A 57,671-nucleotide genomic window follows, 5' to 3' on the forward strand; every position below is an offset into this window, starting at 1 on the left:
TGATGGAATCAATCGTATCAGCGGTAAAGGTATCAGGAACCTCGATATGAACCGAAGCCATTACCCTGTCAGGGCCATAATCACTAAATATCAGGTCATAAGCACCCTGAACTCCCTCGACAGATTTAATGGTCTTTTTAACTGCCTTAGAAACTGCTGGATCCATGCGCTGTCCAAGGATCTGACTAATGGTATCGCGAAGCATTTCAAGACCTGCCTTTATAAGAACCACTGAAATAATAGCAGCCAGATAAGCTTCCAGTGAAAGCCCTGTAAAGATAAATATCAGAGCTGCCACAACGGTTCCCGCAGAGATGATGGCGTCGAACTTGGCATCAGTTCCGGAAGCCACCAAGGACTCTGATCCCACCTTCTTACCTGTATTTATAAAGAACTGTCCAAGAATGATCTTGGTAAAGATGGCCACCACCAGGATTATAAGCGCCACTGTAGAATACTCCGCAGGCTCGTGAGCAAAAATCGACTTAATGGACTCCACAAAGGAAGTAATACCTGCATAAAGCACAATGATTGAGATCACCATGGCGCTCAGATACTCAATTCTTCCATAGCCCATTGGATGCTTCTTATCAGGCGCCTTTCCAGCAAGCATGGTTCCGAGAATCGTTATCACTGATGAAAGGGCATCACTTAAATTGTTGACTGCATCAAGAACAATGGCAATGGAACCTGACAATATACCCACAAACAGCTTAAATGCTGTCAAAAGCACATTAGTCACAATACCAATTATGCTGGTCCTAATTATCACTTTGCCTCTGTCTTCTATTCTAGTCTTATCTGCCATATTATTCTCCTCAAAGCTATAATAATATAAGTGTAAAGAACTATTCTCTCCTCCGCAAGATAAAATAAGAACAAAGAGTCGCATCCTTAGCGGAGCGCTTTTTATTCAATAGGAAATCCAAAGGAATTTCCTATTGAATAAAAAAGACGCCTACATTTCTGTAAGCGCCTTTGCTTATTACTTAACTACGATGTTAACGATTCTACCTGGTACGTAGATCTCTTTAACAATGGTCTTGCCATCAAGCTTGTCAGCGATAAGCTCTTTACCCTTGGCAATTACTTCGTCCTTAGGATCTTCCTTACCAATGTTGAGAGTTGCCTTAACCTTACCGTTGATCTGAACTGCGATCTCAACTGTGTCCTCTACGCACTTAGCCTCGTCATAGGTTGGCCATGGCTCGAAAGCGATTGTGTTGTCGTGACCAAGGATCTGCCAGATCTCCTCACCAACGTGTGGGCAGATACATGAAAGCATCTTGATAAAGCCTTCTGCATACTCTCTTGGGCATGTGCCTTCCTTGTAAACAGCATTTACAAAGATCATCATCTGAGCAATAGCTGTGTTAAAGCCAAGGGCCTCGAAGTCGCCTGTAACCTTCTTAACTGTCTGGTGGTAAACCTTCTCAAGGTTGCCGTTGTTGTCCTCTGTGATGTTAGCTGACTCTGTGAAGAAAGTATATACACGGTTGATGAACTTTCTTGCACCTGTAACAGCTGCGCCGTTCCATGGCTTAGATACCTCAAGAGGTCCCATGAACATCTCATAGAGACGAAGTGTATCTGCACCGTAATCACGAACGATATCACTTGGGTTAACAACAAACTCAGGGAATCTCTTACCCATCTTGATTCCGTTCTCGCCAAGGATCATACCCTGGTGAACCAGCTTCTTGAATGGCTCCTTAACTGGAGAAAGTCCATTGTTGTAAAGGAAGCGGTTCCAAATTCTTGAATAAAGAAGGTGTCCAACTGCGTGCTCAGGACCACCAACATAAAGGTCAACTGGCATCCAGTGCTTTAAAAGCTCCTGATTAGCAAACTCGTTGTCGTTATCAGGATCGATATATCTAAGATAGTACCATGAAGATCCGGCTGAACCAGGCATTGTAGAGGTTTCTCTAGTGCCCTTAAGGCCGTTCTTATCATACTGCTTCCACTCTGTTGCGTTCTCAAGTGGAGCCTTTCCGCCGTGTCCCTTGTAATCCTCAAGCTCAGGAAGTACTACTGGAAGCTCTGAATCATCAAGGAATACGATGCTGCCATCTTCCTTGTATACGCAAGGAACTGGCTCACCCCAATAACGCTGTCTTGCAAAGATCCACTCACGGAAGTGGTAATTAACCTTTTCTCTTGCAACGCCCATATCTACAAGCTTCTTGGTAATAGCCTTCTTAGCATCCTCAACTGTCATGCCGTTGAACTCCTCAGAGTTCTCAAGGATGCAGCCCTTACCAAGGTAGTCCTGCTTCTCAAATGCGTGCTCAGAAACATCAACTGTTCCCTCAGTGTTATTGATAACCTGAATAAGTGGAAGGTTATGAACCTGTGCATACTCAAAGTCTCTCTGATCGTGAGTAGGTACAGCCATAACAGCACCTGAGCCGTAGCTTGCAAGTACGAAGTCACCGATAAATACAGGCACTTCCTTACCATTTACAGGGTTGATAGCATAGATTCCCTTAAGTGGGCATCCTGACTTAGTCTTGTTAAGATCTGTTCTGTCAAGGTCGTTCTTCTTAAGTGTCTCATCGATGTAAGCCTGAACCTCTTCTTTGTTCTCAACGCGGTCCATAAGGCCCTTAACAACCTCTCCGTCTGGAGCAAGTACCATGAATGTGATACCGTAAATTGTCTCGATACATGTTGTGAAGATCTGGAATTCACCGCCACCAACGATCTTGAAATCAACCTCTACACCAGTTGACTTACCGATCCAGTTACGCTGAATCTCCTTAGTTGACTCTGGCCAGTCTACCTCATTAAGACCATCAAGAAGCTCCTCAGCAAAAGCCTGCTGATCGATAACCCACTGCTTCATCATCTTCTTAACAACAGGATATCCGCCACGCTCTGACTTACCATCAATAACCTCATCGTTAGAAAGAACTGTTCCCAGCTCCTCGCACCAGTTAACAGGCATGTCGATGTGCTTAGCATAGCCAGCCTCATATAACTTCTTAAAGATCCACTGTGTCCACTTATAGAACTTAGGATCACTTGTAGCAATCATCTTAGACCAGTCGTAGTCAAATCCAAGTTCTCGTAGCTGCCCCGAGAAAGTCTCTATATTCTTCTCTGTAAAGCCAGCTGGGTGGTTACCTGTTGTAACCGCATACTGCTCTGCAGGAAGTCCAAAAGAATCATATCCCATAGGATGCAGAACGTTATAACCCTGCATACGCTTCATACGAGACATAATGTCTGTAGCAGTATATCCCTCTGGATGACCAGCATGTAGGCCTACTCCTGATGGGTATGGGAACATATCTAGAGCATAATACTTGGGCTTGCTAAAATCCCAAACGTCTGTCTTAAATGTCTCATGCTCTGCCCAGTACTCCTGCCACTTTTTCTCAATCGCGTGATGGTTATAAACTTCTGACATAAACCTAATCCTTCTTTCTTTAGCATATATACTACAAAATTTTACCACATCGCTAGTTGTTGTCAATGTGGCAATGGGCTTGAAAATGTAGCGAAATGATCCCATCTGACCCTGGAAATCAATTCCCCAGTGAAATTTTCATAAAATCGTTCATTTTTTATCATATATTGTATATAATAGATTTGGGAATAGGTGCAGACCACTAAATCTAGTTATCGTAGATTAAGTAAGGAGAAAAGAACTATGTATATAGCAATGCAGTGCGCAGACAGTAATGGAACACTGAACACAGAGATATGTACATTCTATGGCATCAGATATGATTCCAGATACAGAGCTGCCTATCTTTCAACTGAACACCTTAATCATGATTACGTAATCCCTATGCTGCCTCAGGACTATGAAGATGCTGTTAAGCAGATCCGCGCAGCCATGACAAGTCATGCAACAATGATAGACCTTGGCGAAAGCATCATTAGCAGAGGAAGAAAGGGAGAAGCAAGACAGGTGCAACCACAAAAGCTTGTGATCACACCTATCGGATAATACTTTGCTATTTAATTCTCTGTAGCGATTAAAGGGGCGATTTTGCCCTATTTTATAACGGTCCAGGCTGATTTATCCAGCATATGGTCCAAAATAGATGTTTGTAATTCGTCTTCAAATGCCTCCTTATCAATGTCCTCTTGGTCGATCTGATAATCGGGGCATTTTGCATCTCCTGAAGAAGATTCCTCTTCTCTTATAAACAGGTCCTCAATGTACTCCTGCTCCCCATCTGAATTAAATCGGAAGATACCATAGGAAACAGATCCATCATAATCGTACTCATTTACCATAAGTCCATTATCTAAAGGATAGGAATAGCTGATCTGCTCCACGTTATCCATAAACCAGCAGACAACCTTTCCATCTTCAATATGAAATATGGAAACGTAAGCCCCAGGCTCATCCTCCATCTGAACTATCATTTCAACTTCTCCGTCCTGGTCCAGATCAGAAAATGTGTATTCATAGGTATCATCAGAATTCTTAAAGTCAGGAATAAACCACTCTTCTTCCTGACCATCCTTTAAAAGAGATCTATCCCCATTAAGAAACTTTGTAAAGATGGCTTCATTTCCCTCTGCCTCCTTAGCACTGGCAGTATTATTATATGTGCTGATATAAACTGCAAACTCAATTTCATGTAGCGCGTCATAAAATATTTCATCCGTAAGGCCAGCGCTTGCAACAGCCTCTCCTTCAGAATTGTATACTGTATAGGTGTAATAATCGTTGGAATCTACGCAGCGACTTTCATCCTTTGCGTTCTCAACCAAAAACTGAAGCCGCTTAAATTCCTCTTCCTCAAAGGTCTTTTCTCTGGTAACTGTAACTCCATTACGAACATCGTCACAGGTAACCTTTCCATTATAGTAAACAATGTAATCCTCATGGATCTTATCGCTATAAACAATTGAAAACTCCAGATACACCTTGTCACAGGCATTAGCAAAACCTGGCATATCCTCCACAGTAGTAGTAATCGGCCAACTGATATCACTATGTTTATAAAGGATAGGGATGATGGTCTTTTCCATCTTGTCATTTCCATATACATAGCCAGTTGGAACAGTCACCAAATTCTTGCCTTCTTCATCAAATACACTGATGCCCCAACAATCTCCATCACAGGCGTCATTGTTGGTGGTGTCTTCTTTGAGAGATTTAACTGTTTTCTTAAATGTATTTAGTTCCTCAGTAGAAAGAACTTCCTCACTTTTCGAAACATAATCTATACCCATATAGCAATAATGACCTGTTGTCTCAATTGTTCCATCGTAGTAAACGTAGTAGTTAGTGTGAGACCAGTATCCTTCGTAGTCGCTGACAAGTCCCCAGTTGCCATTGTACAGACTAGCCAATAGCTGCTTATCAGGATTAGCATCCTCTGGATACTTCGCTGGAGCCACTTCCACTTTTCCATTGCCACTTCCGCTTCTGTTTCCGTTTTCCTGGCTTCTTAATGCCATGAACAGGCCTCCTACGCCGCCTACAAGTGCAATGACTATAAACAGGATCACAAAATGCTTTAACCTAAACTTTTTCATACTTTTCTCCCAATAAAAACAGATTAAGTCTTCGCCACCTACTATTAATACAGGCGGCAAAAAGAAATTGTTGCATAATACTTTTTTTATAAAAATGTTATTTGACGATTTTGTATATACATGACTAAAATGATACAAGATAAGCGATTTACTATTTCGTTATAATCTTTTTGTTATTTTATGCCGATAAACCAAGTAGAGGAAGATTTAAGAAAGGGTAAACCACATGGATTCAAATGGACTTAGCGCTGAACAGCAGGCTTTGCTTGCGAGCATAATGGGTAAGTCATCACAGGCTGGTGGTGGCGGTGGTTTCTCCCCGGCAAGTGTTCCTGCAGCCGGCGGGGTTCCTGCAGCTGCGCCTTCTGGTGGCGATTCCGGTAAGATGTTATCCCAGGCAGAAATTGATGCACTCATAGCATCCATGGCCAAATAATAATCAAAAATTTAAGGCGCGTGCTTTAGGCACGTGCCTTTTTATTATACTTGTAATACTTACAGATATCATTAAGACAACAGATCTCGCACTTGGGGCTTCTGGCTACGCACACTGCCCTTCCATGGTCCACAAATCTGTGACAAAGATCATTCCCATCATCTGGTGGAACTATCTTCCATAGCTCTTTTTCCACCTTGGCAGGATCCTTGATATCATCCACAAGACCGATCAGGTTAGACAATCTGATGCAGTGGGTATCCGTAACAATGGCAGGCTTCCCATACACATCACCAAGCACCAGGTTAGCACTCTTCCTTCCAACACCGGGAAGGGTTAAAAGAGCTTCCATGGTATCCGGAACGCAGTCGTTATACTGCTCATGAATTGCCTTCATGCAGGCAGATATGTCACGGGCCTTGGATTTACCCAGGCCACAGGGTCTTACAATTTTCTCAATTTCCTCCACAGGAGCCTCTGCAAGAGCCTTAACTGTTGGGAACTTCTCATACAAAAGAGGCGTTATCATATCCACCCTTTTATCTGTGCACTGGGCCGCAAGACGGACACTTACAAGAAGCTGCCAGGCCTTGTCATAAGCCAGCGTACAGTGGGACGTGGGATATTCTTTTTTAAGTCTTTCAATTACTTCCAGAGCAAGCTTTTTCTTGGTCATGTGATGCAATCCCCATTATCTTATCCACAGCTATTATTTCTTATCAAACTGATTCTGATTGTTTCCATCAAACTGATTATTTCCACCAAACTGATTGTTTCCAGGATACTGGTTATTTACACCAAATTGGGTGGTTCCAGCTTCTCTCTCAACTACAAATCCGCCAATTACACTGGTCTCTGTGCCGTTACCGTTACTATACTGTGGAAGGTTCCAGTTAATTACAGGAATAGGGTTATTCTGAACCGGCGCCTGCTGATTCTGATTATTACCAAGAATAGTGGTTCCATTGGCTGTCTGGGCCTGTTCCATATTGCTGATGGTAGAAAGAACTGTTGTTGCATATGGATCTGCTGCCCCAACATTGTTACCATTGTAGCCAGCATTATTGTTATTGAAACCGGCATTGTTACCAGCTCCCAGAAGCGTTGTCTGATCGCCAGCTGGAGCTCCTGCCCCTAAAAGGGTAGTCTGGTCTCCCATGGCAGCACCGCCACCAATAAGGGTTGTCTGGTCTCCCGTAGGAACTGCATTGTTCATTGGCATGTTCATGGCATTCATAGGGGCTCCATTTCCATAGGTTCTTCCTGTGTTTCCATAAGTTCTGCCAGTATTTCCAAAGGTTCTGCCGGTGTTTCTAGAAAGAACTCTTCCACTGTTCTTTCCGCCGCTTCGCACATTGCTTCTGCCATCAAGGTTACCAGAGGTGTTCCAGGCAATAACCGCTCCGTTATTCTTACTACGAAGGGCACCCTGAATATTACCTCTTGCAGCATCGCTTCTGATCCTTTCGATCTGCTTCTTGGCATCCTGACCGGTAAGAACAGCAAAATAATGCTTAACATCCAGTTTAAACCACAAAAGTATCGCAATCAGTAAAAGAACGATACCTACAATTCCCGTTATTAAAGCAAGCTGGTTGTAATAACCAATGTATGAATTAGACATAATTACTCCTTGCAAAATTCATATAACGAATCATCTGATTCAAAAATCCAATTACTTTCCGTAAGCCACATCCAGGGCTTCTTTAGCCTTAACAAAGAGGTCTTTTTCCTCACTGACCTTGTTCTTAATATCATCAGTAAGGTCATCCCTTGTCATGATATCTGTATCCATGTGGGTAAGGGCAAGATTAAGAACCTCATTGATGTCATCATATTCAAGGTTCTCATTCCTAAGTCCGTTTGAACTATTATAAACAAGTGTTGCTATCTCTTTGTAAACCAAAAGAGCTGTGGTAGGATTATCTGACTCTGAGATATTATCCTGAGCCATTTCTGCCAGAAGGTCCCAATACTCCTTAAAAGAGATCTCTACATCGCCGTCAGGACCAGCCTTACCGATAGAAGCATAGTGAGATGCAATCCTGTAAAGCCTCTGGGCTCTGTTCATCTTCTTGTCATCAAGCTTTCCACAATCAATGGCTTTTTTAAACCATCCAGCAGCCATCTTCTTGTTGCCGGTTTCTGCATAACAATAGAAGTAGGCAACTCCAAGCTTATAGCAAACCTGGGAATACAGATCCTTGTTGGCACTTAATCTCTTTTCCACAGTGTCCTTATTATCCACAGGCAGGATAAAGATCTGTCTTATATAGTCACTTTCCTCAGGAGTCAGAACATCGTCCTGAAGCACAAGACTGTCGATCATGGTGTAGTAAGCACTCTCATTATCAGGCTGGGTCTGAATGGCCTCTGCAATAAGCTCAAAGGAAGTCTTCTCATCAGTAGCAATGATGGAATCCGAGATACAGGTCTCAACATGCTCCTTGGTCTTGATACCACCCTGGATCTTGAAGAAGGCACTCATACTGCAGAAGGCAATGGCTGCCACCAAAATACAGGTAAAGGTTGCAACTCCGACTCTGGCGCCTCTTTTAAAGCCTCTGTCCAGCTCTTTATAATTCTGAAGATCGTACATAACCTCAGCGCAGGAATTGTATCTGTCATCTGGATTATTCTGAACACACTTCTCAATAATGTACTCAAGTCCTGCAGACAGCTGAGGATTCCAGTATCTGATAGGATAGAACTCGTATGGAGGCTCACTTGGATTCTTACCTGTAACCAGGTGATAAAGTGTGGCTCCAAGGGTATAGATATCCGTTCTTGCATCAGTCTGACCCATTCCGCCAAACTGCTCAGGAGCCGCATAGCCTCTGGTTCCAAGATATGTTGTATCCCCTGAATTGTTCTGCTTATACTCACGGGCTGTACCAAAGTCAATAAGGGTAATGGTACCATCTGGTCTAAGCATGATGTTGCCCGGCTTTAAGTCTCTATAAATGATGGGCGGTCTTCTGGTGTGCAGATACTCAAGTACGTCACAAAGCTGGATTCCCCACTCAATAACATATTCCTGAGGCTGAGGTCCCATGTAATCCAGGGCCTTCTGCAGCGTATTACCCTCGATATAGTCCATAACAATAAGGAATCGTCCATCCTCATCAATAACGTCAACGATACTTGGAAGATATGGGTGAGACAATTGTTTTAAAAGATCTGTCTCTGTAATAAGACTCTGACGCACCATCTGGAAATTGGTTACAGAGTCCTTTCTGACCTCTTTGATGGCCCACTGCTTGTTGGCACGCTCATTCATGGCAAGGTACACAGTACTCATACCACCCTGACCAACAACGTTAAGGACCTTATATTTTCCGCCTACTATACTTCCTATTTCTAGCATGATTTTATCCTGTTATCTTTTCTTTTTCTTTTGCGAATTTGCTCTTGGTGTCTTTTTATTGTTTTTCTTAGCCTTATTTGTTGCAGCATTACTTGTGCTGCGATTTGCTGAACTGTTGCTGCCCTGATTCTTAAGCTTCCTGGTGCTTCCATCCGCAGTTGCAGAAGGACTCTTAAGGTACGCCGGCAGGCTCTTAATGTAGATCACAAGCTCTTTTGCCGTATCACTAAGATTAAGGCCCGGCACTCTGCCCCTTATTGAGAGCTTGGACTTAATATTGCAGACCGTATCATTTGTGGCAATGGTAAGAAACGGCGTATACCAGCTTCTCTTTCCACCTGGGTTATTACTAAGGTAACTTCCCTTCTCATCTGCTCCATGAGAAATGATCTTGATATCCTCGACCTTCATGACGTCAAGGCTCCTGCCATAATGAAGGATCACATTGTCAAAAACGTAGGTATTATAATCGCTTGCAAAATACACAGTTGGAAGATGAATGCTCTTTTCAATCTCCTCAAGGGCTTCCTCATCTATCATCTCTGCCTTTTTGCGAATCTTCCTGATCCTGAGAAACTCTACAATCACCATAATCACCATGATGAACATGGCAATCACCAGGAGCTGTCTTGGCAAACTATTCTCCCCTGTGAAGAATGGCACCTTAGTCAGTAATACCCATGATGCCACCACTCCTACAGCACTTGTTAAAAGAACTATGAGTTTGCGGCCAAACCAGTCTGAAATATTGGCGCAGTTGATCCTCTTAAGAGCCACAGGTTCAAAAGGATAAGTTCTTGTCTTGAACATATCTCGTGGATTGCCCTTAAGAACTGGATCCTCGTAGTCAACACTTGGGGTAAGAATCTTGGACTGCATAAATTTATATGCGTCTGAGCACTCAGCATCGCTCATAAATTTAAACAGATGAAAGTCCGAATTTGTTGCATAAATCCACAAATCCTTGCCAATAGCACCGTAGGAAGCAACTTCGTTATAGTTAATAACATCAAGCTCTCTCTGAGTTCCTACAATCCACTCTCTAAGGAAGAAAAGACCTGCATTCTTGTAGCAAAAAGAACCATAGCCTTCAGCTATATTCTCATTAATGAGGTCTCTTATCTGTTCTGAAACCGGCACTGAGTTCCTGTGATACTTAATAAATCCCATCACATAGACTACAAAAAGCCACAAACAAACAAGACCTGCCATATCAATCAGAAAAGCCAGAAATGAATAAAAATCTCCCAGCTCCAGCCCATCTAAAATCTCACCACACACAAACAAAATTGGAGTCATAACCAGATAAAGGATTATATCCCTGATGATCAATCTATACTGTCTTGTAATATCTTTATTTTTAATTCCCTTAACAGATATAAAGCCATCTTCACCGCTTATCTGCTGAGCAAAGCGACCAAGTATATCTTCACTATTAAATTCAAGTTCTTGTTCCATTTCTTCTGATTCCTAACAAATAACAATATATACGAATACATACAATTATATCCGAAATCTCAGTTTTTCAAAATAGAAAAAAGGAAGGTTCTGAAACCTTCCTTTTCATCGTGGCTGTACCTGTAGAAATATTGAATTACTTCTCCTCTTTCTCTTCCTTAACTGTCTCTGGGAAGATGATTTTATTTACGAAGAAGAATACTACCATGGAAACTCCGCCGTTAAGTACTGTTGTGCCGATGTTGTAGATGAATGGTGCTACGAACTTGCCGGCAACAGCAACCCAGATGCAGTTGATGGAGTTAACGATGCAGGTGATAAGGATGAATGCTGCAACGTACCATGCGATCTGCTTGCCTGGCTTGTCGTGGTTACGGAATACAAAGATCTTCTGAATTGGGAAGTTGATGCACTCACCAATTACCATTGCGATCATGTACGCTGTAAAGTAAGCAAGGCCGCCATGTGCCTGGTCATATCCAAGAATATTCCACTGGAATGTCTCTCCGAAAAGTGTAAGTGGAATTCCTGGCCATCCAAAGGATCTGTCTCCCATAAATGCAAAAGCAGCTGGTAAGAAGGTAAGAAGCAGATACTTAAATACTGTGATCAAATTACTTACGATCACGAACAGTCCGCCCTCTCTAACCCACTTTGCAATCTTTGGGTGCTTTTCTGCGAAATCATTCCAAAACTTCATGTTACTTATTCCTCCATTTATACAACAACTATATCTTTTATCTGATCCGAATACTGCGAATCACTATCTTACTCTGCTATATTCTTAAGCTTCGCTTCATACTTCTTGTTAAGCTTGCCATTTCTAAAGTATCCGCTGATAACCTTGCCAAGACCTCTAAAGAAGTGGCCATTAACTATCTCAACAATTCCATATACCATATCCATGCTTACAGCACCGCCTGTCATCTTGGCCATAGCCCTGAATGGCATGTTGTAGATAAAGAGAATGTTAAGATCAGGCTTACCCTTTGCATCAGCCTTCTTTTTCATGGCTGTAAGTCTGTTGTAAGCAAATCTTGCAAGGCCGCTCTTAGCGTAGTACATCTGGCAGATGGCGTCATTTACAGAGAGCTGTCCGCTCCACTTTCCATCTGGAATAGTACGTCCAAGAAGAATCTCATACTCTTTATTATCCACGGTCTGAACCTTGCCACTGTAGTAGCTTGGAATCTGGTGTGGTACATAAGGAAGCTCCTTAGTAGTCTCAGCCTTGGAAACATTACCTGTAAGTCTGATATCTGCTGAGCTTGCACCTACCATGATAAGGTAAGATCCTTCCTCAACTTCCCATTTATTAGTCTTAACATTAAAGTATCTGAAGGTCTTATCATCAAATGGAATCTCAACCTTCTTGCTCTCACCAGCCTTTAAGAACACCTTCTTAAAGCCCTTAAGCTCTTTCTTAGGTCTAAATACCTGAGCTCCTGGAAGTCCAACATAAAGCTGTGCAATCTCTGCGCCGTCCACCTTACCTGTGTTGGTAATTGTAAAGGAAGCGCCCTCTGCGTTTACAAAGAGATCACTGTACTCAAAGGTTGTATAGGACAGACCAAATCCAAATGGATAAAGAACTGGAACCTCTGCTGTATCGTAATATCTATAACCTACATAAATACCTTCTCTGTATTCTGTAGTTCTTTCACTACTTGGATAGTAGCGATAGCATGAGGTATCTTCAAGTCTTCTTGCCATGGTCTCAGAAAGCTTACCACTTGGGTTAACTGCACCTGTCAGAATGTCCATAACAGCTCCTGCTCCAGCCTGACCGTTAAGGTAGCAGTGAAGCATTGCCTTAAGATAGTGATGCCAAGGCATCTCGATGGCAGAACCAGCACTTATAACGCCCACGAGATTGCTGTTGACCTGACCAAGCTCTTTTAACAGATCGATCTGATTCTGAGGGATTCTCATATGATTACGGTCCATACCCTCAGACTCGCTGTCCTCATTAAGGCCAAAGAAATAAAGAACTATATCAGCCTTTTCAGCCATGGCGATGGCCTCTTTTCTGGTGGCTGCATCCTCCTGGCCATCTCGTGAATAGCCTCTGGACTTACCCAGTACCTGAACGTCATATTCAGAAATGATATCCACAATAGACTCAACCTTGGTTGGATTAACAAGGCTACTACCAGCGCCCTGATATCTAGGATCAAAAGCAAAGTCTCCGATGATGGCAACCTTAGCGCCAGGCTTAAGAGGAAGGATATTGTCCTCGTTTTTCAAAAGAACTGCACTCTCTCTTGCAGCCTTTCTGGCAACATCATGGTGAGCCTTTTCATCAAATTTATCACTCTTATTCTGAGCATTAACATAAAGAGTCATAACTGCGTCAAGGAGCTCATCAACTCTCTTGTCCACATCCTCAATACTGATCTTGCCACTTTCTACTGCAGCAATAAGTTCTCTTGCAGAGTCAAGGCCAGGATTAGGCATCTCAAGGTTAGAGCCTGCTGCCACTCCTAGAGCATGATCATTGGAAGCACCCCAGTCAGTAATAACAATTCCGTCAAAGCCCCATTCATCTCTCAAAATATCAGTCAAAAGATGCTTATTTTCATTGGCATAGACACCATTAACCTCGTTGTAGGCTGACATGATGGTCTTAGCCTTACCTTCTTTTACAGCAATCTCAAAGCCTGTGAGATAGATCTCTCTAAGAGTTCTCTCATCAATTACAGAATTCATTGCCATTCTGCGAAGTTCCTGAGAATTAACTGCAAAATGCTTAGGACATGCATAAACGCCCTTTGACTGAATTCCTCTAACATAAGAAGCTGCCATTTTACCTGCAAGATATGGATCCTCTGAGAAGTACTCAAAGTTACGTCCGCAAAGAGGGCTTCTTTTTATATTAAGTCCTGGTCCAAGAAGTACGTTAACACCCTCAGCCATTGCCTCTTCTCCAAGAGTCTGTCCAAGAGTCTCTCCCAGCTCCTCATCCCAGCTGTTAGCTATTGTTGCTGCTGTAGGAAAGCATGTGGCAGGAAGTGATGCATTAAGTCCCAAATGATCTCCTGCTCCAGCCTGCTTTCTAACCCCGTGAGGTCCATCAGAGCAAAAGATAGATGGTATTCCAAGTCTCTCGAAATCCCTTGTTTGCCATTCACCCTTTCCACTAAGAAAAGCAGCCTTCTCTTCAATTGTCATCTTCTCAATGATATCTTGATATTTCACACTTATCCCCTTTATACAGGCTTTGGTGCCTGCCCTATAATAGAGCAGGCACTGCCTGATTGATTTATTTAATGATTATTCTTCAGTTACAACCTTTGCCTGTTCTTTGTTATTCTTGAACTTCTTGATGAAGAGGCACATAAGACCTACCATAAGAATTCCAAAGATAACATCAAGAACGATCATGAGCTTCTTCCAGGAAGCCATACCCATTGAAAGGTTCTCTGGTGCATAAGCACGGCTGTTTACTACTGTGTAGAGGATGTTCTTAGCTGCATCTCTCATAGCCTGCTGAGCGCCGTTTGTATCTCTGAACTGTACGTTGTTTGTAGCTGTTGGGTAGTTAACAAGCATACAGTCTGTACCGTTACGGATAGCCTGGTCAGATGACATGTATCCGTAAACTCCGAAGTAGTCAGTAAGAACGAAGCCTTCAAAGCCCCACTCATCTCTAAGAACTGTCTTAAGAAGTGATGAAGAGCCGCCTGCCCAACGGTTACCAATGTAGTTGAATGAAGACATTACTGCTGTGTGCTCAACATTCTTTACGCACATCTCGAAAGGCTTAAGGTAGATCTCACGGATAGCCTGCTCATTAGACCATGTGCAGAGCATGTCACATCTGTTACCTTCCTGATCGTTCATAGCGAAGTGCTTGATGTAAGCATAAACACCGTTCTCCCATGAACCCTGTGCTGCGTTAAGAGCGATGTATCCTGAAAGGACACTATCCTCTGAATAGTACTCGAAGTTACGTCCAGCAAATGCTGTTCTGTGAATGTTCATAGCTGGTGCGTACCAACCAGATACATCCATCTCATTAGCCATCTTACCGATGTAATCACCAAATGAGTGAGCAAGATCCTTATTGAATGTTGCTGCGATTGTTACACCTACAGGGAATCCAAGAGATCCTACACCTGTAAAGTTGTTGTTGATTGAAGCAGGTCCATCACAGTCGTTAGTACGAACCTTGCCGATTGACTCAACTGAGTTAGTCTGGTATCCACCAAGTGAAATAAGAGCGTTCATATCATCAAGTGACATGCTGTCAAGGAGCTCATCCCACTTAGGATCGTCCTTTGAAAGACCTCTAAGGTCTGCAAGCTGAAGGCTTGTTGAAGCACCTGTTGTTACAGCCTCTGCGTTTGGATCCTCATCAGCTGCTGTTGCTTCTTCTGTTAAGTAGTTACTGATGTTGTAGAAAGATGACTTAGCTTCAGCTGACATCTCATAATTTGATGGAGCCTTTGTAGCTGCATTGTAGTTAGCAAAGCCATCTGCTCTTGAAAGGTACTCGATATCACCCTCTGCATAATCAAATGTGTTAGTAGCTGTGATCTTATCAGATGTTCTTGCGTTAGAACCTGTGTAAGCCACTGTGCTAGCTACTGAATATGTCTTTGTATCGATTGCTGTGTGAGAATCCTTGTTGATAGAGATCTCATAGTCACCAGCCTCAAGAACATATCCCTTAGCGTTCTGATAATCATATGAAGCCATATCTTCTACTGCAAAAGAGATTGTGATTGTCTCTGATGCGCCTGGCTCAAGGAGAGATGTCTTTTCGAACTGAATGAGGTTAGCTGATGCCTTCTCAATTCCGCCGTTCTCATAAGGAGGATTGTAGTAAACCTCTACTACGTCCTTACCTGCTACTGAACCAGTATTTGTTACTGTTACATCAAATGTGATATTGCCATCTGCCTCAGTAATATCACCCATTGTCTGCTCAAATGTTGTATAAGAAAGACCATATCCAAATGGATACTGAACTACGTCGTCGTAGTTGATAAGTCCCTCTAAAGCTGCTGTCTCATAGAACTTGTATCCAACATAGATACCTTCTACATAGTTAACGAATGAAACGTTAGCTGTTGACTCTATTCCTGTGAAGCCTGTGGATGTGTATGCGAACTCATCCATGTTAGTGTAGTTAAAGTCACCAAAGTTGTTCCACCATGGTGTAGCCTGAAGATCATATACATAAGTATCAATTGTCTTACCAGATGGGTTAACCTCACCTGTAACGATCTCACCAAGAGCCTCCATACCAACATGGCCCATGCCTGCTGCCCAGAGAACACTCTTGATCTGTGGATGATCCTTAACAAAACCAAGCTCGAAAGCGTTAGCGCCGTTGTAAACAAGGATTACGTTATCGAAGTTAGCGCAGACAAGGTCGATCATCTCTTCCTCTCTGTTTGTAAGCTGAAGATAGTGATCACCAGCATCCCAGTCGTTACCCTCGTTAAGAGAATCATCATAAGTTCCTGCTGTATAAGTTGTTCCATCCTGGAAAGAACCATCTACAACTGAAGGCATATCTGTTGGAAGGTCAGCACCTTCTCCGCCTGAACGGCTGATAACGATCATTGCTGTATCAGAGAAGCTCTTTGCACCTGAAATGAGCTCATCTGTATAAAGAGATACGTTAGGTTCAGGAAGTGTCCAGTCCTGATTCCACATTCCTACTGTAGGTCTGTCTGCCTTGTAGTCTGTGTAGAACTTAGTAAGATCTGCATTTGTCTCAATTCCTGCGTCTGCAAGGGACTGAAGAAGATCGATGGTGTCGTAAGCATCGTTAAGAGCTCCAGATCCAGCACCACCAAGAATAGGGTTTGTTGATGCCCAACCAAATACATTAAGTTTAGAGCCAGATGCAATTGGAAGTGTATTTGCATCGTTCTCCAAAAGAACAATACCTTCTCTTGCAATATCCTGTGCAAGAACAGTTGTGGCATCAGAAGTTTCCTTAGAAATTGTTCCGCTTCCACTTACAAGATCAAGCATTGTGCTCATAGGACCTGTACAGATCATATTCACACAAATAACAATACCTGTGAGCATAGCAACAAGTGCTGTGCCTCTGATAAGCTTCTTAAGTGGCTTGTTGACCTTAAGCACTGCGATCATAAGAACAATTGCAACTGCAACGATCACGCCAATAGCTATCAGATAAGACTTAATCGAATTAATGACGTTAGCAACGTCATCCAGATTGATAGATAACATATGGTAACCTCCCTTTGAAATATGCTGTGCCTGCCATTACCATTTGACAGGCGATTACATGTACACCATAGCACCAACAAAAAAAACGTGCCGTTTTTGTCACAAACGGTACGTTTTTTGTCATGAACTGATTTTTATTTTACTTTTTTGCATTTTAAAGCTCTTCATGGCTCTTTTTCTTGGCCACATACATGTTGTCATCCATCTTCTTAAAGAAGCTGTCCAGGTCATCTTTATCGTAGTCGTAAAGGCTATAGCCAAGGGAAAGAGAAATCTTATACTGCTTATTTTCGGCTTCATTAAAGATCCTTACTTCCTCTCTGATACCCTCTGCAATCTGTTCCAGCAGTATTTCTGATGTTCCCTTAACAAGAAGGATGAACTCATCTCCTGCAAATCTTATGGCAATGGCATTTTCAGGCTTAGCCATAAGGATAATTCTGGATACATCAGTAAGGGCCTCATCTCCAACGGAATGTCCATATGTATCATTGATCTTTTTAAAATGATCCACATCGATCATAATGCCGCCCAGCTTAGTGGACGGATTTTTGGAGGAAACCTCCATTTGATAGTCCAGATAAGCTCTGTTATAAAGCCCCGTAAGGGTATCAATATAGGAAAACTCATTCTGAATGGACATATAAACAGCTGTAAGTCCCACAGCCAGTGACACCCATATAAGAGAGACACCGTAGAAGGCAATCTGTAAAAGGCATCCCAAAGCAATAGGTCCAAGCATCAGATATAACGGGAAGAAACGGACTTTTCCATACTTTTTCTGATAATCTTTTAATAGGATGACACTATATATCAGATATACGGTCTCAACAATGTAAAAGACATAGCCAAAAGGCAGCCTATGATAAGTATTATGTTCATCAATAAGAAAAACAAAGGGGACAAAAATGTTGACCAATGCTGCCAGCACAAGTAAGACTGCCGGAATCGCAGCATATTTGTAGACTCTTAGTATTCTATTCTCATTGTGGTAAAGCTTAAGATCCTCATAAAGGAGCCAAGAGAATACGAAGATAGGATTGGCAATAAAGCAGTAAGTATTTCCAAGGGTATTAAAGACCTTGAAAAATGGACCTCCCCATCCATCAAAATAAAAGGCGAAGAAATCTATTACACAGGAGGTAGCAGATAAAAAAGCTATGACACTAAAGATCTTAAGCTCCAATCCGCCATCTTTTCTTCTTATTCTACTGCTGATCATCATAGCCAGAATCAGTATAAAACCGACATAATCGGCTACTGCTACGGCAACAATATTCATGCATTGCCTCCCTGGGGAATAAGAACCTTAAGTTCAAACCAGTTATCATTGAGGTCAAAGGTAAGACTTCCATGATATTTTTCGGCTGTATAACGAATAGACTTAATTCCAAAGCCATGGTTTCCTTTATCGGCTTTGGTAGTAACAGGGTATCCATTTTTAATTATAATATTATTTTCACAATAATTGTTGATTTGTATTAAAACAAAATTTTTTTTCTGCGAAATCGTTAAGTGAATTAATCTCTTTTCCGGATCCGGAATCATGGAAACGCTCTCTATTGCGTTATCTAAAGCGTTACCAAATATGGTACAGATATCTGCAACATGCATAAAATCAAGCACATCTCCATCTGCCACACAGGTAATCTTGATATTGTTAGCTCTGCAGCCTATCATCTTACCTGCAATAAGGGTATCCAGGACACTATTGCCGGTCTCAAGCTCAGGACTGTAGGATTCAAGCTCCTGTTCCAGGGAATCAATCCATTCCTTACGCTCCTCATCACTCATCTCAGCACGAAGACCTGCAATCTGATGCTTAAGATCATGGTATTTCATGTTGATAAGCTCAAAAGTACTCTGATAGTTGCGGTACTTTTCGTACTGGGCCTTAAGCATCGAGTGGATATTTCTTAGCTCTTTTTCCGCAAGGAGTTCACAAATTCTGCTCTGGTACACATACAGGATCATGATTCCAGCCAGGTCTACCAGGGTCCTTATATAGAACACATCTGCAGTAACCTCTGTAGAAAATGGCGTATTCTGGAATATAAATGAAAGGTTACTAAATGCAAAAACCGCTGCTGCGATCAGTACGGCTGCCAGAAGCTCTCTAGCGTTGATCTCCAGCTGGAAAACGCCTCTGGTAATGCTGACTTCCATGTAATGGGCCCAGATAAATACAATGGCATAGATCACGACCAAAAGAATCAGCTGAAGCACAAGGGATCTGTTCTTACTGTATAGATAACAGGCCAGCTGCCACTCTAATGAGGCTGCCAACTCCGCCAAAAGAAAGGCTCTTGCGCAGTAATAACCTATGACATTCCTGGAATCATCGCAGGTAAAGTACATAAAAAGAAACATGAATCCCACTGCTATAAGCATGCAAGGGACCCACAGGTAAACAGTAAGGCTCTTAGTCAGCACCAGAAACATGCTCTGAATTACAAGCGCCAAAATAGAAGCCAGAATAAAATCCTCTGACTTTAGTTTTCTTTTCATAACCCCGCAGTAGACCATACAAGCCAGCCACTCTGCCAGGGCCGTATATATTCTTGGTATATCCTGATAAAAAGATGTTTCCATTATTAGATCACTTCCGCCATGTAGTTGGTAAGAGCCGCCATGAAGTCATTCTTCCTGGCCCTACTGATAAGAAGGCTCTCGCCGTTTATGATACAGCATCCGTTTTCCACGCCGTCCACATGTCTTAGATTCACAAGATATCCCTTGTTGCTTCTAAAGAAGTGGTAGCCAAGAAGCTGCTGCTCATAGTCCATGAGCTTTGCTCTGATGCTGAAGGTCTCGTTAAAGGTGTGAAAGATAATGTTATGACCTGAGCTCTCAATATACAAAAGGTTATCTATGTAGATCTTTTTAACCCCGGAGGGCATCTCGATTGTCATAACATTGGTGCTACGCTTATTGATCTTGGAAATGGCTCTTCCAAGCTTTTGAGAAAAGGCAAAGTAGCTGACGGGCTTAAGCACGTAGTCAAGGGCATCCACCTGATATCCCCTGATTGCATAGTTGGTCATGTTGGTAATAAACATAATGATCACGTCCTGATCCAGCTTCCTGATCTCTTCAGCGGCGGTCATTCCATCCATGAGTTTCATTTCGATATCCATAAGGATAATGTCGAACTGTCCCTTGTAGCCGTTGGTGATCTCGTCGCCGTCCTTGAATCTGGTGATCTTAAATTTATTGCCACTTTCCGACTGGTATTTATTTATGTATTCTGTCAGCTGAGAAGCGTAGGAATCCTCGTCCTCAACTATGGCAAGCTCTATCATCTCTTTACTCCCGGGTATAGTAATTATCTGTTAAAAGAACTAACCTCTTCTGCGGTCAATTCCTGATTCCTTGTAATATCTTTGTTTATCCTCGTACATGTGATCATCTGCTATCTTATATAATTCATCAAAGGTGGAAATGTCAGGATGATCTCCCACCTGGGCAACCCCTAGAGCAACACTAAGATTGGATACTTTCCTGCCTTTGTATTCTGACAAAAGCTTTCTTAGCTCTTTTACCTTGGATTCCACCGTTTCCCTATCCTCAGTGATTAGTATTGCAAATTCATCGCCGCCCATTCGGCAGATAGTAGCCTCATTGCAGGAACCAAATGCCTTCTGGATGCATCTTGCTGCTCCAACAAGCAGCTCATCGCCAGCGTCGTGGCCGTATGTATCATTGTAATATTTGAGTCTGTTGGCGTCTATATTAATCAGTGTAAGATTTGGAGATCTTTTTTCTTTATCATTGTAGTATTCAACCTTGGTGTAGAAATATCTGCGATTGTTAAGGCCTGTCAGCTCATCCTGGTAGGCATATTCTGTTACGGTGGCAAATTCTTCCTCTTCCTCAATTGAGATGCCTATCTGCTGGAATATAATGAATACCTGAACAAGAGCATAGCTCATAAAGCCCGCAATAACGAAAGCCAGATAATTCTGACTTATACCCAACATATAGCCTAAAAGACCTATAGCAGAGAAAACCACAAAGATGGTATTACCAATAGCAACTGCACTCTTTACCGTCCTGTCCACATCAGATCGCATAGTAATAATTACAATACAGATAACATGGATAAATACGGTAAATACCATGAAATGTCCCACATATTCTGTAAGATTCCAGTCAAATACTCCCAGCATGCACAAAATGATCGATATAACAGCAACCACTCCCATAATAAATACAAGGGCATCTTCTCTTTTATCATGTCTGTTGGTAAGAGAACGCAGAAGCTCCAAAAAGGTCAGGGGCATGAACATAAAGAGCACGTCATTGATGATGGCAAAGGCTGTAGGATGTCCATAAAGAGCCTGCATAACCATAGTTTCACAGACGATCCACATAGATGCCACCGTAGAAAATACACCTGTATAAAGCAGGGTAAAGAATGAATACCTTGCTCTGACTCTTTTTCCCTGGGTAATATAGTAGATTGCAGCTCCCACCTCCGCAATACCAGAAATAAAGAATGTGGTAACCAGAGTAAGTGAAAAGAGATTTTTAAGAATAATATGAGTAATATAACCAGAGGATGAAAAAACAAAGGCATCGGAAATTCTTCTGGTGTACACTGAATCCTGTACATCGATCACAAGCTTTACCGTTTTACCTGAATATATCTTTTTAAGAGGAATATAAAGCTCATTGTGGCCCACATTGGTCTCTCTGCCCAAAAAGTAATTGGGATTTGATGAGTAAACCAGCTGGTTACCAATATAAACATCAGCAGTCTTGTAGAAGCACTGTACTACAAGGACCTGATCCCTGTAAAGGTAAGGAAGGGTCCTTTCCATGACTACATATCCACGGGCTGCGCAGGGGAGATCTTCCTTGACCCCATTAATATCCCAACCCTTATCTATGTTAATATACTGCTCATTATAGGCTGAGGAAATATCAGCGCTGCCCAAAAAGGCCGTAAGGATTACGGCCAACAGTGTTGTTATAATTATGATAAGAAAGCCAATTCGATACTTATACTGCTCCATAGTATCTCCTTATATTACCACTTTATTGTATCATAATTGGCTATATTGCGTTGATAAAATATGATAAACTAGTTTATAGACTTTTAATAAATTGATTGGAGAAATGATATGGCTAAGATTGTTAATCCAGAGAAATACAGTGCTTCTGAGGAAGCAAAGGGAAATGTAGCATATTCAGAGAGATCAAGACTTCTTTTATTTGGTCTTCCTTGGACTTTTACCAAGTATGAGATCAGGGACAATGTGCTTACTATCATCAAGGGTCTTTTCACAATCCGCGAAAATGACTGCTATATGTACAAGATCAGTGATGTGGAAATAACAAGAACTCTGTTTCAGAGGATGTTTGGACTTTCTACAATTATCTGCTATACATCAGATGTAACTGACCGCACTATCATTATGAAGAATATCAAGCATGGCCGTGAGGTTAAGGATTTCCTTCTTCAGGCATCAGAGAGTGCACGTCTTCGTCGCCGCACTGTCAGCATGCAGAACATCGGCTTCGGAGCTGGCGACATCCACGACGTAGACGACGTCGACGACATCTCCGGACATATTGATAATTAAGTTGTTGGCTATCCGGAAGGGACACTGGGGGCTTAGCTTTGCAGATGCTCACGTTTCCTCGTTGTTAGCTATCACAATTCAAAAGAAGGACAAGCCTCATTTCGACGTTGCTCATAGCAATCGGCTTGTCCTTCTTTTTTCATTGGATATCTAATCAACTCGTGCAAATGCTCGCATCTGCAAAGCTAAGCCCCCAGTGTCTATTCTGGATAGAAGTAATTAATAGATCAATATTCCGGAAAATCATAGTCCTATTTTGGGGTTCTTTTTACAATTCGTAGTGATCTGCGTTAATGTACTTTACGTCGCGTTCTCTGGTTTCTGCTCCGTTCTGGGCGTTGTTTGGAGGGGTGACACCGAAGAAGTTATTGAAGAACTCAGCAAAGGAGTTGGTTCCTATAAAGGCTACGTCGGTGCTGACTGCGGTTACTGCTGAGCGCTGCTCCTGGGTGCAGTTAACTTTGGCACAGTCGCGGATAGTGAAGCGCTCAAGGATCATTTCTGGTGGAATGTTCTTGTCGATATTAACAAGGGCGCAGTCTTCAATAATAACTCCTTCATCGTTATTTGCTACAAGGTCATAGTCCACGTTCATGATGGCACAATCGCGAAGGACTAATCCTTTTTTTACATCAAGTTGTTCACATGTGGCTCCAATTCGGTTGAAGTTATCCACAAGTTTATGGTCGATAATCACCTTTCCATCTACATGGAGCTTAGTAATTCTACTAAGGGCGCTCTCGCTTGACTTATCAATTCTGATATCTCCGATAACATAGAGCTTATCGCCATAAGTATTGATCATCTGCTCATCAAGAACTGATCCGTCTGCTTCAACAATCTTGTGATCATCTGGAATCTCTTTTATCTGAGCTTCTACATTGAAGAGCTGAAGAGCCTTTTCCAAATGCCCCTTTCTGATATAGACCTTTTCTGTGAAGAATTTATTTCTTTTCTCTATGAGCTTGTCATAGTCGGTTTCATTATCCATGTCGCAGATATAGGTAGCTGCGTAATATCCTTTTCCCTCCTCGGTTCTAAGTGGGAAGTATTTATCCAGCTTGTACTTGTTGCTAAGAAGCACATAGTCATCAGGATATACTTTGGTCATACCATTAAGGGAAAGGCCCTTAAGTGGAAGGATTGCAGAGATGCTTCTTGGGCAAAGGATGATTCCATTAACAGTGATGTTCTTATACTTTTTGAGGATTTCTTCTGTGCCTGGATGGATTCTGAGCATTCCGTTAACACTAAGAGTAGCGCCTTCTTCCACAATCTTATTCTTATCAATTTCGATGATTCCGTTGATGCTCTGAGTGTTGGTCTTAGAGTTCTCTCCGTTTTCATCCTCGCTAATAAATTCATCTGCCTGAATATTAAAAGGAAGTCTGTTGAGGATTTCCTTACTTCTGTCATCAACCAGCATCTCGTCTGTGTTTATGGTTATCTCTTCATACATTGTGTAGTTGTTTTCGTTGATTTTCCTTGCATCGCATACATCGCAGTTGATCTTAAGTCTCATAGTGTCATCCTCTCTTTTATGTGTTTTCTGGCATCGCTTAGTTTACTTCTTACTGTTCCCGGCGGCAGATCAAGGATCTTGCCAATCTGTCCAGAGGTCATTCCGCCCAGGTATTTCATAGTAAAGATCTTACCCTCATCTCCCGGAAGGGAATTGATAAGCTGGATCATTTCAAACTCAGAATACTTATCTGGCTGGATCATTAACTGGGTCTGTCCTTCGGTAAATGAATCTGTCAGGGTCTCCCTCTTACACTTGCGGTAATCATCTATAAAGAGATTCTTAATAGTACGGTAGAGCCAGGCTCTTCTTTGGTTAGGCTCAAGCTCTTTTATCTCATCATAGTGATCTATGGCTTTCACAAAGCCTTCCTGTACCAGCTCCTGTGCCTTGTAGGGATCCAGTGTCATGTTCTGACACCATCTGACCAGCTCGTTATATAATTGTTCGTATAGCTCTGTGATTTCCTGATACATAGTTTTTTGGTCTCTGTTGTCTTAATATAAGCTCTTGTTCTTTTGCAAAAGAGCTATATACATCTGTCTTCTGGTACGCTTGTCACAATCACAATTATACACGCTTTCGAGCCTGTACCACTCACCAATTTGGGCATTTCCACAGCTTTCGTTATGATTCCATGGCGCCCCATAAACTAAATCCATCACGTTTCCCATATGTAACCTCCAACTGTTACTACTGATTATCAGTTCATTTCGGCGCCTTCATATGTATAACGGATGAGAAAGGGAAAGTGTTGGACAATTTCAAAATTTTTTTCAAAAAAATAAAGGCTAGTGTGATTTCTCACACTAGCCTTTTATAATCTTAACTTAGTCTCGCTAAGCGATTACTTCTTATGCGTTAACGATCTTGCCGAAGTCTGGCTTAAGTGAAGCACCGCCGATGAGACCACCGTCGATGTTTGGCTTTGAAAGAAGCTCAGCAGCGTTGCCAGCGTTCATAGATCCGCCGTACTGGATGCGAACTTCATCAGCTGTAGCCTTATCATAAAGCTTAGCGATAAGCTCACGGATGAATGCGCAAACTTCCTCAGCCTGATCAGCTGTAGCTGTCTCGCCTGTTCCGATAGCCCAGATAGGCTCGTAAGCGATAACAAGCTTCTTAACCTGGTCAGCTGTTACACCGCTAAGATCCCATGTGATCTGTCTCTCGATCCACTCTTTGTAAGTACCAGCCTTACGAAGTGCAAGTGACTCACCACAGCAAAGGATTGGTGTAAGACCAGCAGCGAATGCCTTCTTAACCTTTGCATTGATAAGGATATCATTCTCGCCGAAGATGTCTCTTCTCTCAGAATGTCCCATGATTACATACTTAACGCCTGCATCAACAAGCATAGGTGCAGAGATTTCTCCTGTGAATGCACCCTTGTCCTCGATGTAGAAGTTCTCAGCACCAACGTTAACGTTTGTACCCTTTACAGCCTCTACTACAGGAACGATGTCGATAGCTGGTACGCAGTAAACTACGTCTACAGCATCATTGTTAACTAAATCCTTAAGCTCAGCAACAAGCTTAACAGCCTCAGAAGGTGTCATGTTCATCTTCCAGTTGCCGGCAATAATACGTCTTCTTGCCATTTGTTGGCCTCCTTATAATACGTTCCAGTCTTGATGTGCCTTTTTCGCTTACGTTTGCACTGCGTAAAAAACGTAGGAGTACATAAGTCTGTAAAGGACACAGACTAAGTACTCACGTTTTTTAAGCTAGCTCAAAAGTCACATCATTCCTGTCACTCATTTATTAAGTATTTCTAACTCATCTCACCAATCACTATTGGCAGGACTCTTTCCTTCCTAATGCTTACTTATTATCTGCTGCGTAAACGCCTGGAAGCTTCTTGCCTTCAAGGAACTCAAGAGATGCTCCACCACCTGTTGAGATGTGGCTCATCTTGTCAGCATAGCCAAGCTGGTTAACAGCTGCAGCACTATCACCACCACCGATGATTGTTGTAGCAGATGTCTCTGAAAGTGCCTTAGCAACTTCCTTTGTACCTGTTGCAAGAACTGGGTTCTCGAATACGCCCATAGGTCCGTTCCAAACTACAGTCTTAGCAGACTTAACTGCCTCTGAGTAAAGAGCGATTGTCTTAGGTCCGATATCAGCACCCTCTTTGTCAGCAGGGATCTTATCAGCATCAACGATTGTTGTTGTGATTGAAGGATTGTCGATAGGATCTGGGAAGCTGTCGATGCAAACTGTATCAACAGGAAGAAGAAGCTTCTTACCAGACTTCTCAGCCTTCTCCATCATTTCCTTACAGTAATCAATCTTAGTCTCATCAAGGAGTGACTTACCAATCTCATATCCCTTAGCCTTAAGGAATGTGTAAGCCATACCACCACCGATGATAAGAGTATCGCACTTCTCAAGAAGAGTGTTGATAACGTTGAGCTTATCAGCAACCTTAGCACCACCAAGGATAGCTACGAAAGGTCTTACTGGGTTCTCAACAGCGTTTCCAAGGAAGTCGATTTCCTTCTGCATAAGGTAACCAACTACATTGCTTCCACCCTTTTCTGTGATGTACTTAGTAACAACTGCAACAGAAGCGTGTGCTCTGTGAGCTGAACCGAAAGCGTCACATACATAATCATCTGCAAGATCAGCAAGTTCCTTAGCGAAAGCCTCACCAGCCTCTTCAGGCTTAGTCTCTTCCTTGCCTCTGAATCTTGTGTTCTGGAGAAGGATTACATCACCTTCATTCATAGCTTCAACAGCTGCTGTAGCGTCAGCACCTGTTACGTTGTAATCAGCAATAAACTTAACTTCCTTGCCAAGCTTCTCTGAAAGTCTCTTAGCAACTGGAGCAAGTGACTCACCCTCGTTAGGGCCATTCTTAACCTTTCCAAGGTGTGAGCAAAGGATAACCTTACCGCCATCCTTTACAAGCTTGTTGATTGTAGGAAGAGCTGCTACGATTCTTGTTTCATCTGTAATCTCACCGTTCTTAAGAGGTACGTTGAAATCGCAACGAACAAGTACGCGTCTGCCCTTAACGTTGATGTCGTCAACTGACTTTTTGTTTAATGACATAATTTTGTCTCCTTTTCTTTGGATAATAAAAGAGGATCCAGGTCCTAACGGACCGGACCCTCTTAAAACAGTCTTGGTTTTCTTGTTTTCACAAGGAAGTTCGACTCTCGCTGCGCTCGATCGAACTAAGTAGTACACCAAGCTCGAAAAGACCTCGCTAGGTGATTACTTAACGAACTTCTCGAAGTACTTGATTGTTCTAACCATCTGTGATGTGTATGAGTTCTCGTTGTCATACCATGAAACAACCTGAACTTCGTAAAGGTCATCACCGATCTTTGTAACCATTGTCTGTGTAGCATCGAAGAGTGAACCATATGTCATTCCAACGATATCTGAAGATACGATCTCATCCTCGTTGTAACCGAATGTCTCAGGATCTGAAGCCTTCTTCATAGCTGCGTTGATAGAATCCTTTGTTACCTCTGTAGCTGACTTAACAACTGCGAAAAGAAGAGTTGTTGAACCTGTTGGAACAGGTACTCTCTGAGCAGCTCCGATGAGCTTGCCGTTAAGCTCTGGGATAACAAGGCCGATAGCCTTTGCAGCACCAGTTGAGTTAGGAACGATGTTAACAGCGCCTGCGCGTGCTCTTCTAAGGTCGCCCTTTCTCTGTGGTCCGTCAAGGATCATCTGGTCACCTGTGTAAGCATGGATTGTTGCCATGATACCAGACTGGATTGGAGCGTAATCGTTAAGTGCCTTAGCCATAGGTGCAAGACAGTTTGTTGTGCAAGATGCAGCTGAAATGATGTTGTCATCTGCTGTAAGTGTCTCGTGGTTAACGTTATATACGATTGTAGGAAGATCATTTCCTGCAGGAGCAGAAATAACAACCTTCTTAGCACCAGCGTTGATGTGTGCCTGAGCCTTATCCTTTGATGTGTAGAAACCTGTACACTCGAGAACTACGTCTACACCAATCTTGCCCCAAGGAAGATTGTTAGCGTCAGCTTCCTTATAGATCTCAATCTCCTTACCATTTACTGTGATTGAGTGATCGCTGAAAGATACCTTGTCAGCGTACTTGTACTTGCCCTGTGATGAATCATACTTGAGAAGGTGTGCAAGCATCTTAGGATCTGTAAGATCGTTGATTGCTACGATCTCTGTTCCCTCATGCTCAAACATCTGTCTGAATGCAAGACGACCGATACGGCCAAAACCATTGATTGCTACTTTAACTGCCATTTTAAGTTCCTCCTAAAATGAATTTTATATTGAGTTGCTGTTACATATCAGAATTGATAATTTTTTATCAGCAACTCTAATTCTAATAGACTTTCTGCTATAAATCAAGTCACAATATTAAAAAAGTGGTATGATTCTATTAGCCATTGACATAAACTTTTGGAGGTAAACATGATAAAAGCAGACTACCATTTACATAGTCACAATTCAGGTGACAGCAAAGCCCCCATGGAAGACATGATCACAAGCGCAATAGATAATGGCCTTGAATATATGTGCTTTACAGAGCACATGGACCTGGATTTCCCTATATCTGAGCAGGATCCAGCCGGCACCTTTGAAGTAGATCTAAACTCTTATCACAAAGAGCTACTTTATCATAAGGAAAAATACGCAGATAAAATTACTATAAACTACGGTATTGAACTTGGTCTCCAGCCCCAGGTGGCAAAGGGAAACCAGGACCTTGTAAATTCCAATGATTTCGATTTCGTAATAGGTTCCCAACACGTAATAGACAGACTTGACCCCTACCACAGCACCTACTGGGAGGGCAGGGATGAAAAAGCCAGCATCCGTAAATACTTTGAGGAGACCTTCGAGAATCTTAAGCTCTTTTCCGACATCGATGTTCTTGGTCACCTCGACTATGCCGTAAGATACGCTCCCCACAAGGAAGACAATTATGATCCAAGGGACTATCAGGACATTCTTGATGAGATTCTTACTTATATTATTAAGAAGGACATCGGTCTTGACTTTAATACTGCTGCCCTTTCAAAGGGCCTTAATAATCCCAATCCACATCCATTTATTCTAAAAAGATACAAAGAGCTTGGGGGATCAATAATAACCTTTGGCTCCGATGCCCATGTTCCTGAAAACGTTGCAGGATACTTTGCCAAAGCCAGAGATATAGCCATATCCTGTGGATTTACAGAGTACTACACCTTCAGTAACAGGCAAAAGACATCCCACAGACTTTAACCTTAATAGCTTTATAGAATTACCTAAATATAGTAAAATATTCTTATATTAATTCATTTATGGAGGACGAGGATGTCACAGGATAATAATAAGAAGAGCAGAAGACAAAACATTTATGGTTCTATTTTCACTCTTAAGGTAAGCCAGCTTTGTATTGCTTTGGGCCTTACTATTTTGCTCTTTTTGCTTGATGTCATAGAAGCCATAAAGCATGGATCTCTTGACAACATCAATCCCTCACGTCCCTCTTCCTATGTGATCATTATCATCATAGTCTTTTTTGTTATATCCATTTTTCTGGATCTTTATATCTTAAAAAGAACTATGGCAATCGGAAACAGACTTAATGAGCTTGCTTACATCGACAAGCTTACAGGTCTTCCAAACAGGTACAGCTGTGATCTTCTTTTTGAGAGCTTCAACTCTGATAACAAGCTTCAGAACGCAGGCATTATTGTAATGAAGATAAACAACCTTGGAAAGGTTAATTCCAGCAGTGGACATCAGGGCGGCAACTGGCTCATCTCAGAGTTCTGCACCATACTTGAAGAGGTTGGAGAAAACTATGGCTATGTCGGCCGAAATGGCGGAAACGAATTCATCACTCTTCTTGAAGACTGTGACAGCACTAAAGCTGATATGTTCCTATTGGATCTCACCAAAAGGATCCAGGGTTACAATGAATTAAATGTAGGAGCACCAATAGAGGTGGCTTATTCAAGAGTTCTTAATTCAGATGCAAATGTGGATATAGTATCAAAACTTGTATCTCTTGGTTACAGAAAGCTTCTTGAATCCCCTCAGATCCTATCCTGATAATATATGAAATCTGACGTGAATTCTTTCTATCACAAACTGCATAAATTGACAGCTCTTTTAACAGTAGGTTTTGTTACCGTTTCTATGTGTGGCTGCGGTGAAGAGAAGACCTTCCAGAGTAATGCTCCCTCCTCTACCATAACGCCAGCAGTAAAAGGAAGTCGTGACAATACCCCTGTTTGTCTTGTGCCAACTGCTCCGGGAGAGGTGGTATACAGTAACAACTACGCACAGGTTGATGCCTCCAACTCCAGTGAGGGCTACGTGGTGGTTAAATATCTTGGAGAATCCCCTAAGGTCAAGCTTCAGATCGTGGGCCCCGACCAAGTAACCTACACCTACGACCTGTCCTCAATTCCTACGGACGAAGTCTTTCCGCTTCAATCAGGCAATGGCGAATATCTCGTAAACGTATATGAGAATATAGAAGGAACCCAGTATTCAATGGCTTTTTCAACGGTGGTAGACGTTAATCTGTCCGATGAATTCCTGCCTTTCCTGTATCCAAATCAGTATGTAACCTTTAGCAGCTCCTCTCTGGCAATTGCCAAGGGCGAAGAACTGGCCTACAGCTGTAACAGCGATCTGGACGTGGTTTCTGCAGTGTATAACTTCATGATCCAGAATGTAACCTATGACTACGATGAGGCAGAAACTGTTCAAAGTGGCTACCTTCCTGATGTGGACGAGGTCCTTACCACCGGAAAGGGCATCTGCTTTGACTACGCAGCGCTTATGACTGCCATGCTAAGAAGCCAGCAGATTCCAACCAGAATGGAAATTGGCTACGCAGGAACTGCCTATCACGCCTGGCTTAGTACCTACATTGAGGACGTGGGCTGGGTAAACGGCATGATCGAATTTGACGGAACCAAGTGGTCCCTTATGGATCCAACCTTTGCTTCCAATATGAAAAAGAAATCCGAACTCAAATCCTTCATTGGAGACGGTTCAAACTATTCAGTTAAGTACATTTATTAAATTCGGAGGTCTCATGAAATCTGGTCTTAGAATCAAAAAATTAAGCAGCTATGAAATCTCTAATTTCTGCCGCCAGATGGCTCTACTTATCAAGGCAGGAATTTCACCGGCTGAGGGAATCGACATCCTTATTGATGACACCAAGGATTCATCCTCCCAGAAGGTCCTTAATAAGATTGCTCAGGTTCTTCACAGCGGCGAGAAGTTCCATGTAGCTCTTTCTATGAGCGACGTATTCCCTGAGTACGTTGTTCACATGGTTACCATCGGTGAAGAGTCTGGAACATTGGACACCGTAATGGATTCCCTGGCGGACTACTACGACCGTGAAGAGAATATCCAGTCCAATATAAGAAGTGCCATCAGCTACCCTCTCATCATGGTATTCATGATGCTGATCGTGGTGCTGGTTCTTATCATCAAGGTACTTCCTATATTCCAGCAGGTATTTGCGCAACTGGGCACCAACATGAGTGGTTTCTCCCAGTCACTGCTTAACATGGGTAACCTCCTTAATAAGTATTCCTTCGTAATGATCGCAGTACTTATTGTAATTGCCTTTTTGTTCTTCTATTTTTCCAACACAGAGCCTGGTAAAAAGAACTTTAAAAAGCTGCTAAATAAATTCAGGCCAACACATAAGCTGATGCAGGAGCTTGAATGTGAGCGTTTTGCCAGCGGTATGGTTCTCACTCTTTCGAGCGGAATGGACACCTACGAGGGTCTTTCCCTGGTACACAAGCTGGTGGAGAGTAAAGAAATGAAAGACAAAGTATCCAAGTGTCGTGAGCTTTTAATGGACGGGGAATCCTTCCCGGACGCCCTTTCCAAGGCCAACATCTTCACCTCCTTCTATTCACAGATGATCTCCGTTGGCTTTAAATCCGGTTCCATGGACACAGCAATGAAGCAGATTTCCGAGCGATACGAACATGAGACAGAGAGAAAGATCTTTTCCCTTATCTCAGTTCTTGAGCCTACATTGGTAATTATTCTATCCCTTGTTGTTGGTATGATTCTGTTGTCCGTTATTCTTCCTCTTATGGGAATAATGTCAACTATAGGTTAAAGAGGTTTTATGGCACCTAGATTTTCAAGATCAGGAGACAACCTGATCAGAATTACAGACAACTTCTATAGAGTATTCTCAATATTTATCTTCGTGGGGATACTTGTGCTCTTTTTCACGGGCATAAGTCTTGCGGGCAAGAACTCCATTGAAAAGCAGCAGGAGTCCTTAGAAAGCGCCATAGCCAGAGATATCGTCCAGTGCTACAGCATTGAGGGACGCTATCCTCCAAGCCTTGAATACCTTCAGGAGCACTACGGACTTACCTACGATGATGAGACATTCTTTGTGGATTACAGGCCTATTGGCTCCAATCTCTATCCCGATGTGACAGTTATCAAGATAAGAAAGGGCGAAAATGGATCATAAAAAGCAAAAAAGGCATATGATAGACGGCTTTTTTGTTATAAGCCTGATGCTGGTATTCGTTTTATCAGCCCTGTCTGTCATAGCCATAGGAGCAAGTATATATAAAAGAAACGTCTCGGACATGGCCTCCAACTACTCCCACAGAATAGGCAGCGCCTACATCACGGAGAAGATCAGGCAAAACGATGTCTACGGCGCAGTTCAGGTAAAGCACGTTTTTGAAGAGAACGTCCTTGTCATGACCCAGGACATCAATGGAACCCTGTACGACACCTACATCTACGAGTACGATGGTTATCTTATGGAGCTTATGGCCAGAAACGACATCAGCGATTTTTATCCCCAGTCTGGTCAGAAGATCCTTAAGATCAGTAATCTGGAAATTGAAGACGCCTCCACTTCCCTGATAAAGGTAATCATTTCCTTAGAAAACGGCGTGGATGAATCACTCTACATTGCCAAAAGGAGTATTCCAAACAAGTAATGAATCAGCAGACCACATCTAAGACAAGTCTGTTCCTGATGGAACTCATCATAGCGATCACCTTCTTTGCCATATCCAGCGCAGTCTGTGTAAGGCTTTTTGTGTCGGCCCACCTGCTTTCGCAAAAGAACTATGACCTTACCAACGCAGTTATGTGGACCCAGAACCTGGCAGAGGTTTTCTACGGCACCAAGGGAGATCTACATGAGATGTCAGCTCTTTATTCTCAGGGAGTGTTATCTCTTAATGACGATGAAGAAACGGGAAGCCTTGTACTATTCTTTGATGAGAACTGGGACTTCTCTGACGCTTCCCTGGTGAATTCTTCCTACGAAGCCATAATTCAAGTAACCAAGGAAAATGCCAGCGATGTATATAAAGATGTGACGGAATATCAAATATCTTATAAAGGTAAGGCCTATGTTGGCCAGATCGCCATTATCGATCTTAAGAATCAGAGCGATGTCTTTTCATCAATTCCGGATAATGAAGACATCATTATTAATCAATTAACCGTAGATCAGTATATAGGAAAGGAGGAATAAGTATGAGAAAAAGATCTAGCCCGGCCCACGTTGGAAGCGCATCAATACTGCTTATCTTTACTGTACTTAGCGTTATCTCCTTTGCGGTACTTACAATGGTCAATTCAAAAGCAGACTACAATCTGACCGCAAATCTGGCAGCAAGACAACAGGTTTATTACTCTGCCTGTCATGAGGGAAATGCCTTTGTAGCTGCAGTAAATTCAGGCTATGATAATGGAACGGATAATGGTATAATAAAGAAAAGTATACCAATTACCGATAAGCAATCACTCGATATTGCGTTAATGTCAAATAGCATAAACAAATCAACCAATTCTGAAAACGGCTATCGCATAATCCAGTGGCAGATAGTAAATCAGCAGGATACCAGCTACGATTACACACTACCAGTCCTTAAATAACGTCGAAACTTTAAAACAATTTTCCTAAGACTTTATCAAATTTTAATTTTTATCATTACGATTTAACGCTCATAATATAAATTACGTGGTACAATAGATTATGTACTGAACAACTAAAATAGATAACAAAGAAATTGATTCAATTTTCTTAGCAACTAAAAATTTTCATTGGAGGTTCAATATGGGAAAAAGAATACTCATTACTGATGACGCCGCTTTCATGCGCATGATGCTTAAAGATATCCTCTCCAAGAATGGATATGAGATTGCCGGCGAAGCAGAGAACGGAAAAGTCGCAATCGAAAAGTATAATGAGTTAAAGCCCGACCTTGTAACTCTTGATATCACAATGCCTGAGCTTGATGGTATCGGAGCTTTGAAGGGAATCAAGGCTGCAGATCCTAATGCAGTTTGCATTATGTGCTCTGCTATGGGTCAGCAGGCAATGGTAATTGAATCTATTCAGGCTGGCGCTAAGGACTTCATTGTTAAGCCATTCCAGGCTGACCGTGTTCTTGAAGCGGTTAAGAAGGCTATCGGATAACCCTGTTTTTAAAGGGCTTTGGAAGCGCGCCTATAAATTAAAATAATAAACGAACTTGGCACTTTTCTTTGAATGCGCCAAGTTCGTTTTTTGTTGCTTTGGGCCACCCCATCAGGCTCTGTTTTGTGGTGTAAGAGCGAGCCTCTATTTAAGAGCTTTCCAAAAGTGTTTCAAAAATCCTGTCCGCGAATTAACTGTCTGAGGTCAGGCTCTTAGATTTTTACGGCAGGTGATTTTGATCTGGCTCGTTACAAAAAAGATGCACATTTTCTCAGATGCTCCCGCAGGCTTTCTTTCAATGCGCATGCTGCACGATAATTACTTGCAGGGCGGATTATATTGCATGGCAATTGGAGCTTTGCTCCATAGGCAAAATAAAAAACGAGAATTTCCAAACTCCATGAGCTTGGAAATCTCGTTTCTTTTTTGCCGTAACGAGCGCTTTGCGCTCTTGCCATGCAATATAATCTTTTCGTCCTGCTTCAGACAATCGTTCGCATGCGCGTAAAAGCCTGCCATGGGAGCATTAGAAAATGGCACTTTTGTTGCCTATACTCGCCAGTATCAAAACACTCTGCATTAAAAATCTTAGAGCCTGGCCGAGTTTTAATTCGCAGGATTTAGAAACACTTTTGGAAAGCCTTAAATTGCGGCGAGCGAACCAACACAAAACAGAGCCTGATGGGGTGGCCCATAACCATTCCACAAAACCATGGCTGATAAAAGTTAGATCAAAGCTCACTCGTTTACGTAGAAATCTATTGTGACTCCGCCTTCGGCTCCTGTCACTGTTCCGGCTATATCAGCCCTCTCCATCCACTTAAGAGCTTCAGAATCTGTGTAGATCAAAGGCTTAGTGTGTATCACTCCGCCGTTGCTGACAGGCTGAACTTCTCCATTATTCTCGATAAAGATGTGACAGTCTTTTCCATCGCAGTCTTTACCTTCAAGAATATATCTTGCAGAAAGAACTCTTGGCTCTCCCGCTGGCTCCTTCTGAGTATCAACTCCGCCAGGAAGGATAACACCCTTAAAGTTGTCACAGTCGCAGTCTCCGTGGAATAAGATCATGGTGGCTTTTCCGCTACTTCCCTCCACATTAAAGATCTGGTCAAGTTTTACATTGATAGTTAATATCTTTTCTCCCATTATGCTCCCCCATCACAGCTTCTCAAGAACATATTCAACGCCCTTGCCAATATATGCGTTCCAGAAATTCCAGTCGTGAATGCCAGGGCCTTCTTCGTACTTAAAGTCAGCGCCGTTATCCTCAAGGAATTTCCTCATGATCTGGTTCTCTTTATAGAGGAAGTCCTCTGTTCCAATAGCCATGTAAATTGCAGGCTTAGGAAGATTATTCTCAAGTATTCTCTTATAGAGAACCTCAGGATTATTATCTGATTCTACTACCTTGGTAAGGTCCCCAAATACCTCGCTGTAGTACTCATAATTAGCAATTCCGTCATCGAAGTCTTCGCTCATATTGGCAACATTATAGATAATAAGAGCTGAAGAAAGAGCTACCACTCCTCCGAAGGTCTCTGGGTAAGCAAAGGCTGTATGGAGTGCTCCAAAGCCGCCCATAGAAAGGCCTCCGATAAGGGTGTCCTCTCTTTTATCTGATAATCCAAACATCTTTCTGGTAAAGTCCACAACCTCTTTTCCCGCAAAGGTGCAATACTGGTTGCCTGTAGCCTTCCTATCCAGATAGAAATTATTGCCTGTAGTTATCATGATAACTGCCAGATTGTACTTATAAGCCACATCCTCTGCAACTCCGTTGTACATCCAGTCGCTTTCATTTCCAGAAAAGCCATGAAGAAGGTAAAGTGTCTTCATAGGTCTTTCATAATACTTGTTGCCAGCAGTAAACATTGGGTCAATATCTCTTGGAATCGCAAACTCGATGTTGACCTGTCCATGCTGCGCCTTTGAGTTAAAACGTAGTTTTCCTGATGCCATTTCCTTTTCCCCCGATTTATGTATAGTCTTATGCTGTCTCTGCCTTCTTACCTGTGTAGAGCTGGTAGTAGCGCTGCTTCTTGGCGATGAGTTCATCGTGAGTTCCCTGCTCAACGATGCGGCCCTGCTCAAGAACTACGATGCAGTCACTGTTCTTAACTGTTGAAAGTCTGTGGGCGATTACGAAGGTTGTTCTGCCCTTCATAAGCTTGTCCATACCGTCCTGAACGATCTTCTCAGTTCTGGTATCGATTGAGGATGTAGCCTCGTCGAGGATAAGAACTGGTGGATCCGCGATGGCTGCTCTTGCAATGGCAAGGAGCTGACGCTGACCCTGAGAAAGATTAGCTCCGTCTCCTGTAAGCATTGTGTCATAGCCCTCTGGAAGACGCTTAATGAAGCTGTGGGCATTAGCAAGCTTAGCTGCTGCGATTACCTCTTCATCTGTAGCTCCCAGCTTACCATAGCGGATATTCTCCTTAACTGTTCCGGTAAAGAGATGTGTATCCTGAAGAACAATACCAAGAGAGCGGCGAAGGTCTGCCTTCTTGATCTTGTTGATATTGATATTGTCGTATCTGATCTTACCATCCTGAATATCATAGAATCTGTTGATCAGGTTGGTAATAGTAGTCTTACCTGCACCTGTTGAACCAACAAAGGCAATCTTCTGACCTGGAAGAGCATGAAGAACGATGTTGTGAAGAACCATCTTCTCATCTGTGTATCCAAAGTCAACATCGTTAAAGGTAACATCACCTTCCATTGGCTGGTAGGTTGTGGTGTTGTCTGCCTTGTGGTAATGCTTCCAAGCCCAGTGCCCTGTGTGGTGATCAGCCTCAACAACCTGACCATCCTTCTCCTCTGCATCCACAAGCATTACATATCCATCATCTGTCTCTGGCTGCTCATCAAGGAGCTTAAAGATACGCTCTGCACCAGCAAGAGCCATGATGATTGAGTTAAACTGCATACTTACCTGGTTAATAGGCATGCTGAAGTTCTGATTAAGTGTTAAGAATGTAGCCAAAGCTCCAACAGTAATTCCAAGGAATGTATTGTTAGAAAGAGCTATGACACCACCAATCATGGCACAGATAACGTAACTGGTATTACCAAGCTGTGCATTGATAGGTCCCAGGGCGCCTGAATAAGCGTTAGCCTTGAAGGCACTCTTATAAAGATCCTCATTAAGCTGGTCAAACTTCTCAATACTGTCTTTTTCATGGTTGAAGACCTTAACAACCTTCTGACCTGTCATCATCTCTTCGATGTATCCGTTAAGAGCACCGATGTTCTTCTGCTGAGCCACGAAGTTCTTACCTGAAGACTTGGTAGCCATTGCTGAACAAAACAGCATTACACCAACCATAAGCAGTGTGATCAGTGTAAGAAGTGGGCTAAGAACGATCATAGACACCAGTACACTGACAATGGTGATGGCTGAGTTAAGCATCTGAGGAATACTCTGGCTGATCATCTGTCTGAGAGTATCAATATCGTTGGTGTACACTGACATGATGTCGCCGTGGGCGTGTGTATCAAAGTACTTGATTGGAAGGCTCTCCATATGTACAAAGAGCTCCTCACGAAGTCTTTTAAGTGTTCCCTGGTTAATGAAGATCATGGTCTTTGCCTGGATAAATGCAGCAAGAACGCCGATTCCGTAAAAGATCGCAACCCTGATCATAGCCATCAGAAGTGGATGGAAATCTGTACTTCCGCTATCAACCATAGGCTGAATATATGTGTTAATAAGTGATTTTGTAAAAAGAGTTCCCTGCAAACTTGCGAATACTGTCACAAAGATACAGATCACTACAGTTATCATATGAACAGGATAGAATTTAAAAACATATCCCATTATTCTACTAAAAAGCTTGCCAGGGTTCTCAACCTTTGGTCTAGGCATTCCGCGTCTTCCACCCCTTGGCCCAGCATTTACTTTCTGTTCTGCCATTGTTCTACTCTCCTTTTATTTACAATGAAGTTCTGCTCTCGAACCTTATGCAAGCTGATCGAAATCAGCGTCTCCGCTTACTCCAGTCTGAGATTCATAAACCTCGCGATAGATCTCGTTAGAAGCAAGAAGCTCGTCGTGGGTTCCAAATCCGTTAACCTTACCATCATCCATAACAATGATTCGGTCACATCCCTGAACGGAACTGATACGCTGTGCAATGATGAGCTTGGTGGTTCCTGGAATCTCCTCTGCAAATGCCTTTCTGATCTTAGCATCTGTGGCTGTATCTACAGCACTGGTGGAGTCGTCCAGAATAAGGATCTTAGGCTTCTTAAGAAGAGCTCTGGCAATACAAAGTCTCTGTCTCTGACCACCTGATACATTGGATCCGCCCTGCTCGATAACTGTGTTGTAGCCATCTGGCATCTTCTCGATGAACTCAGAAGCACAGGCCATGTCACAAGCTCTTTTACACTCCTCATCTGTGGCGTTCTTGTCACCCCAGCGAAGGTTTTCATAGATTGATCCTGAGAAAAGGACATTCTTCTGAAGTACTACTGATACCTGATCTCTAAGGGTCTCCATATCGTAATCCCTTACGTCGATACCGCCCACCTTAACGGCTCCATCTGTAACATCGTAAAGACGGCTGATAAGGTTAACCAGTGAAGACTTGGCAGATCCGGTACCACCGATGATTCCTATGGTCTCACCGGACTTGATCTCAAGATTTATTTCTTTTAACACAGGCTCCTCTGAGTCAGCTGTATATGCAAATGAAACATTCTCAAAAGAAATGCTTCCGTCTGGAACTGTAGTAATAGCATCAGGCTTATTAGTGATTGAAGCCTTCTCCTCAATAACCTCTGAGATACGCTCGCCGCTGGCCTGAGCCATTGTAAGCATTACGAATACCATTCCCAGCATCATGAGGTTCATGAGGATCTTCATGCAATATGCTAAAAGAGCTAAGAGATCACCAGTAGAGAGCTCGCCGCCCACGATCATATGTGCACCAACCCAGCTGATAAGAAGTACGCAGGCATTAACTGTAACTGTCATTACAGGGCTCATGTAAACCAGGTTCATCTCTGCCTTAACGAACATGTTGTAGATGTTAAGGGCTGCCTTTTTGAACTTATCATTCTCGTAGTCTTCTCGAACGTAAGCCTTAACCACACGGATGGCAGATACGTTCTCCTGAACGCTCTCGTTGAGTTCATCGTACTTCTCAAATACCTGCTTGAAGTACTTGGTAGCTCTGTTCATGATGAACATAAGGAATCCGCCAAGGAAAACAACTGCTGCCACATAGATAAGGGCGATCTTGGCATTGATAGAAAATGCAGCGATCAGTGCGATAATAAGTGACGCAGGGGCTCTCATGGCCATTCTAAGTGTCATCATGTATGCGTTCTGAATGTTAGTAACATCAGTTGTAAGTCTTGTTACAAGACCTGATGTTGAGAACTTGTCGATGTTGGCAAAAGAAAATGTCTGAATGTTGTCATACATTTTCTTACGAAGATTCTTGGCAAGTCCTGTGGATGCCTTGGCACCAAAATATGCTCCGCCAAGACCTGCTATCAGGCCAAGGATAGCAATGATTATCATCCTGATACCAATCTGATAGATGATGCCCAGATTGTTACCATAAACACCGTCATCCACGATCCTACCCATCAACTTGGGAATTACAATTTCGCAGATAACTTCTCCGATCATACAAATAGGGGTTATTATAGATGCCCATTTGTACTCTTTCACTTCCTTTAGTAGTGTCTTAACCATAATTACTCCTCTTGAACATTTATATTATGTAGCATTTGTTCCGTTAATTATTGGGACTGATTAGCCTTTGGACCTATCGGTCTTATCTGACTTCTAAGTAAGCTCCTCCAGATTGTCGTTAACCTTATCAAGAAGGCGCCTTAACTCTTTTATCTCATCCTCTGTCATGCCTTTGGTCAGCTTGGAATCGGTGAACTTACGTCTCTTATGATTCTGATCAATAAACTGTTCGCCCTTCTCAGTAATAGTAATGTTCCTGTACTTACGATTGTCAGGATCTACCACCACCTTAACCATTTCCTTCTCTTCAAGTCTCTTAAGTAGTCCTATTGTGGTAGGATGCTTGATATGCATAGCCTCAGAGATATCCTTCTGAGTAATCTTCTTATCCCTGTTCTCCCACAAATATGCTACTACAATGAACTGTGAAAATGTAAGGTCAACTTCTCTAAGCTCTCTGTTAAGCATAGCAGCAAAGGATTCATGAATAAGCCTGAATTTGAAGCTTATAGGCTCGTGCTCTTTATCTCTAAAGAACTCTCTATCGCCTTTGTCATCGCAAATCATATACACCTCGCTTTACTAAATGTCATATGTAGCTAGATACATATAACATAATAAGTAGCACGCTACATATTGTCAAGAAACATATTTATGATTTTATTTTCTTTTTATGATTGAAAAAAAATAGGAGGCCAAAGCCTCCTATCTTCGTATTTTTCTTAATATTCCTGTTCTTCTTCAGCAACAGTATCTACATAACTAATGTATTTAGGACTTGGTCCATACTGATTGCATCCTGCTTCTGAATCACTACAGTAGAACACCAATCTGATTATGCGTCCAAATGGTATAAGCGCGATCAGTATCCAGGCTCCTGATCTGCCTGTATCATGAAGTCTCCTTACAGCAACTGACAGGCTTGGAATAAACAGAGCCAAAGTGCTAATCAGTAAAAGAACTGCAAATACATTTGACATCAATGCTAAAATATAGAGCACACCCTCAATTATTGATGTAAAAAGATAAAAGAACCAGAACTCGCTTCTACGAGCTCTTCCACTAAAGTCAGCGTAATGTGAAAACACTGAACTAATTGCCTCTCCAAATGACATTTCTAACTCCTCCGATCAAATTTCAAAATTACGGCAGAAAATATACTATCATATAGAAACCGAAATGTCATCACTAGTTTTTCCACATCTCAATCATGCTTTATTTCAAGCATATCCAGTAACTTTATAAATGTATCCTGTCCGTCAAGGCAGGTATCGTTCAGCCAACCTTTCTCATTCCTCCATTCTTTGAGTCCTCTGTAGTAGTAGCTCTTTTTGGAATCTTCAATGATGAATGGAATTATGTTGTGTCTAAGGCACTCTTTTAAAGCCACTAGTCTGCCTACTCTTCCGTTTCCATCCTGGAAAGGATGAATATACTCAAACTCGGCATGGAGCGCAATTATATCTTCCACTTCTACATTTTCTTTTGCATTATATTCGCGCAGAAGTGCCTCCATATGTTTATGAACTTCAGAAGGCTTTGAGGTCTCTCTGCCGCCAACAACATTAGCGCGCTTTTTATAATCTCCAACCGCAAACCATGATAACATTGAATCCTTTGTATCATGTTTTAATATATAGTGCAGTTTCTTGATTATATCCTCTGATAGCTCTTCCTCAGCTATATCTATCACATAATCTATTGCGCGGAAATGATGCACTGTTTCAAGGATATCATCAACAGGAACACCATCGCCTACATCAACTGTATTCGTTTCAAAGATATGCCTTGTCTGATCCTCTGAAAGTTTGCTTCCTTCAATATGATTAGAATTATAAGTCATTCTTACCTGAAGCTCATGGTAAAGCCCTCCGGGAAGCTTTATTTCTTTTTCATCACGAAGCAACTGAAGGAGCTTATTATCAGACATGCTTCTCATCAAAAACTCAGGCTTTTTCCCAAGATATTCTGCAATCTTTTTAATGCTTCTTGGAGATAGCTTCTCACCCTTTGCAATTTTAGCAACAGTTCTGGAAGACAGGCCCAGCTCCGTGGAAAGCTCTGTTTTTCCGATTCCTTTTTCCTTTAATGCATTTTCCAAACCTTCATATGAAATCATATTATGTTTGCCTCCATTATCTTTACTTATTTTACCTTTTCACACCCAAAAAGTAAAGAATTTTGTTGGCTTTTAAAACCAAAAGTAAAGTTTCTTGTTTTCAAACTGTTTTTTCAGAAAATAAAAAACTCGGTGCATTCGCACCGAGCTTTTTTTTCAAATAGATTACATTGTTGGCTGGCCAGCGCCGAATCCAGCAACACCCTTAGGGTTAGGACCGTACTGGTTGTCACCAGGCTGTGAATCTGTAGCAAACCAGATGATAAGAAGAATTGCTCCAACAAGTGGAATCAATGCGAAAAGAAGGAATAATCCTGACTTTCCGATATCATGAAGTCTGCGAACGCCAACAGCAAGTCCTGGAATAAGAACTGCTAATGACCAGATCATTGATAAGAAGCCTAAAGGCTTAACAACGTTAGCAAGGATTGAAAGAACAAGTGCTACACAGAAGTTAAAGAGGTAGAAGTACCAATACTCACTTCTACGAGCTCTTCCGCTGAATCCTGCATACTGTGAAAATACTGACTTTACTGCATCTGTAAATGACATTTTATTTTCCTCCCACTACAAATTTTGTGATTTATATTTTCAACATTCTGTATGTTACCACAAAGCGTATAAAATGTCATTATATTTTTTGGTTAGTTCACTGCCTTACCATTTACATACAGTGTATATCCGTTTGAAATAACGTTATCAACATCTCCATCAAAGCTTGTTACATAGGTATCTGCTGTAAGTGTCCAGGTGCTGTCTGAATCAAGAGTTACGTTAACTGTTCCAACCTCTGTAGATACTGTTTCGCCATCGGCGTTTGTGATCTCACCGCTGATAGATCCTGTAAAGCTTGATCCATCAGAAAGGTTAAGGTTAAGAGTAGAGTTGTCGCCTACAAGGATTGTTCCTTCAAGGATCTGTTTCTTAGCATTTACTGTTGCAATGTTCTCAGCTCCGCTCCAGCCGTCATCACATACTGATAAAAGGATATTCTCGCTGTCTTTATTGACGATCTTAACGTTCTCAAGGTTAATTACTGCATTAGTGTTAGTTACGTGGAATACGTGACCATTCATGCTTGTAAGTGTACTATCTGTCATATCAAAGGTTGAAGTTCCGCTATCTGCATCACCTGACATTGACTGGTAGATCATAATTGTGTCGTAGAATGTAGCGTTTCCGTTTGTGTCAGTATTGTTAGCTGTCATGTCGCAGTTTGTAAGGGTGATTGAGTTCATACCTTCGATACATACTGCCTCTGAAAGGTTAGATACAAGTGTTGCGTTGGATACTGTGATGTCTGCTGTTGAGTAGATTGATGGTGATCCAAGGCCGTTTGTTGTGTAGGTTCCACCGTCAACTGTTACTGTTCCGCCGCCTCTGTCTGTTCTAATGGCTGCTGATGACTGACCGCTTGTCTCAACTGTAAGATTAGATGCCTTTGTAATTCCACCGCCAGTAGTCATGATTCCACCAGAGCCATTTCCTGTGGTTGTGATAGTTGTATCAGAGATGATAACTGTTGTTCCATCACCCTCAGCTCCGTTCTGTCCGGCGTTACCACCATAGGAGAATACGCCGTTGGCGCCGTCAGCATCTGATGTGATTGTTCCACCTGTAATAGTGGTTGTAGATCCATCTTTTACCAGGACTGCTGCATTAAGGCCATAGAAATTGCAGCTGTCTCCACCATCAGAATCGCCAGTCTTAGTTACTGTAGGTTTTGTAATAGTTACATCATCTGAAGTTGCAATAAGAAGTGCGCTCTCATCTGCTGTGGTGCTTTCATAGGTTTCATTTTCCTGGGTATCAGCACTTGTTATCTCTGTTGCTCCTTTGTAGTCGATGTCAGCGCTGGCATTTCCGCCGCCACCAAATCCGCCGCCTGGCGCTCCACCTGGTGCATCTCCTGGTGCTCCGTCTGGTGCCTCGCCATCTGGCTTCTCTGGTGCTTCTCCATCTGGCGCCTCTCCTTCTGGCTTTTCAAGTGTTCCTTCGTCTGAAGCCTCTGCTGCGCTTTCGCTGTCAACTGATTCTGTCTCTACTGTTGTTGTGGAAGCTTCTGTGCTGCTCATTTCGCAACCTGCAAGGGCTGTGTACATAAATACTATTCCAATGTATGGAAGAATTTTCTTTACTACTTGTCTTTTCATTTTTAGTCTCCTTGTTATTCATAGTTCTTTTGACAAAACATGTTCTTAACTTGGATACATTATTACAGACGAACCTTAATGAAAACTAAAAAAATAATAAAAGATAAAAAAGAGGAGCATAGCGCTCCTCTATAGATAAACTATTTATATCAAAGCCAAAAACTAAATCATAAAGCCAATACATGCTTATCTCCTCCTATAACTATTTTTACATATCCAATTGTCTCATCTCGTCATATAATAGCTGTATGACTTATTTTCGGAGGTAACAAAATGGCATCAAAGCTTAATGAAAAGCGCTTTTTAAAAGAGCTGGAGGCTGAGCTTAACATTGACTCAGTAACAGGCCAGCACCACGAGCTTCAGGACTATCTGGTAAAAGAGATCGAGGCTCTTGGCTTTAAGGCAAACACACTCCACAAGGGTGGCATCTTAGTAGATCTTGGTGGAAAGGGTAATCCACTTCTTATTACAGCCCACGGCGATACAATCGGCATGATGGTACGTCACATCAATCCTGATGGAACTATCAAAGTATGCAAGGTTGGTGGTCTCTACGCTTACCACGCAGAAAGAGAAAATGTAAGAATTCACACAAGAAGCGGTGAAGTGATCACTGGTACAATCCAGCGTAAGAATGCTTCAGTCCACGTTACAGAGGACGAGCTTAATAAAGAAGTTGCTTCTTTTGACACTAATTCAGTACTTATCGTTGACGCTGACGTTAAGTGCGCTGAGGATGTTCGTAAGCTGGGAATCGAGATTGGCGACTATGTTGCCCTGGAGCCACGCTTTACCTACACTAATGGCTACATCAAGTCCCACTACATCGATGACAAGGCCCTTCTTGCAATCTGCATGGAGCTTCTCCACGAGATTCATGATAAGAAGGTTAAGCTTGGAAGAAAGGTTTACTTCTACGTCTCTTTCTATGAAGAGATCGGTCACGGCGGAGCTAACGTACCTTCAGATGTTGTAGATTATCTTGCCCTTGATATCGCCTGCATCGGACCTGAGCAGACAACTGACGAGCGCAAGGTTACTGTATTCTGCAAGGATAGCCGCTTCCCTTACAATCTTGATATGATAAAAGAGCTTGAGGAGACTGGTAAGAAGGCTAAGATAGACTACGTACCAGATATCTTCACACCACACTACGGCACAGACGCTGATCCTGCCCTTATTGCTGGCTTCGATATCCGTCACGCAGCCATCGGACCAGGCACTAGAGCCAGTCACGGCTATGAGAGAACACACATCGACGGCATCAAGAATACATATGCACTTCTTGCAGAGTATGTAAGTAGGTAATGTCCTATTAAACTTAAACCCAGAACTACCATTCATGGCAAACATGTTTTGAGTAGTTCTGGGCTTTTTTGTGAAAAGTCTTGCGTAGTCTGGAGATTACGGTACAAGTACAATCAATACAGTTTTAACGGTTATTCTTTATGGTAAGCATAATATTCACAGCAATCAGGATTCCAACAAGTGGAAGGAAGCGGTTGAGGTGGCCAAGGAGCACTCCTGGGAAGCCGATGAGGAATAGGATGAATAACAATACCTCAAGGATTACCAGGCCACAGGCACTCTTCCATGCGTTTTCCTGTCCGATTCGCTCTGCCACAAGAACACAGTTGCAGGCAAGAAGGATAAGGACAAACTTTACGATTCCAGCCACGATCAGATTAGAGCCGATTGTGTTCATAAGAACCACTCTAAGGGCCTCTAAAAGGGCGTAGGCATATAACAACACCTTAAGATTTCTAGCACTTTTCTCTTTTGAATTGATTATACCAAAACAGATAAGAACCAGGCTGACAAATGCCTGTCCTGCATAGATTATGTCACGAGGAATGTTTCTTACTCTCACTAAAGCTATAACAGTAAGAACAAGTGCTGCAACAACAGTAAGAATCTGAAGTACGCTGGCTACCCCCATTTTCTTTGATTCCACAGTCTTTGTCTGGATTTCTCTTTCTTCCATATATTTCTCCCCCCAATTAGAATTGATAATATTATTCTATCACCGTTAACGATATTCAATCCACCACGTTTTCATTAATTCGAAGATTAACATTTATATTTTTATGAACACAAACATTTATCATTTACAACTACGCAAGTCATTCCCAGCTCTGCACCGCATGCTCAGAGCGTTACTACCCATGGAAACTGAGAATGTTATATTTGCACCCTTGCAATCCCAGAGTCCATGGTGTATAAATAAAAAGACAATTGAACAGACGGGAGCTTGTATACAGGCTGAGAGGAAGGTGTGACCTTCGACCGAGAACCTGATTTGGATAATGCCAACGTAGGGATGCCTGATTATAGGAGACATTTGCGGAAGCTTTCAGATTAGGAAGCTTCCTTTTTTATTGGCGCTTTCTGAATTTGTTCTTTGCTCAAAAATCATTAACTTACAAGGAGAACGAAAATGAAAAACTCAAAACTGCTACTTAGAATGGTAACTCTGGCTATGTTCGTAGCCATGGGAGTTGTAATCTCCCCAATCCTTCGTGTGGAGGGCATGTGCCCCATGGCCCATCTTATCAACATCACCTGTGCCGTATTCCTAGGCCCTTTATATGCCTTTCTCTGCGCACTTCTCATCGGAATCATACGAATGACCCTAATGGGGATTCCTCCCCTTGCCCTTACTGGCGCCATCTTCGGAGCCGCACTATCTGGTATTTTCTACAAGCTTTCCAAGAAAAAACTCATCTTCGCAGTCCTTGGAGAAATCATCGGAACTGGCCTTATCGGCTCCATCGTATCCTACCCTGTCATGACCTACCTCTGGGGAAAGGAAGGCCTCACCTGGTTTTTCTACGTACCCTCCTTCATTATGGGAACCCTCATCGGCGGTAGCATCGCATATCTCCTGCTCCTTCGCCTCAAAGCCACCGGCGTCCTGACCAAGATCCAGGATAGCCTCAATCCCCTGAGCGATACTAGAATCCACAAAACAACAAGCTCAAATACAGATATAAATGCAGACAACAATTCCAAAAAGAACAAAGCATCATAACGAGGAACTCACATGACAAACCGCATCACCCAGATAAAAGAAAACCGCCCTTTAATCCACTGCATAACTAACCCGATTTCCATCATGCAGTGCGCCAACGCCATTCTCCTTCTTGGGGGAAGGCCCATAATGGCGGAGCACCCAGAGGAGGTGGCACAGATCACTGAGACTTCGTCAGCTCTTTTACTCAATCTGGGAAACGTAACAAGGGACAGGATTGAAGCCATGAAGCTGTCATTCCAGGTGGCAAACGCTTCCGGAATTCCCACAGTGATCGATGCGGTAGGTGTGGCCTGCTCTACCCTTCGAAGGGACCTGTTAAAAGAGCTACTGTCCAAGCGAAACCCAGCGCTGCCACTACTAATAAAGGGCAACTACTCAGAAATCCAGGCCCTTACTGATCCTGATTATTCCGCATCTGGCGTGGATGCAGATAGATCCCTTTCCTTTGAGGAAGCAAAAAAATCCGCAGGCTCACTGGCCCGCAGCCTAAAGGCGATAGTTCTTTGTACAGGTCCAAAGGACATCGTTACCGATGGCGAAAGGCTCGCAGTTATTAAGAACGGAACGCCCCAGCTTGGCACCATAACAGGCACAGGCTGTATGTTGGGTGCCATCTGCGCAACCTTCTGGGCCGTAGATACGAGCCTTAAGAGTACCGCCCTTGCCACTGCTGCCTTTGGAATATGCGGAGAAAACGCTGAAGGGGACCTGTTCCTGATGCGATTATTTGATGAAATCGGCAAGCTAAGCGACGCTGACATAGCGGAAAACATGCAAATATCATGGGAGTAAAAATCATGGAAAGACCACAAACACGCACCACAACTAATTTAGACAAAAGTAAGCTCCGTCTCTACCTTGTGACCGACAGTACAAACAAGGATGAAAGAGAGTTCCTGTCTGCTCTGGAAGCAGCCATCCAAGGCGGAGTCAGCTTCGTTCAGATAAGAGAAAAAACCAAAACCACTAGAGAGTACATGGATCTTGTGACAAAGGCCCTTGCCATCACCAGAAAGCACGGCGTCCCCCTCATCGTCGACGACAGGGTTGACATAGCACTGGCCACAGACGCAGACGGCGTGCACCTTGGACAGGATGACATGCCAGTTGCCATTGCCCGCAGGATCCTTGGAAGCGGCAAGATCATAGGCGCCACCACCAAAACAGTGGATCAGGCGCTTCTTGCCTATAATGAAGGGGCAGATTACCTGGGAGTTGGAGCCATATATCCCACAACCACCAAGGTTAAGACTATCCTTACTTCTGTAGAGACTTTAAATGACATCTGCAGCGCCGTTCCAATTCCCGTAAATGCCATAGGCGGTCTTAACAAGGACAATCTCCATGTTCTAAAGGGCTCTCCCATTGCGGGAATCTGCGTTGTTTCTGCCATCATGAAAGCAGATGATCAAAGGCAAGCCGCCAGTGAGCTGCTTTCTACTGTAAACAATGTTCTGGATTGTAACTAAATCACTGAACACTAACTAACACTACATTGAATGGAACCCACGGAGGAGATGCATGAAAGTTGTTCTAACAATTGCAGGAAGTGACTGCAGCGGCGGCGCCGGCATACAGGCTGACCTTAAGACCATGTGTGCCCACGGGGTCTACGGCATGAGCGCCATCACTGCCCTCACCGCCCAGAATACCCTTGGGGTAAAAGAAATAATAAAGACCCCGCCTGAGTTTTTGGCAAGGCAAATTGAAATGTGCCTAAGTGATATTCCCTGCGATGCAGTGAAGATAGGCATGCTCTCTTCTGCGGATCAGGTCCTGTCAGTTGCCAAAGCTCTCAAAGGCCAAACATCGCCAAACATCGTCCTGGACCCGGTTATGGTGTCCAGTAGCGGCACAAGGCTTATGGATGAAGAAACAATAGAAGCTCTTGAAGCAGTTCTTTTTCCTATGTGCAGGCTCATAACTCCCAACATTCCTGAGGCAAAAGAGCTTACAGATATGGATATAAATGATTCAGAAGATATGAAAAAGGCGTGCCTTGCGCTATACGAAGCCTACGGCGCTCCAATTCTGCTTAAAGGCGGGCACCTTCAGACTTCCGCCCTGGATATTCTTTTTGATGGAGATAGCTTTTTTACCTATGAGGAAGAAATGCTGACAAGTAATAACACCCACGGCACAGGCTGCACCTTATCAAGCGCCATTGCCTCCAACCTGGCCCTTGGCCATTCACTCAATGATTCTGTAAAAAGAGCTAAAGCCTACATCACAGATGCTATCAAAATGGCTCCAGGACTGGGCCACGGCAGCGGTCCCCTAAATCACTGTGTGGATCCCATAGATACAAAACTGTTATGAATTACGTGCTGAAGAAATTTAGAAGCGCAGATTACATAAAATACTATCAGCAAGGAGATTTCTAATGAGTAGCTACGCAACACAGATGGATGCTGCAAGGAAGGGCATCATCACAAAAGAAATGGCAGAGGTTGCCAAAAAGGAATACCGAAGTGAAGAGTTTATCAGACAGCTGGTGGCTGAAGGAAAGATCGCCATTCCAGCCAACAAGAACCACAAATGCCTTAATCCTGAGGGCGTTGGTTCAATGCTAAGGACTAAGATCAATGTTAACCTGGGCGTTTCCAGAGATTGCAAGGATTATGACATCGAGATGGAAAAGGTCATGGCTGCAGTTAACATGGGCGCTGAGGCCATTATGGATCTTTCCAGTCACGGCAACACTCAGCCCTTTAGAAAGAAACTTACCTCTGAGTGCCCAGCCATGATCGGCACAGTTCCTGTATACGACAGCGTTATCCACTATCAGAGGGATCTTAAGACTCTTACCGCCAAGGATTTCATAGATGTGGTCAGACTTCACGCTGAAGATGGCGTGGATTTCGTGACTCTGCACTGCGGAATCACCAGAAAGACCATTGAGCAGATCAAAAAGCACAAGAGAAAAATGAATATCGTATCAAGGGGCGGATCCCTTGTATTTGCCTGGATGTGCATGACTGGGGAGGAAAATCCCTTCTATGAATACTATGATGAGATTCTTGAGATCTGCAGAGAATACGACGTTACTATTTCCCTTGGTGATGCCTGCAGACCAGGATGTCTTGCCGACGCCAGCGACGTTTGTCAGATTGAAGAGCTGGTGCGCCTTGGTGAGCTCACAAAGAGAGCTTGGGAAAAAGACGTACAGGTAATGGTAGAGGGACCTGGTCACATGCCAATGGATCAGATTGAAGCCAACATGAAGATGCAAAATACAATCTGCATGGGGGCGCCTTTCTACGTACTTGGACCTCTCGTAACTGACATTGCACCTGGCTACGATCACATCACTTCTGCTATTGGAGGCGCTATCGCCGCTGCTTCCGGAGCCGCCTTCCTGTGCTATGTTACTCCTGCCGAGCACCTGGCTCTTCCTAATGTAGATGATGTTAAGCAGGGAATCATTGCTTCCAAGATTGCTGCTCACGCAGCAGATATTGCCAAGAAGATTCCTCATGCCATGGACAAGGACAACGCCATGGGTGATGCAAGACGTGTCCTTGACTGGGATGCCCAGTGGGAATGTGCTCTGGATCCAGAGACAGCCAGGAAAATCCGTGCAGATCGCTCTCCTGAGTACGACGACACCTGCTCCATGTGCGGAAAGTTCTGCGCAGTCCGCAGTATGAACAAAGCGCTGAACGACGAATATGTAGATATACTGTAATAGCCCTAGTCCGTGTGTGAGTACTTACATTAATACAACAAAAGAGCCTGAGAAGAATTCATCCTCTCAGGCTCATATTATTCATTCAATTTCTAATATTTTTTTCTTTTTCATAGCTCTTTTTACTTATTCATAAATGTTCTTACATTGATGCCGTTTACTTCGATGTGATCGTCTACTGCGATTACGAGGCACTGGCGACCATCAACGATACGGGACTCAACAAGATCTGTTCTGTCTGGCTTAACCTTGATCACAACATCAGGAGTCTCGATGTCGAATTTCTTGGTGTTGGCGATATTGCTGGCAAGAAGAGGATAATCCTCATTGCCTGCGCACTTGGTGTAGTTCTCATCAAAGTAGCCTAGTCTTTCCTCTGATACTCCACTGTCCTGAAGAAGCTGCTTAACATCCTTCTTGGTAAGCTCAAGAGGCTCTGGATCGTCCTCATGGTCTTCTATCATGTCGTTAAGGTTGTCGTGGATGTTCTTCATTATGTCGTAGTCTGCATCCTCTCCGATGGTATTCTGAACAACTGCATCGAAGATGTCCTTCTGCTCTGGAGCAGAAATTGGAGCATGACCACCAAACATAGCCTCAATAAATTCTGGCTGAAGATCATCTGGCTTCTTGGTGAAGTAGAGCATGTTGTGGATATCTGTATTGCGGTCGATGAAGGCAGGGAAAAGAAATCCCTTAACAGGGCCATCAACTACCCAATCCCTGAATCTCTCTTCAATGGCGTTCTTGGACTCGTTGTAGCCAAGACCTGCCTTGGAAAGCTTAACAGGGCAAATGCTGCAAAGCATGAAGTCATATACATTATCTGATGAGTCTTCCATCTGGATACCATCGTTGGTAATGCTAGGAATGTCATAGACAGCGTGAACAAGAATAATATAGTAGTTCTCGCCATTAATGTAATTAGCTATGATCTTCTCGTAGAATTCGTCGATAAGCTCGTCATCTTCGAGCTTGGAATTCCTTAAGGTCAAAAGAAAGTCCTGAGTACCTCCTGGCTGTTCCTGGTCAAGAGGGAACTCAAGACTAATAAGATTCTTGCCAAATGTACCTGCTAGTGTATGCTGGAAAATGTCCAGATATTTGAACATTTCCTCTTCTGGTAACTGTCCAAAGGCCTTCTTAAAAACAAGCCTTTTGTTCTTTTCATGATCGACATAGCATCCGCAAATTCGATCAATGGTGCACCTGTCTGGTGTAAACTGCTTCTTGATTTCTAATGTCTCTGCCTTATTCATCTGTAAATATCATTTTCCTTTGTCCATAAATTTTTGGCACATGTCTACGGCAAACTGTACCGGATAGAGCTGTACCATTACGGAATCAATAAGATCTCCTATTGTCATCCTAAATGCTATTTTAACAAATTTATCGTAAGTTGTATCAAACATTTTTTCAAAAACTTTGATACTTTCAACATCAATCTGATTAACTACAGGAGTACTGATATCTGTAGCAATTCCCAACATTGAAGATAAGGAAGTAGCTGATGTTCCCATCATCTGGTTCATGGCTTCAGAAGCTGCAGAAAGATGAAGTTCTGTGATCTCTCCAGTAGTATTTGTACCGTCACCACCCATCATGAGGTCAGTCATAACCTTGACATCATGCTCTTTAAGGACAAGGACGTTGTTACCCTCTAAGCCCTTTACATAATGGATCTGTACAAAGATACAGGTCTTTTCATAATCATCAAGAGCCTCACTTCTCTTAATAAGTCTTACATTAGGAGTTGTGATATCTACTTTTCTGTTAACCATCATACTGAGAGTTGTAGCAGAATTGCCCATGCTAATATTAGCGATTTCACCGATAATATCTATCTGTTCCTGAGATAATACGAGATCTTCCAAGGTCAGCACCTCCATAATTATTGATAAAAACCCTAATAACATTGTAGTTTATCCGAAAGTCTTTTGTAAAGAAAATTCACGGTATATTAAAAAAGCTTTATTCTTTTTTTAGAATATTTCCATTGTGAACAAACTCAATCACAAACAATCTCAATTCGATCATTTTCATTATTATAATGTGAAATATTTGATGTTTTTTGATTGTTTTATCACCTTTTGTGATTAATTTATAAAATTTCTATTGATTATTCGTGATTATTTATGATTGATTTTGATTGCATATAGTGATATTATTCTTTTAACAAAAGTTCAACGTGTATATCTTCTTTTACACTGTTAAGGAGCTAAGATGCTTACTCAGGAACGTCGAGATCTAATAGTTTCACTTATAAATGAAAGAAATGTTGTTACAGTAGCTGAGCTTATGGAGGAGTTCAATGCTTCTGCTGCCACTATTCGTCGTGATCTGTCAGTTCTTAATGACGAAAGAAAAATCATCAAGGTATTCGGCGGCGCAACTTCCATTAGTTCCAGCGATGTCAATACAACTGAGCCATCTGTTTTAGCCAAGTCATCTCTTAACATGGCTGAAAAGGATGCCATCAGTAAATACGCAGCTGCTCTTATTAATGATGATGATTTTGTGTATATCGATTCCGGTACTACTACCCTTGAGATGATCAAGTATATCGACAACACAAAGGCCAAATACATCACCAACGGAATCGTACATGCCAAGAGACTCCTTGAAAAGGGCCTTAGCACTATGATCATCGGTGGTAGATGCAAGCCAACTACAGAAGCCATCATCGGTCCAGACTGTATTGAAGGAATCAGCAAATATCACTTTACCAAGGCCTTCATGGGTACCAACGGAATTTCCCTCCAGGCTGGTTTTACCACTCCTGATGTGGATGAAGCCCTTGTAAAGGCAGAGGCTGTAAAGCACGCATACATCTCTTACATTCTTGCAGACCACACTAAGTTTGGGTTAGTCAGCTCAGTAACTTTTGCAGAGATCTCCAGCTGCTGCATCATAACTGATAAAGAAGTAAGTAAGAACTATAGTAACAAGACAATCATCAAGGTTGTCCAATAATTTTAGGGAGGTAATACATGATCTACACAGTAACCTTTAATCCTGCTATCGATTATGTAGTTCGCATGAGCGAAGAACTTCTTCCTGGTATGACCAACCGCTCAGATTCAGAGGAATGCTACTTTGGTGGAAAGGGTATCAACGTTTCTACCATACTTAAGAATTTAGGACTTGATAATACAGCTCTTGGATTTATCGCTGGTTTTACAGGAACAGCAATCAAAGAAAGCGTTAACAAGAAAGGCATTAAGGCCGATTTCATCGAGCTTGATTCAGGAATGTCCCGAATCAACGTTAAGATAAAGGGTCAGGCAGAGACCGAGATCAATGCCCAGGGCCCTGCAATTTCCAAAGAGGCTCAGGATAAGCTCTTTTCACAGCTCGACCAGTTAGTAGATGGCGACATTCTCATCCTTGCAGGAAGTATTCCTAATTCTCTTCCAAGTGATGTTTACGAGAGGATCATCGCCAAAGTCAACGACAGAAAGATCGAAGTTGTTGTGGATGCAACCAAGGACCTTTTAAAGAACGTTCTTAAATATCATCCATTCCTTATAAAGCCTAATAACCACGAGCTTGGCGAAATGTTTGGCACTGTCCTTAAGACAGATGAAGAGATTGAACTTCATGCCAAGAAGCTCCAGGAAATGGGTGCAAGAAACGTACTGATCTCCATGGCTGGTGATGGTGCAATGCTCATTACAGAAGATGGAGAGCGCTTCAGAGTTGGCGTTCCAAAGGGAAAGGTTAAGAACTCTGTTGGCGCAGGTGATTCAATGGTAGCAGGTTTCATTGCCGGATACCTCAAGAATCACAGCTATGAAGAGGCTCTTAAGATGGGCACAGCCGCAGGTAGTGCTACAGCCTTTTCAGATGACCTTGCCACAGGCGAGGCAATAATCGAACTTTATAAAAATCTGTAAAGAAGGATTTTTTAAAGTATATATAGGGGTAATCTCACGCGAATACGTAAAGGAGGGTTTATGAAAATCACAGATTTACTCAAAAAAGACGGCATCAATCTTGATGTAAAGGCTTCTAATCAGGAAGAGGCCATTGATGCACTTATCAGTCTTCATGAAAAGGTAGGCAACCTTTCAGATGTTGCCAAGTTTAAAGAGGCAATCCTCGCAAGAGAGGAAAAGGGCTCTACAGCCATTGGAATGGGTATCGCAGTTCCACACGGTAAGTCAGATGCAGTTAAGACTGCCGGCGTAACAGCAATCACTATTCCATCAGGAATCGATTACAAGGCTCTCGATGGCAACCCAAGTAATCTTTTCTTCATGATCGCAGCTCCTAACACAGAGGCTGACACACACCTTGAAGTTCTTTCAAAGCTTATGACACTTCTTATGGATCCTAACTTCTCTAAGAAGCTCGTAAATGCTAAGACTGCAGATGAATTCCTTGCCATCATCGATGAGAAGGAAGCAGAAAAAGATAAGGAGAATGCAGCAAAGGCAGCTCCTGCAGCTAAGAAGGTATCCAAGATCGTTGGTGTTACAGCATGTCCTACAGGTATTGCTCACACATTCATGGCAGCTGAAGCTCTTGAGCTTAAGGCTAAAGACCTTGGAATTGACATCAAGGTTGAGAAGGACGGTTCTGGCGGAGCTAAGGACGTTCTCACAGACAGCGATATCGCTGATGCAGATGTTGTTATCGTAGCTTGTGATAAGAACATCGACATGGGAAGATTTGATGGCAAGAAGGTCATCATCACTTCTACTAAGGAAGCTATCCACACTCCTGAGGAGCTTCTTAACAGAGCAACCTCTGGAAACGTTGATGTATATCACTTTACAGGAACTAAGACAGCTTCTGTTTCTACAAGTAATGAGACACTTGGAAGAAAATTCTACAAGCACCTTATGAATGGTGTATCACACATGCTTCCATTCGTTATCGGTGGTGGTATTTTAGTAGCAATTGCATTCCTTATTGATACAATTGCCGGCTTCGGCACATCCGGTGGTGGAAACTTTGGTCAGATGCTTCCTCTTTCAGCATTCCTTAAGAGTGCCGGCGGAACAGCTATGGGACTTATGGTTCCTGTACTTGCTGGATACATTGCTTACTCAATCGCTGACAGACCTGGTCTTGCAGTTGGTTTCGTAGGTGGTTTGTTTGCAGCAAATGGTAACCCTGCACTTATGGGTGCTACTGGTCCTAACTTCCCATGGGTTAACGCTCTCCTTGGACTTGAGGACGCTGCTCCACTTGATGGTTTCAATTCATTTATTGGTAACTTCGCATTTACTAATAACGGTGCAACAGTTTCAGGTTTCCTTGGTGGTATCGCAGCTGGTTTCCTTGCTGGTGGTATTATCATTTGCCTCCGCAAACTTACAGCAGGATTCCCTAAGTCACTTGAAGGAATTAAGCCAGTACTTATTTATCCACTTTGCGGAATATTCATCATCAGCGTACTTATGAGCTTTATCCTTAATCCTGTCATTGCTCTTATCAATGTAGGACTTAGCACAATGCTTACATCACTTCAGGCAGCCGGACTTATCGCACTTCTTGGTCTTATCCTTGGTGCTATGATGGCCATCGATATGGGTGGTCCTATCAACAAGGCAGCTTACGTATTCGGTACAGGTATGTTGGCTCAGGCAGCTCTTGACCCTAGTCTTGGAACTGCAGCTTACATTTCAATGGCTTCTATCATGGTTGGTGGAATGGTTCCTCCAGTTGGTATTGCAATTGCTTGTAAGCTCTTCCCTAACAAGTTCACAGAGTCTGAGAGAGAGACATGGATCACTAACATCGTAATGGGAAGCTCATTCATTACAGAGGGTGCTATCCCATTTGCAGCAGCTGACCCAGGACATGTAATCCCATGTACACTTGTTGGATCAGGTGTGGCTGGTCTTCTTTCAGCTATCTTTGGATGCACACTTATGGCTCCTCACGGTGGAGTATTCGTATTCGCAACCGTTGGCAAGTGGCCACTTTACATCCTTGCATGGCTTGTAGGATCAATTATCACTGCTGTTATGCTTGGCTTAATCAAAAAGCCAGTTAACAAATAAATAATGTAACTGTTCCCAGGGGGCATTCTGTGCTCCCTGGGTAAATTGGTTAAAAGAAAGAAATGAGGTTTTTAAAATGGTATCACAGGTAGTAAAAGTAACAAATGAACAGGGAATGCACATGCGTCCAGCTAGTCTTTTCTCACAGACAGTAACTCCTTTCACAAGCGATGTTAAGGTTGTATTCAATGGCACAAGCTATGATGCAAAGAGCGTTATGATGCTTATGAGCGCATGCATCAAATGTGGTGCAGAGATTGAGATCGTATGCGATGGTCCTGACGAGCAGGATGCACTTAAGAAAGCAGTAGAGCTTGTAGAAGCAGGTCTTGGTGACTGATAGTCACTTTTGGTATAGGAGGATTTATGCATAAAGGAATTGCCGCATCACGTGGAATT

At 42.6% G+C, this 57,671-nt stretch carries 55 protein-coding genes and 1 riboswitch (2 of these 56 cut by a window edge); of the genes, 23 read left to right on the forward strand and 32 right to left on the reverse strand.

Annotated elements, in window-relative coordinates:
* Positions 1–808: the 5' portion of a cation diffusion facilitator family transporter gene (locus T541_RS0107040; RefSeq protein ID WP_026652027.1), read on the reverse strand. It extends 317 nt beyond the left edge of the window; only the first 808 of its 1,125 coding nucleotides appear in the window; it begins with the start codon at positions 806–808; its stop codon lies beyond the left edge, outside the window.
* 177 nt (positions 809–985) lie between these two features.
* On the reverse strand, positions 986–3,415 hold the full coding sequence (leuS, locus tag T541_RS0107045) for a leucine--tRNA ligase (protein ID WP_026652028.1): 2,430 nt from the start codon (positions 3,413–3,415) through the stop codon (positions 986–988).
* 243 nt (positions 3,416–3,658) lie between these two features.
* Between leuS and T541_RS0107050 the strand changes: the two genes are divergently transcribed.
* The gene (locus T541_RS0107050) at positions 3,659–3,961 is read left to right on the forward strand and encodes a hypothetical protein (protein WP_026652030.1); all 303 of its coding nucleotides are present in this window, start codon (positions 3,659–3,661) and stop codon (positions 3,959–3,961) included.
* A gap of 47 nt (positions 3,962–4,008) precedes the next feature.
* Here the strand turns inward: T541_RS0107050 and T541_RS0107055 are convergent, their stop codons facing one another.
* Positions 4,009–5,508, reverse strand: a complete 1,500-nt coding sequence (locus T541_RS0107055; RefSeq protein ID WP_026652031.1) for a hypothetical protein — start codon at positions 5,506–5,508, stop codon at positions 4,009–4,011.
* Between the two features lie 226 nt (positions 5,509–5,734).
* On the opposite strand from T541_RS0107055, the gene T541_RS0107060 reads away from it, so the two are divergent.
* Positions 5,735–5,944, forward strand: a complete 210-nt coding sequence (locus tag T541_RS0107060) for a hypothetical protein (protein WP_026652032.1) — start codon at positions 5,735–5,737, stop codon at positions 5,942–5,944.
* 25 nt (positions 5,945–5,969) lie between these two features.
* Here the strand turns inward: T541_RS0107060 and T541_RS0107065 are convergent, their stop codons facing one another.
* The 11 genes from T541_RS0107065 to T541_RS0107115 form a co-directional block, all read right to left on the reverse strand.
* Entirely contained in the window at positions 5,970–6,620 is a 651-nt protein-coding gene (locus T541_RS0107065) for an endonuclease III domain-containing protein (RefSeq protein WP_026652033.1), read from the reverse strand.
* 33 nt (positions 6,621–6,653) lie between these two features.
* Positions 6,654–7,568 carry a hypothetical protein gene (locus tag T541_RS0107070; protein WP_026652035.1) on the reverse strand — a complete coding sequence of 305 codons (915 nt, stop codon included), beginning with the start codon at positions 7,566–7,568 and terminating at the stop codon, positions 6,654–6,656.
* A 51-nt stretch (positions 7,569–7,619) separates the two neighbouring features.
* Positions 7,620–9,311: a serine/threonine protein kinase gene (locus T541_RS0107075; RefSeq protein ID WP_026652036.1), complete on the reverse strand. Its 1,692-nt coding sequence runs from the start codon at positions 9,309–9,311 to the stop codon at positions 7,620–7,622.
* A gap of 12 nt (positions 9,312–9,323) precedes the next feature.
* Positions 9,324–10,769, reverse strand: a complete 1,446-nt coding sequence (locus T541_RS0107080; protein WP_026652037.1) for a hypothetical protein — start codon at positions 10,767–10,769, stop codon at positions 9,324–9,326.
* A 136-nt stretch (positions 10,770–10,905) separates the two neighbouring features.
* Entirely contained in the window at positions 10,906–11,469 is a 564-nt protein-coding gene (locus tag T541_RS0107085) for a GtrA family protein (RefSeq protein ID WP_026652038.1), read from the reverse strand.
* 68 nt (positions 11,470–11,537) lie between these two features.
* Positions 11,538–13,967: a glycoside hydrolase family 3 C-terminal domain-containing protein gene (locus tag T541_RS0107090; protein ID WP_026652039.1), complete on the reverse strand. Its 2,430-nt coding sequence runs from the start codon at positions 13,965–13,967 to the stop codon at positions 11,538–11,540.
* 75 nt (positions 13,968–14,042) lie between these two features.
* The gene (locus tag T541_RS0107095) at positions 14,043–16,982 is read right to left on the reverse strand and encodes a glycoside hydrolase family 3 N-terminal domain-containing protein (protein WP_026652040.1); all 2,940 of its coding nucleotides are present in this window, start codon (positions 16,980–16,982) and stop codon (positions 14,043–14,045) included.
* A gap of 154 nt (positions 16,983–17,136) precedes the next feature.
* Positions 17,137–18,264, reverse strand: coding sequence for a GGDEF domain-containing protein (locus tag T541_RS0107100; protein ID WP_026652041.1), 1,128 nt, complete (start codon positions 18,262–18,264; stop codon positions 17,137–17,139).
* Positions 18,261–19,574, reverse strand: a complete 1,314-nt coding sequence (locus tag T541_RS0107105; protein WP_026652043.1) for an ATP-binding protein — start codon at positions 19,572–19,574, stop codon at positions 18,261–18,263. The genes T541_RS0107100 and T541_RS0107105 overlap by 4 nt, the downstream gene beginning before the upstream one ends.
* Positions 19,575–19,576: 2 nt before the next feature.
* The gene (locus T541_RS0107110; RefSeq protein WP_026652044.1) at positions 19,577–20,284 is read right to left on the reverse strand and encodes a LytR/AlgR family response regulator transcription factor; all 708 of its coding nucleotides are present in this window, start codon (positions 20,282–20,284) and stop codon (positions 19,577–19,579) included.
* 39 nt (positions 20,285–20,323) lie between these two features.
* On the reverse strand, positions 20,324–22,000 hold the full coding sequence (locus T541_RS0107115; RefSeq protein WP_026652045.1) for a GGDEF domain-containing protein: 1,677 nt from the start codon (positions 21,998–22,000) through the stop codon (positions 20,324–20,326).
* A gap of 108 nt (positions 22,001–22,108) precedes the next feature.
* Here T541_RS0107115 and T541_RS0107120 point away from each other — a divergent pair, with 108 nt between their 5' ends.
* Positions 22,109–22,570: a PH domain-containing protein gene (locus T541_RS0107120; RefSeq protein WP_026652046.1), complete on the forward strand. Its 462-nt coding sequence runs from the start codon at positions 22,109–22,111 to the stop codon at positions 22,568–22,570.
* A 268-nt stretch (positions 22,571–22,838) separates the two neighbouring features.
* On the opposite strand, the gene T541_RS0107125 is transcribed toward T541_RS0107120, so the two are convergent.
* From T541_RS0107125 to gap, 6 genes are all read right to left on the reverse strand, one after another.
* A complete protein-coding gene (locus T541_RS0107125; RefSeq protein ID WP_026652047.1) occupies positions 22,839–24,092 on the reverse strand; it encodes a hypothetical protein in 1,254 nt (417 codons plus the stop codon).
* Entirely contained in the window at positions 24,089–24,568 is a 480-nt protein-coding gene (locus T541_RS0107130) for an RNA polymerase sigma factor (protein WP_026652048.1), read from the reverse strand. The genes T541_RS0107125 and T541_RS0107130 overlap by 4 nt, the downstream gene beginning before the upstream one ends.
* 21 nt (positions 24,569–24,589) lie before the next feature.
* Positions 24,590–24,766, reverse strand: a complete 177-nt coding sequence (locus T541_RS21365; protein WP_155839476.1) for a hypothetical protein — start codon at positions 24,764–24,766, stop codon at positions 24,590–24,592.
* Positions 24,767–24,946: 180 nt separating this feature from the next.
* Complete coding sequence (gene tpiA / locus T541_RS0107140) at positions 24,947–25,693, reverse strand: triose-phosphate isomerase (RefSeq protein ID WP_026652049.1); 747 nt, start codon at positions 25,691–25,693, stop codon at positions 24,947–24,949.
* A gap of 223 nt (positions 25,694–25,916) precedes the next feature.
* Positions 25,917–27,152, reverse strand: a complete 1,236-nt coding sequence (locus T541_RS0107145) for a phosphoglycerate kinase (RefSeq protein ID WP_026652050.1) — start codon at positions 27,150–27,152, stop codon at positions 25,917–25,919.
* A 165-nt stretch (positions 27,153–27,317) separates the two neighbouring features.
* The gene (gene gap, locus T541_RS0107150) at positions 27,318–28,343 is read right to left on the reverse strand and encodes a type I glyceraldehyde-3-phosphate dehydrogenase (protein WP_026652051.1); all 1,026 of its coding nucleotides are present in this window, start codon (positions 28,341–28,343) and stop codon (positions 27,318–27,320) included.
* A gap of 171 nt (positions 28,344–28,514) precedes the next feature.
* Between gap and T541_RS19095 the strand changes: the two genes are divergently transcribed.
* From T541_RS19095 to T541_RS0107195, 9 genes are all read left to right on the forward strand, one after another.
* Positions 28,515–29,330: a histidinol-phosphatase HisJ family protein gene (locus T541_RS19095; RefSeq protein WP_034466389.1), complete on the forward strand. Its 816-nt coding sequence runs from the start codon at positions 28,515–28,517 to the stop codon at positions 29,328–29,330.
* 72 nt (positions 29,331–29,402) lie between these two features.
* Entirely contained in the window at positions 29,403–30,146 is a 744-nt protein-coding gene (locus tag T541_RS0107160) for a GGDEF domain-containing protein (RefSeq protein WP_026652052.1), read from the forward strand.
* Between the two features lie 6 nt (positions 30,147–30,152).
* Positions 30,153–31,130 (forward strand): transglutaminase-like domain-containing protein, encoded by a 978-nt coding sequence (locus T541_RS0107165; protein WP_081779891.1) that lies wholly within the window; start codon positions 30,153–30,155, stop codon positions 31,128–31,130.
* A 13-nt stretch (positions 31,131–31,143) separates the two neighbouring features.
* Positions 31,144–32,199 (forward strand): type II secretion system F family protein, encoded by a 1,056-nt coding sequence (locus T541_RS0107170; RefSeq protein WP_026652055.1) that lies wholly within the window; start codon positions 31,144–31,146, stop codon positions 32,197–32,199.
* Between the two features lie 9 nt (positions 32,200–32,208).
* Entirely contained in the window at positions 32,209–32,568 is a 360-nt protein-coding gene (locus tag T541_RS0107175) for a hypothetical protein (protein ID WP_026652056.1), read from the forward strand.
* The gene (locus T541_RS0107180; protein WP_026652057.1) at positions 32,558–33,052 is read left to right on the forward strand and encodes a DUF4860 domain-containing protein; all 495 of its coding nucleotides are present in this window, start codon (positions 32,558–32,560) and stop codon (positions 33,050–33,052) included. The genes T541_RS0107175 and T541_RS0107180 overlap by 11 nt, the downstream gene beginning before the upstream one ends.
* A complete protein-coding gene (locus T541_RS0107185) occupies positions 33,052–33,597 on the forward strand; it encodes a hypothetical protein (protein WP_026652058.1) in 546 nt (181 codons plus the stop codon). The genes T541_RS0107180 and T541_RS0107185 overlap by 1 nt, the downstream gene beginning before the upstream one ends.
* 2 nt (positions 33,598–33,599) lie before the next feature.
* Positions 33,600–34,001, forward strand: a complete 402-nt coding sequence (locus tag T541_RS0107190; protein ID WP_026652060.1) for a hypothetical protein — start codon at positions 33,600–33,602, stop codon at positions 33,999–34,001.
* A gap of 181 nt (positions 34,002–34,182) precedes the next feature.
* Positions 34,183–34,545 carry a response regulator gene (locus T541_RS0107195; RefSeq protein WP_022764589.1) on the forward strand — a complete coding sequence of 121 codons (363 nt, stop codon included), beginning with the start codon at positions 34,183–34,185 and terminating at the stop codon, positions 34,543–34,545.
* Between the two features lie 738 nt (positions 34,546–35,283).
* Here T541_RS0107195 and T541_RS0107200 read toward each other — a convergent pair.
* From T541_RS0107200 to T541_RS0107240, 9 genes are all read right to left on the reverse strand, one after another.
* Positions 35,284–35,694 carry a DUF3237 family protein gene (locus T541_RS0107200; RefSeq protein WP_034466393.1) on the reverse strand — a complete coding sequence of 137 codons (411 nt, stop codon included), beginning with the start codon at positions 35,692–35,694 and terminating at the stop codon, positions 35,284–35,286.
* A gap of 12 nt (positions 35,695–35,706) precedes the next feature.
* Complete coding sequence (locus tag T541_RS0107205) at positions 35,707–36,507, reverse strand: alpha/beta hydrolase (RefSeq protein WP_026652062.1); 801 nt, start codon at positions 36,505–36,507, stop codon at positions 35,707–35,709.
* Positions 36,508–36,535: 28 nt separating this feature from the next.
* Positions 36,536–38,467: an ABC transporter ATP-binding protein gene (locus T541_RS0107210; protein ID WP_026652063.1), complete on the reverse strand. Its 1,932-nt coding sequence runs from the start codon at positions 38,465–38,467 to the stop codon at positions 36,536–36,538.
* Between the two features lie 45 nt (positions 38,468–38,512).
* Positions 38,513–40,261, reverse strand: coding sequence for an ABC transporter ATP-binding protein (locus tag T541_RS0107215; RefSeq protein ID WP_026652064.1), 1,749 nt, complete (start codon positions 40,259–40,261; stop codon positions 38,513–38,515).
* A gap of 93 nt (positions 40,262–40,354) precedes the next feature.
* Positions 40,355–40,828, reverse strand: coding sequence for a MarR family winged helix-turn-helix transcriptional regulator (locus T541_RS0107220; protein WP_026652065.1), 474 nt, complete (start codon positions 40,826–40,828; stop codon positions 40,355–40,357).
* Positions 40,829–40,983: 155 nt separating this feature from the next.
* Complete coding sequence (locus T541_RS19100) at positions 40,984–41,376, reverse strand: DUF805 domain-containing protein (RefSeq protein ID WP_051538141.1); 393 nt, start codon at positions 41,374–41,376, stop codon at positions 40,984–40,986.
* A gap of 89 nt (positions 41,377–41,465) precedes the next feature.
* A complete protein-coding gene (locus tag T541_RS0107230) occupies positions 41,466–42,380 on the reverse strand; it encodes a Fic family protein (RefSeq protein WP_026652066.1) in 915 nt (304 codons plus the stop codon).
* Between the two features lie 165 nt (positions 42,381–42,545).
* Positions 42,546–42,932: a DUF805 domain-containing protein gene (locus T541_RS0107235; protein WP_026652067.1), complete on the reverse strand. Its 387-nt coding sequence runs from the start codon at positions 42,930–42,932 to the stop codon at positions 42,546–42,548.
* 92 nt (positions 42,933–43,024) lie between these two features.
* A complete protein-coding gene (locus T541_RS0107240) occupies positions 43,025–44,533 on the reverse strand; it encodes a hypothetical protein (protein ID WP_026652069.1) in 1,509 nt (502 codons plus the stop codon).
* Positions 44,534–44,806: 273 nt separating this feature from the next.
* On the opposite strand from T541_RS0107240, the gene T541_RS0107250 reads away from it, so the two are divergent.
* On the forward strand, positions 44,807–45,844 hold the full coding sequence (locus tag T541_RS0107250) for a M42 family metallopeptidase (RefSeq protein WP_026652070.1): 1,038 nt from the start codon (positions 44,807–44,809) through the stop codon (positions 45,842–45,844).
* A gap of 124 nt (positions 45,845–45,968) precedes the next feature.
* Here T541_RS0107250 and T541_RS0107255 read toward each other — a convergent pair whose 3' ends face one another.
* The gene (locus T541_RS0107255; protein ID WP_026652071.1) at positions 45,969–46,520 is read right to left on the reverse strand and encodes a hypothetical protein; all 552 of its coding nucleotides are present in this window, start codon (positions 46,518–46,520) and stop codon (positions 45,969–45,971) included.
* A 251-nt stretch (positions 46,521–46,771) separates the two neighbouring features.
* Positions 46,772–46,875, forward strand: a riboswitch (TPP riboswitch).
* Positions 46,876–46,973: 98 nt separating this feature from the next.
* Between T541_RS0107255 and thiW the strand changes: the two genes are divergently transcribed.
* From thiW to thiC, 5 genes are all read left to right on the forward strand, one after another.
* A complete protein-coding gene (thiW, locus tag T541_RS19105; RefSeq protein WP_034466397.1) occupies positions 46,974–47,567 on the forward strand; it encodes an energy coupling factor transporter S component ThiW in 594 nt (197 codons plus the stop codon).
* A gap of 12 nt (positions 47,568–47,579) precedes the next feature.
* The gene (gene thiM, locus T541_RS0107265) at positions 47,580–48,362 is read left to right on the forward strand and encodes a hydroxyethylthiazole kinase (RefSeq protein WP_026652072.1); all 783 of its coding nucleotides are present in this window, start codon (positions 47,580–47,582) and stop codon (positions 48,360–48,362) included.
* Positions 48,363–48,367: 5 nt separating this feature from the next.
* Positions 48,368–49,039 (forward strand): thiamine phosphate synthase, encoded by a 672-nt coding sequence (gene thiE / locus T541_RS0107270; protein ID WP_051538142.1) that lies wholly within the window; start codon positions 48,368–48,370, stop codon positions 49,037–49,039.
* A gap of 52 nt (positions 49,040–49,091) precedes the next feature.
* Positions 49,092–49,889, forward strand: a complete 798-nt coding sequence (thiD, locus tag T541_RS0107275) for a bifunctional hydroxymethylpyrimidine kinase/phosphomethylpyrimidine kinase (RefSeq protein ID WP_026652074.1) — start codon at positions 49,092–49,094, stop codon at positions 49,887–49,889.
* A gap of 64 nt (positions 49,890–49,953) precedes the next feature.
* Positions 49,954–51,258 carry a phosphomethylpyrimidine synthase ThiC gene (gene thiC / locus T541_RS0107280; protein ID WP_026652075.1) on the forward strand — a complete coding sequence of 435 codons (1,305 nt, stop codon included), beginning with the start codon at positions 49,954–49,956 and terminating at the stop codon, positions 51,256–51,258.
* Between the two features lie 122 nt (positions 51,259–51,380).
* Here the strand turns inward: thiC and T541_RS0107285 are convergent, their stop codons facing one another.
* Entirely contained in the window at positions 51,381–52,517 is a 1,137-nt protein-coding gene (locus tag T541_RS0107285) for a DUF4317 domain-containing protein (protein ID WP_026652076.1), read from the reverse strand.
* Positions 52,518–52,526: 9 nt separating this feature from the next.
* Positions 52,527–53,132, reverse strand: a complete 606-nt coding sequence (gene fliY, locus T541_RS0107290; RefSeq protein WP_026652077.1) for a flagellar motor switch phosphatase FliY — start codon at positions 53,130–53,132, stop codon at positions 52,527–52,529.
* A gap of 349 nt (positions 53,133–53,481) precedes the next feature.
* Here fliY and T541_RS0107295 point away from each other — a divergent pair, with 349 nt between their 5' ends.
* From T541_RS0107295 to ptsP, 5 genes are all read left to right on the forward strand, one after another.
* Positions 53,482–54,231: a DeoR/GlpR family DNA-binding transcription regulator gene (locus tag T541_RS0107295; RefSeq protein WP_026652078.1), complete on the forward strand. Its 750-nt coding sequence runs from the start codon at positions 53,482–53,484 to the stop codon at positions 54,229–54,231.
* A 17-nt stretch (positions 54,232–54,248) separates the two neighbouring features.
* Positions 54,249–55,154: a 1-phosphofructokinase gene (gene pfkB, locus T541_RS0107300; RefSeq protein ID WP_026652080.1), complete on the forward strand. Its 906-nt coding sequence runs from the start codon at positions 54,249–54,251 to the stop codon at positions 55,152–55,154.
* Positions 55,155–55,214: 60 nt separating this feature from the next.
* Positions 55,215–57,272, forward strand: a complete 2,058-nt coding sequence (locus T541_RS0107305) for a PTS fructose transporter subunit IIABC (RefSeq protein ID WP_026652081.1) — start codon at positions 55,215–55,217, stop codon at positions 57,270–57,272.
* Positions 57,273–57,348: 76 nt separating this feature from the next.
* A complete protein-coding gene (locus T541_RS0107310) occupies positions 57,349–57,612 on the forward strand; it encodes an HPr family phosphocarrier protein (RefSeq protein WP_026652082.1) in 264 nt (87 codons plus the stop codon).
* Positions 57,613–57,638: 26 nt separating this feature from the next.
* Positions 57,639–57,671, forward strand: partial view of a phosphoenolpyruvate--protein phosphotransferase gene (ptsP, locus tag T541_RS0107315; protein WP_026652083.1) — the 5' portion only. The gene runs 1,674 nt beyond the window's last position; 33 of the gene's 1,707 nt are visible here — the first part of the coding sequence; it begins with the start codon at positions 57,639–57,641; its stop codon lies off the right edge, out of view.

Source organism: Butyrivibrio proteoclasticus P6B7 (assembly GCF_000622085.1).
In the GTDB taxonomy this organism is placed as follows: domain Bacteria; phylum Bacillota; class Clostridia; order Lachnospirales; family Lachnospiraceae; genus Butyrivibrio; species Butyrivibrio proteoclasticus_A.

Excerpts from the sequence above, each read along its gene's own strand:
- leuS (WP_026652028.1), bottom strand. The coding sequence starts at position 3,415 with ATGTCAGAAGTTTATAACCATCACGCGATTGAGAAAAAGTGGCAGGAG.
- T541_RS0107050 (WP_026652030.1), top strand. The coding sequence starts at position 3,659 with ATGTATATAGCAATGCAGTGCGCAGACAGTAATGGAACACTGAACACA.
- T541_RS0107055 (WP_026652031.1), bottom strand. The coding sequence starts at position 5,508 with ATGAAAAAGTTTAGGTTAAAGCATTTTGTGATCCTGTTTATAGTCATT.
- T541_RS0107060 (WP_026652032.1), top strand. The coding sequence starts at position 5,735 with ATGGATTCAAATGGACTTAGCGCTGAACAGCAGGCTTTGCTTGCGAGC.
- T541_RS0107065 (WP_026652033.1), bottom strand. The coding sequence starts at position 6,620 with ATGACCAAGAAAAAGCTTGCTCTGGAAGTAATTGAAAGACTTAAAAAA.
- T541_RS0107070 (WP_026652035.1), bottom strand. The coding sequence starts at position 7,568 with ATGTCTAATTCATACATTGGTTATTACAACCAGCTTGCTTTAATAACG.
- T541_RS0107075 (WP_026652036.1), bottom strand. The coding sequence starts at position 9,311 with ATGCTAGAAATAGGAAGTATAGTAGGCGGAAAATATAAGGTCCTTAAC.
- T541_RS0107080 (WP_026652037.1), bottom strand. The coding sequence starts at position 10,769 with ATGGAACAAGAACTTGAATTTAATAGTGAAGATATACTTGGTCGCTTT.
- T541_RS0107085 (WP_026652038.1), bottom strand. The coding sequence starts at position 11,469 with ATGAAGTTTTGGAATGATTTCGCAGAAAAGCACCCAAAGATTGCAAAG.
- T541_RS0107095 (WP_026652040.1), bottom strand. The coding sequence starts at position 16,982 with ATGTTATCTATCAATCTGGATGACGTTGCTAACGTCATTAATTCGATT.
- T541_RS0107100 (WP_026652041.1), bottom strand. The coding sequence starts at position 18,264 with ATGAATATTGTTGCCGTAGCAGTAGCCGATTATGTCGGTTTTATACTG.
- T541_RS0107105 (WP_026652043.1), bottom strand. The coding sequence starts at position 19,574 with ATGGAAACATCTTTTTATCAGGATATACCAAGAATATATACGGCCCTG.
- T541_RS0107110 (WP_026652044.1), bottom strand. The coding sequence starts at position 20,284 with ATGATAGAGCTTGCCATAGTTGAGGACGAGGATTCCTACGCTTCTCAG.
- T541_RS0107115 (WP_026652045.1), bottom strand. The coding sequence starts at position 22,000 with ATGGAGCAGTATAAGTATCGAATTGGCTTTCTTATCATAATTATAACA.
- T541_RS0107120 (WP_026652046.1), top strand. The coding sequence starts at position 22,109 with ATGGCTAAGATTGTTAATCCAGAGAAATACAGTGCTTCTGAGGAAGCA.
- T541_RS0107125 (WP_026652047.1), bottom strand. The coding sequence starts at position 24,092 with ATGAGACTTAAGATCAACTGCGATGTATGCGATGCAAGGAAAATCAAC.
- T541_RS0107130 (WP_026652048.1), bottom strand. The coding sequence starts at position 24,568 with ATGTATCAGGAAATCACAGAGCTATACGAACAATTATATAACGAGCTG.
- T541_RS21365 (WP_155839476.1), bottom strand. The coding sequence starts at position 24,766 with ATGGGAAACGTGATGGATTTAGTTTATGGGGCGCCATGGAATCATAAC.
- tpiA (WP_026652049.1), bottom strand. The coding sequence starts at position 25,693 with ATGGCAAGAAGACGTATTATTGCCGGCAACTGGAAGATGAACATGACA.
- T541_RS0107145 (WP_026652050.1), bottom strand. The coding sequence starts at position 27,152 with ATGTCATTAAACAAAAAGTCAGTTGACGACATCAACGTTAAGGGCAGA.
- gap (WP_026652051.1), bottom strand. The coding sequence starts at position 28,343 with ATGGCAGTTAAAGTAGCAATCAATGGTTTTGGCCGTATCGGTCGTCTT.
- T541_RS19095 (WP_034466389.1), top strand. The coding sequence starts at position 28,515 with ATGATAAAAGCAGACTACCATTTACATAGTCACAATTCAGGTGACAGC.
- T541_RS0107160 (WP_026652052.1), top strand. The coding sequence starts at position 29,403 with ATGTCACAGGATAATAATAAGAAGAGCAGAAGACAAAACATTTATGGT.
- T541_RS0107165 (WP_081779891.1), top strand. The coding sequence starts at position 30,153 with ATGAAATCTGACGTGAATTCTTTCTATCACAAACTGCATAAATTGACA.
- T541_RS0107170 (WP_026652055.1), top strand. The coding sequence starts at position 31,144 with ATGAAATCTGGTCTTAGAATCAAAAAATTAAGCAGCTATGAAATCTCT.
- T541_RS0107175 (WP_026652056.1), top strand. The coding sequence starts at position 32,209 with ATGGCACCTAGATTTTCAAGATCAGGAGACAACCTGATCAGAATTACA.
- T541_RS0107180 (WP_026652057.1), top strand. The coding sequence starts at position 32,558 with ATGGATCATAAAAAGCAAAAAAGGCATATGATAGACGGCTTTTTTGTT.
- T541_RS0107185 (WP_026652058.1), top strand. The coding sequence starts at position 33,052 with ATGAATCAGCAGACCACATCTAAGACAAGTCTGTTCCTGATGGAACTC.
- T541_RS0107190 (WP_026652060.1), top strand. The coding sequence starts at position 33,600 with ATGAGAAAAAGATCTAGCCCGGCCCACGTTGGAAGCGCATCAATACTG.
- T541_RS0107195 (WP_022764589.1), top strand. The coding sequence starts at position 34,183 with ATGGGAAAAAGAATACTCATTACTGATGACGCCGCTTTCATGCGCATG.
- T541_RS0107200 (WP_034466393.1), bottom strand. The coding sequence starts at position 35,694 with ATGGGAGAAAAGATATTAACTATCAATGTAAAACTTGACCAGATCTTT.
- T541_RS0107205 (WP_026652062.1), bottom strand. The coding sequence starts at position 36,507 with ATGGCATCAGGAAAACTACGTTTTAACTCAAAGGCGCAGCATGGACAG.
- T541_RS0107210 (WP_026652063.1), bottom strand. The coding sequence starts at position 38,467 with ATGGCAGAACAGAAAGTAAATGCTGGGCCAAGGGGTGGAAGACGCGGA.
- T541_RS0107215 (WP_026652064.1), bottom strand. The coding sequence starts at position 40,261 with ATGGTTAAGACACTACTAAAGGAAGTGAAAGAGTACAAATGGGCATCT.
- T541_RS0107220 (WP_026652065.1), bottom strand. The coding sequence starts at position 40,828 with ATGATTTGCGATGACAAAGGCGATAGAGAGTTCTTTAGAGATAAAGAG.
- T541_RS19100 (WP_051538141.1), bottom strand. The coding sequence starts at position 41,376 with ATGTCATTTGGAGAGGCAATTAGTTCAGTGTTTTCACATTACGCTGAC.
- T541_RS0107230 (WP_026652066.1), bottom strand. The coding sequence starts at position 42,380 with ATGATTTCATATGAAGGTTTGGAAAATGCATTAAAGGAAAAAGGAATC.
- T541_RS0107235 (WP_026652067.1), bottom strand. The coding sequence starts at position 42,932 with ATGTCATTTACAGATGCAGTAAAGTCAGTATTTTCACAGTATGCAGGA.
- T541_RS0107240 (WP_026652069.1), bottom strand. The coding sequence starts at position 44,533 with ATGAAAAGACAAGTAGTAAAGAAAATTCTTCCATACATTGGAATAGTA.
- T541_RS0107250 (WP_026652070.1), top strand. The coding sequence starts at position 44,807 with ATGGCATCAAAGCTTAATGAAAAGCGCTTTTTAAAAGAGCTGGAGGCT.
- T541_RS0107255 (WP_026652071.1), bottom strand. The coding sequence starts at position 46,520 with ATGGAAGAAAGAGAAATCCAGACAAAGACTGTGGAATCAAAGAAAATG.
- thiW (WP_034466397.1), top strand. The coding sequence starts at position 46,974 with ATGAAAAACTCAAAACTGCTACTTAGAATGGTAACTCTGGCTATGTTC.
- thiM (WP_026652072.1), top strand. The coding sequence starts at position 47,580 with ATGACAAACCGCATCACCCAGATAAAAGAAAACCGCCCTTTAATCCAC.
- thiE (WP_051538142.1), top strand. The coding sequence starts at position 48,368 with ATGGAAAGACCACAAACACGCACCACAACTAATTTAGACAAAAGTAAG.
- thiD (WP_026652074.1), top strand. The coding sequence starts at position 49,092 with ATGAAAGTTGTTCTAACAATTGCAGGAAGTGACTGCAGCGGCGGCGCC.
- thiC (WP_026652075.1), top strand. The coding sequence starts at position 49,954 with ATGAGTAGCTACGCAACACAGATGGATGCTGCAAGGAAGGGCATCATC.
- T541_RS0107285 (WP_026652076.1), bottom strand. The coding sequence starts at position 52,517 with ATGAATAAGGCAGAGACATTAGAAATCAAGAAGCAGTTTACACCAGAC.
- T541_RS0107295 (WP_026652078.1), top strand. The coding sequence starts at position 53,482 with ATGCTTACTCAGGAACGTCGAGATCTAATAGTTTCACTTATAAATGAA.
- pfkB (WP_026652080.1), top strand. The coding sequence starts at position 54,249 with ATGATCTACACAGTAACCTTTAATCCTGCTATCGATTATGTAGTTCGC.
- T541_RS0107305 (WP_026652081.1), top strand. The coding sequence starts at position 55,215 with ATGAAAATCACAGATTTACTCAAAAAAGACGGCATCAATCTTGATGTA.
- T541_RS0107310 (WP_026652082.1), top strand. The coding sequence starts at position 57,349 with ATGGTATCACAGGTAGTAAAAGTAACAAATGAACAGGGAATGCACATG.